Raw genomic sequence first — 55,315 nt, 5'->3', positions numbered from 1 at the left:
GATGTTCTCCGGCTTGTTCGCGTCGAACTTCTCCCGGCTTCCGCCGTACACGCGGCTCAGCACCGGGCCGGGATCCTCCATACCGGCCCACTCCTCACCGGAGATGCTGGCGAAGGAGCCCCAGACCTCGGGATGCTCGGCGCCGTACAGGAACGAGCAGGCGCCGCCGTTGGAGTAACCGCTGATCGTCCAGTACTTCGACGAGGGCAGCACGCGCAGGTGGGTGCGGATGTAGTCCGGGATGTCCTTGTTGAAGTAGGTCGACACCCCGCCGAACGCCTTCGAGTCGACGCAGCCGGGGTTCTGCTCCGACGAGCCGAGCTGGTCGGCGATGATCACGATCGGCGCAAGGCCGTCGTGCGCGGCGGCGAACTGGTCGAGCACCGGCTGCAGCCGGTTCGGGGACGGGCTGCCGGGTAGACCCATCATGTGGACGACGACGGGCAGCGCCGGCGGATCCTTCACCAGCGCGGCCGGCGGGAGGTAGATCGACGCGTCACGCGGAACGAATCCCGCACTCGAGGGGATCTTCGTGCCGGCGGCGAGCAGCCGCACCTCGCCGTGCTTCGGCATGTCCGCCGGAGGCTTCCACGAGGTGTAGAGCGGCAGGGTCTCCGCGGCGTGCGTCGGCAGCGGATCGGCGAACGACGTGGCCGTCTTGAGGGTGGAGATCTCGAGGAAGTCGCCGACCGTGGTGTCCAGCCCGTATGCCGCATTGATGCCGATCGTCGCCGAGAGGCCGGCGAGGACGATCGACACGACGGCGACGAGCTTGCGCCAGAGCTTCGAGTCCCACAGGTTCACGACGGCGAGGCCGATCGCGGCGAAGCTGCCCGCAGCCCACCAGCGGGTCTCCGGCGGCAGCGGGGTGCCGAAGACGTTCAGGGCGTCCGACAGCGCGCACGCTCCGTAGCCGACCAGTCCACCGGTGAGCAAGCCGATGGTCGTCCGGCGCACCCGCGGCACGGTCGGCCTGCGCACGAGCAGCAGCACGGCGCCGAGCAGACCGAGACCCCACACGATCCACGGAAGAGGTCCGCCGATGATGTCGAGCGACAGCAGCCAGTTGAGCATGACCCCCTCGATCCCCGCGGGTCAGATCCTCCGCGCATGGATCATCGTATGGCCTGCTCTCTTCGCATCCGCTCGGCGTTTCCCCAGGGTCTGCTTTGAGATCTCAGAGAACCTGCGACAGGAAGTCCTTCGTGCGCTGATGCCGTGGATTCGCCAGCACCTCGCGGGGATCCCCCTCCTCGACGATGCCGCCGTCCGCCATGAAGATGAGACGCGATCCGACCTCGCGGGCGAATCCCATCTCGTGGGTGACGACGAGCATCGTCATCCCCTCGTCGGCGAGCCGGCGCATGACCTGCAGCACCTCGCCGACGAGTTCGGGGTCGAGCGCCGAGGTCGGCTCGTCGAAGAGCATCATGTCGGGGTTCATGCACAGCGCCCGCGCGATCGCGACGCGCTGCTGCTGCCCGCCGGACAGGTGACTCGGATACGCGTCGGCCTTCTCGGCGAGGCCGACCCGGGCGAGCATCTCCCGCGCGATCCGCTCCGCCTCCTCCTTCGAACGCTTCTTCACGCGCCGCTGCGCGAGCGTGAGGTTGCCCAGCACGGTCATGTGCGGGAAGAGGTTGAAGCTCTGGAACACCATCCCGATGCGGGTGCGCACCCGGTCGAGATCCGCGTCCGGGTCGGTGATGTCGATGCCCTCGACGAGGACGCTCCCCGCCGTGGGCTGCTCCAGCAGGTTCACCGAGCGCAGCAGCGTCGACTTCCCCGAGCCGCTGGGGCCGATGATGCAGACCACCTCGCCTGCCAGCACGGTGAGGTCGATGCCGCTGAGCACCTCGTTGTCGCCGAAGCTCTTGTACAGCCCGAGCACCTGGATGGCCGGAGCGTTCACGTCGATCAGGTCGGTGCTCATCGTTCTCTCGCCATCCGTCGTTCGAGCCACGCCACGAAGCGCGTGAGCGGGATCGTCACCACCAGGTACAGCAGGGCGGCCATCACGAACGGCGTCGCGCTCGCGTAGGTGGTCAGGCCGTCCCGGGCGAAGGTGGTGAGCTCTTTGGTGAGCGGGGTCGACCCGGCGATGAACAGCAGCGAGGTGTCCTTCAGCAGGAGCACGAACTCGTTCGTCATCGGCGGGATGATGATCCGGAAGCCCTGCGGCAGCACGACCCAGAACATCGTCTTCATCGGCGACATGCCCAGCGAGCGCGACGCCTCGGTCTGCCCCTTCGGCACGGCCTGGATGCCGGCGCGGATCGTCTCGGCCATGTACGCCGACGAGACCACGATCAGGCCGAGGAGCCCGGCGACCACCGGGCCTCCGGGGACCTTGACCTTCAACGCGATCGGCAGCATGTACGTGAAGGCGAAGATCGTCATCAGCGCGGGCAGTCCGCGGAACAGCTCGATCCACACCGTCGCGATCCACCGGAACGGCCCGACGCTCGACAGCTTCATCAGAGCGAGCACGATGCCCAGCAGCAGGCCGCCGACGAAGGCGACCAGGGTGAACAGCACGGTGTTCTTCAGGGCGACCGTGAAGATGCCCGGGAGCATCTTCGCCACGACCTCGGGGTTCGCGAACTGCTCCGCGACCGTTTTCCAGTCGGTGGCCAGCACCATCCACAGCAGCAGACCCGCCAGGATGACGTAGACCGCCCCCTGGTAGATCCTGCTCCGGGTTCTCTTTCGCAGCGCCATTGCCGCTCCCCGTCTCCGGCCCCTACTTCGCGGTGAAGTAGGCGTCGTAGATCTTCTGGTACTCGCCGTCGTCCTTGAGCTGCTTCAGCGCGCCGTTGACCGCGTCACGCAGCTTGTCCATCTTGCCCTTGGCGAAGGCGAAACCGTACTGCTCGTCGGTCTTGAAGGTCTCGACGATCTTGTAGTCGGAGTCGGCCTTCTCGTGCTCGAAGTTCACCGGCTGATCCTGCAGGATCGCGTCGATCTGCCCGGCCTGGATCGCCGGCCAGAGCTCCCCGTCGGAGGGGTACTGCACGAGGTTCGCGCCCTTCGCGTTCTCCTTCGCATAGTTCTCACCGGTGGTGCCCTGCTGCACGCCGACGCTCTTGCCGGACAGGCCGTCGATGCCCTTGATACCCGAGTCCTTGCGCACCAGGAGCGACTGCAGCGAGTCGTAGTAGGGGTCGGAGAAGTCGAGGTTCTTCTGACGGTCCGCGGTGATCGTCATCGCCGAGGCGCCGATGTCGCAGGTGCCTGCGACGAGCGTCGCCCCGGACTGCAGCGGGTCGAAGTCGACGTCGAGCACGGCGATCTTCAGGTCGATCTTCTTCGCGATCGCGGTCAGCAGGTCGATGTCGAAGCCCGAATAGCCGCTCTCGCTTCCGGTGTCCTCCACCTCGAACGGCGGGTAGGGGACGTCGGAGCACACCGTCAGCGTGCCGGGCGCGACCAGACCGTAGTCGTCGGCCGCCGCGCTGGAACTCGGCTTGGTGTCGCCGCCGGGCGAGGTGTTGCCGGCGCAGCCGGCGAGCGCGAGGGCGGCCGCGGCCGCGAAAGCGGTCGCGAGAAGGACGGAGCTGCGTCGTTGCATGTCCACTCCAGGTAATGAATTGCGGATCCCCGGGAGTCGGGTTGCACTCATCCTGTCACGGCGGGCGCCGCCTCATGACCGGTGCGCGGCACGCACGGGTCACAATTGGATTGCGGTCGGCTCAGACCTCGAAGTCCACCGCGACGCGGGATTCCACGACGGAGCGGATGTACGCCGCGGCCTCCTGGTGCGCCGGGTGCACCTGATAGGCCTCGAGATCCTCGGGCGTGTCGACGTCGGCGACCAGCACGACGTCCCAGTTCTCCCCGACGTACAGCGAGTTCGCCCCCGCACTGATCGCACGCAGCTGAGGGACGACGCCCTCCAGCGCGTTGAGCCGGCGTGCGACCTCGGCGGCCTGCGCGGCGCGCTCCTGCCCGCCCTCGCTCGCCAGCTTCCACATCACCACGTGGCGGATCGTCATCTCGGCTCGTCCTCTCGACGGAACTTCTCTTCCAGGGCGGTGCGCAGGCGGTCCGGCGAGATCCGCCAGTGCCCGTGCAGCTCTCCGTCGATCAGCACGACGGGGATCTTCTCCCACCACAGCTCATACAGGGCGGGGTCCTCGGCGATCGAGGCCTCGACGATCTCGAGGCGCTCGGCCGCGGCATCGGGCAGCTCGGCGACCACGGTGTCGACGACCTCCGAGGCGACCTCGCAGAGGTGGCAGTCGGGCTTGCCGATCAGCGTGAGGGTCGTCACGGCACGTCGACCGCGCGGCCCTGGGCGATCCACTCGCCGGTTCCGCCCTCGACGTTGGTGGCGTCGTATCCGCGGGCCTCGAGGGCCTGCACCACGCGGGCCGAACGCCCGCCGGCCTGGCAGATCACGTCGAAGGCCTCGTCCGGCAGCTCGTCGAGCCGGTTCCCGATCTCGGACATCGGCAGGTTGACCGCGCCCGGCACGTGACCCGCCGCGAACTCGTCGCGCTCGCGCACGTCGATGAGCGGCGTGGCGTCGCGGGCGGCGAGCTGCTCGACGGTGATGGACTTCATGTCGTCACTCCTCGGTGCGCGGTGCGCACGGCCTGGTCGATGGTGCGGCGCGGCAGACACGAAGCGCCCCTGTGGACCCGGGTCATGGATGACTCGTGTCAGGGGCGCTCGGTGTCTTCGCCGCTTACTTCTTGTTGCGGCGCTGGTGGCGAGTCTTGCGAAGCAGCTTGCGGTGCTTCTTCTTCGCCATGCGCTTGCGGCGCTTCTTGATGACAGAACCCACGGAAACCTCTTTACGTCAGGGGCTGGGCGTCGGCGTTGCGGACACCCGGGAACGGGCACGAAAAAATGCCCCGCATGAGTCTAGCAAACCCGAGCGGGACGTGTGCTCAGCCGGCGTCGGCGATCGGTCGTCGCAGGGCGTCGGCCACGGCCGACTCGGGCACGCGGTAGCTGCGGCCGAATCGGATCGCGGGCAGCTCGCCGGAGTGCACGAGCCGGTAGACGGTCATCTTCGACACGCGCATGAGCTCGGCGACCTCAGCGACCGTCAGGAATCGGACATCAGGAACGTCGGGCATCCCACATACCCCCTTTCTGCTGATGCACACTCTAGAGGTACGCCGCGAAGGATGTAAACCCGAGTGGCTCCTGGGAATGATGTGACGAGAGTGGCCATGGCCCGCCCCCTCCCATTGGGTGGTCAGTTTCGGCAGGTTTTGCGGGGAATTCCTGCCGAAACTGACCACCCAACGGGCCCACCCAACGCGGAGGCCCACCCAACGCGGAGGGGCGGGGCGCAAGGCGCGGGGCAGGACGCAGGAGCGCGGGCGCGGGCTCGGGCTCGGGAGCGGGGTCAGGCGCTCTTGGCGCGCTCGATCCGCTCCTGCGCCTCGCGGCGGGCCTGGCGCTCGGCCTTCTGTGCGGCGCGCAGGGCCTTCTCGGCCTCGCGGACGCCCTTGGTCGCGGTCTTCACGCGCTTGTCCGCTGCGACGGCCGGGTCGACGGAGGCCGGCTCCGGAAGCGACGCGGCCACGACCTCCCCTCGCTCGATACGGTCGAGGTGCGTCGTGATCCCGTCGAGGATCCGGTCGAGCCCGAAGCGGAACGGATCCCCGCCGGAAGACAGCTCGCCCGCGGCGATCGCACGGTGCAGCGACGGATACTCGTCGGGGGTGACGAGGCGCGCGAGCAGATCGTCCTCGGCGTGGTTCACCTCGTCCACGCCGCGCCCCGATGCGACGGCCCGGCGCGTCATGCCCGCGGTCACGCCGGCGCTCCAGTGCGCATAGCCGGTGAGCAGGAGCATGAGCGAGAGGCGGGCGTCGTCACCGAGAGCCGTCCCGTCGAAGGCGGCGATCCCGGCGTCCATCCAGGCCGCCGAGTTCGGGGTCGCCGTGACACCGGTGATCGGCAGCTCGATCACCCAGGCGTGCGACAGATACGCGGCCATGAGGGCATCGTGGAAGGCGACGACACGGGCGCGCCAGCTCTCACCCTCGATCGGGGGCGGCGTGCCGATCGCCGCCTCCTGCATGAGCAGCACGAGGTCGTCCTTCGCGCTGATGTAGCGGTAAAGCGACATCGGCGTGTACCCGAGGCGCGCCGCGACCGCGGCCATCGAGACGGCGGCCAGCCCTTCGGCGTCGGCGAGCTCGACCGCGGCGTCGACGATCCGCTCCACACTCATCTCGCGCTTCGGCCCACGCTGAGGGCTCGCGGCCACGCCCCAGGCGAGGGCGATGCCGCGTGGCAGCTCTTCCAGTTCCGCGTCATCCATGTTCACGATCATAGATTGTGTACGTCATAAACAGTGTGTTAGCGTCATAAACAGTTTCGGACATACACAGAAAGGATGCCGAGATGACCCCCGCCATCGACGTACAAGGCCTGCAGGTCTCCTACGGACCTCATGCCGTGCTCTCCGGTCTCGATCTCACCGTCGCCCCCGGAGAGGTCTACGCCCTCCTCGGCCCCAACGGCGCCGGGAAGACCACCGCCATCTCCGTGCTCACCACACTGCTCACCCCCACCGCGGGGACCGTGCGCGTCGCGGGCTTCGACGTCGCCACGCAGCAGGTCGAGGTGCGCCGCCGCATCGCGCTCACGGGGCAGAGCGCCGCCGTGGACGACATGCTCACGGCGGTCGAGAACCTCGTAATGCTGGGACGCCTCTCCGGGCTCGGCACCCGCCGGGCACGGGAGCGCGCCACGGAGCTGCTGGAGCGCTTCTCACTGACGGACGCGGCCTCGCGAAGGGTGAAGACCTTCTCGGGCGGGATGCGCCGCCGCCTCGACCTCGCGCTGAGCTTCGTCGTCGTCCCCGAGGTGCTGTTCCTCGACGAGCCGACCACAGGCGTCGACCCCCGCAGCCGCCTCGACCTCTGGGAGGTCATCCGCACGCTCGCCGACGCCGGCACCACGGTCTTCCTCACGACGCAGTACCTCGAGGAGGCCGATCTCCTCGCCGACCGCGTCGCGATCCTCGACGGCGGGCGCATCGTGGAGACCGGCACCCCCGCCCAACTGAAGTCCCTGGTCGGCAGCGACACGCTCGTGCTCCACGGCGACGACGGAGAGCAGAGCGCGGAGATCCCCACCGACGGCACGATCGCAGGCCTCCGCGCCGCCCTCGACGCCATCGAGGACCCCGGCGCCGTGGCATCCGTGTCGCTGCGCCGCCCGACGCTCGACGACGTCTTCCTCAGCCTCACCTCGACGGGCGGGCCCGCCCGTCCCCTCGCCCACAAGGAGATCGCATGACCATCGCCGCCCTGCGGGCCGTTCCGCCCCGCGTCCCCTCCGGCCGCCCGGCCCCCCGCCCGCGCCTCCGTGGCGCCACCGCCGAGCGGGTGTTCGTCCGGCGCAGCCTCACCCAGTCCCTGCGCGACGGGGAGTCGCTGAGCATGTCGATCATGCTCCCCGTGACGCTGATGCTGCTCTTCACCTTCGTCTTCGGCGGTGCGCTCGAGGCCGACGGCAGCTACGTCGACTACGTCGTGCCCGGCATCATCCTGCTCTGCGCCGGCTTCGGCGCCGCCACCACGGCGACCTACGTCTCCCGGGACATGACCACCGGCATCATCGACCGGTTCCGCACGATGCCGCTGCGCGCGGGAGCCGTACTCACCGGACACGTGGTGGCCAGCCTGGTGCGCAACCTCGTCGCGACCGCGGTGGTCATCGGCGTCGCACTGCTCCTCGGCTTCCGCCCCTCGGCGGGCCTGCTCGGCTGGCTCGGCGCCGCGGTGGTGATCGTGCTCTACATCCTGGCGATCACCTACCTCTACGCCGCGATCGGACTCGCCGCGAGCAGCCCGGAGGCGGCCAGCGGCTACGGGTTCATCCTGATGTTCGTCCCGTACCTGTCCAGCGCCTTCGTCCCCGTGGACACCATGCCCGTCTGGCTGCAGTGGATCGCACAGCACCAGCCGGTCACCCCGATCATCGAGACCATCCGCGGGCTGCTCATGGGCACCGCGCTCGGTTCCGAGCCCGCATGGGCGGTGGGCTGGTGCCTGCTGATCATCGCGATCGCCGCGCTGTGGGGAGTCTGGCTCTTCACCCGCAGGCGGCGGGCACGCTAGGCGCCGAGTCGCTTGAGCGCGGTCGTCACCACGTGCTTCGCAGACGCCGCCGCGCGGCCGACCACCTCGGCCGCGTGCGCGGCGCCCTCGGGCAGCGGCAGGAAGTCGACGTCGGGGGCCTGATCGCCGAAGGCGTCGACGAGGAAGGGCACCAGCCAGTCGTCGACCTGCTCCAGCGGCGCGATCGAGATGCTGTAGAACCGGCGCTGACCGTCCTCGCGCACGGTCACCAGCTCGGCGTCGCGCAGCACCTTCAGGTGCTTCGAGACGGTCGGCTGGCTCACGCCCAGCTCGCTCACGATCTCGGTGACGCTGGTGCCGTCGGCGTCCTCTGATGACCGACGCAGGAGGAGCTGGAGGATGTCGCGCCTCGTGCCGTCCGCGATCACATCGAAGATGTCGGTCATGACATCAGGGTAGTCCGACCGGCCACGGAGTACCATGACGAGGGCTCGGCGAAAGGCGCCGGGACGATCGTGTCGTGGGAGGGTCGATGTCGGGCATGCTGTCGGCATCCTCCCCGCGCCGTGGCCTCCGCCGCCTGGTCCCCTGGTTCCGCCACCTGACCACCTCGTCGCCCTCGCGCTTCGCCATCACGGTGTTCGCGCTGCTGATCCTCCTGTTCACCGGGCTGCTCTCGCTGCCGATCGCCTCGGCCAGCGGCGAGGTGACCCCACTCTCCGACGCGCTCTTCACCGCCGTGTCGACGATCTGCGTCACCGGGCTCACCACGGTCGACATGTCGACGCACTGGTCCGCGTTCGGGCACGGCGTGGTGTTCGTCGGCGTGAACATCGGCGGGCTCGGAGTGCTGACACTCGCCTCGCTGATGGGCATGGCGATCTCGAAGCGTCTCGGCCTGCGCGCCAAGCTCATGGCGGCCGGGGACACCAACCCGCTGCGCGCCCACGGCGGCGTGGTGAACGAGAGCCAGACCGTGCGGCTCGGCGAGGTCGGCCAGCTCCTCAAGACCGTCGCGCTGTCCGCCCTCATCATCGAGGCGGCGCTCGCTGTGCTCCTCTATCCCGCGCTGGTCATGGCGAAGGTCAACCCTGTCTCCGCACTGTGGGAGGCGCCCTACTTCGCGGCGATGTCCTTCACGAACACCGGGTTCGCCCCCAACGACGGCGGCGTCGCGGTGTTCGCCGACGACTACCTCGTGCTCATCCTGCTGATGGCCGGCGTGTTCCTCGGCAGCATCGGCTTCCCGGTGATCTACACGCTCGCCAAGCACGTCTGGCATGTGAAGCGCTGGTCGCTGCACACCAAGCTCACGCTGGTCACCACTGTGCTCCTCTTCGTGCTCGGCGCCATCGTCTTCCTCGTGCTCGAGTTCGACAATCCGCGCACGTTCGGCTCGATGGATGCCGGGGACACCACGTTCCAGGCCTTCTTCCTCTCGGCGATGACGCGCTCCGGCGGGTTCAACGTCATCGACATGAGCGACCTCAACGGGTCCTCGCTGCTCGCGGCGTGCATGCTCATGTTCGTCGGCGGCGGATCGGCGTCCACCGCGGGCGGCATCAAGGTGACCACGCTCGCGGTGCTCGCGATCGCGGTGTGGAGCGAGGCGAAGGGCCGCCAGTCCGTCGAGGCGTTCGGCCGCCGCATCCCCAGCGATGTCCAGCGCGTCGCGCTCAGCGTCGTCGCCTGGGGCGCCACGATCGTCGCGCTGTCGACCATCACGATCGCCCAGATCACCAAGGCGCCCATCATCGACGTGCTCTTCGACGTGATCTCCGCCTTCGGCACGGTCGGCCTCAGCAGCGGCCTGACCGAGCAGCTCCCCGACGCCGGAGCGTACGTGCTCGCCGCGACGATCTTCATGGGGCGCGTTGGTACAGTGACACTCGCCGCGGCGGTCGCCGCGACGTCCCGCACGCAGCTCTACGCGCTGCCCGTGGAAAGGCCGATCGTTGGTTGACATGCTGCAGAGCGACGCGCCGGTTCTCGTGATCGGGCTCGGCCGCTTCGGCGCCGCCTGCGCCGGCGAGCTCGACCGCCTCGACCGGGAGGTGCTCGCGATCGACGACGACCTCGAGCTGGTGCAGAAGTGGTCCGACCGGGTCACCCATACCGTGCAGGCGGATGCGCGCAACATCGACGCGCTGCGGCAGATCGGCGCACAGGACTTCCAGGTGGCCGTCGTCGCCGTCGGATCGCTCATCGAGGCCTCAGTGCTCATCACCGCCAACCTCGTCGACCTGAAGGTGCCCCAGATCTGGGCCAAGGCGGTGTCGCAGTCGCACGGCAAGATCCTGGCCCGGGTCGGCGCGAACCACGTGATCTACCCCGAGCGCGAGGCCGGCGAGCGCGTCGCGCACCTCGTCAGCGGGCGCATGCTCGACTTCATCCGCTTCGACGACGACTTCGTGCTGGCCAAGATGTACCCGCCGAAGTTCATCCGCGGCGTCGGCCTGAACGAGTCGGGCGTCCGCACGAAGTACAACGTGACCGTGGTGGGCGTGAAGAGCCCGGGAAAGCCGTTCCGCTACGCGGAGGCGAACACCGTCGTCACCAATCACGACCTCATCATCGTCTCGGGCACGAACAGCGACATCGAGCGCTTCGCCGGACTCGACCGCTGAGCCGCGGCGTCCGTCTGAAGGGGGATGCGCGACCCCGCGGCCGCATGATGGGATGTGACGCATGATCGATCCCGCTCCCCCGCCGCCGGTGCTCGCACTGCGCGGTCTGCGCAAGCAGTTCGGACAGAAGGTCGCCGTCGAGAACCTGTCGCTGGACGTGCCCGCCGGCACGATGCTGGGGCTGCTCGGCCCGAACGGCGCGGGCAAGACGACCACGCTCGCGATGACGACGGGACTGCTGCGCCCCGACGCCGGCGCGGCGTGGGTGCTCGGCGCAGACGTCTGGCAGGACCCGATCGCCGCGAAGGCGCGGATGGGCGTGCTGCCCGACGGGATGCGCATGCTCGACCGTCTGACCGGCGCCGAGCTGCTGCGCTACAGCGGACTGCTGCGCGGGATGCCCGAGGCGGACGTCGTCTCGCGCGCCGGTGAGCTGCTCGACGCGCTGGGCCTCGCCGAGGCGCGGGACACCCTGGTCGTGGACTACTCCGCGGGGATGCGGAAGAAGATCGGGCTCGCCTGCGCGCTCATCCACGCGCCCCGGCTGCTGATCCTCGACGAGCCGCTCGAGGCCGTCGACCCGGTGTCGGGCGAGACGATCCGCCAGATCCTGCGGGGCTTCGTCGCGGCGGGCGGCACGGTCGTGCTCTCGAGCCACGTCATGGAGCTGGTCGAGTCGATGTGCGACCGCGTGGCGATCATGGCCGAGGGGCGACTGCTCGCCGACGGCACGCTCGACGAGGTGCGCGCCGGGATGTCGCTGCAGCAGAGGTTCCTCGACCTGGTCGGAGCCCACGAGCTGGGCGCGGAGACGCTGGCATGGTTGCGCTCCTCGTAGGCCTGCGGTGGCGCCAGCTGGGACACCAGCTGGCGCGGAACCCGTGGATGATCGTCACGCTGGTGTTCGGCGGGCTGGGGGCCGCGGGCCTGCTCACCGCGTTGACCTTCGGCCTCAGCGCGATGCGCATCGCGGCTCCGGGCCTCGCACCGACGGTGCTGGTGCTCGCGGGGTCGGTGATCGTGCTCGGCTGGTGGGTCGGATCGCTGCTCGTCAGCGTCGACGACTCGCTCTCCCCGGAACGCTTCGCCCTGCTCCCGGTCGGGGCCCGCACTCTGCTGCCGGGGTTCGTCGTCGCCGGGGCCACGACGATCGGCGGCATCGGCACGACCCTCGCGCTGCTCCTGATGCTGATCGGCTGGTCCGCGGACCTCGGCGCGGTGATCGCCGCGCTCGTGATGGTCCCGGTGGGGTTGGCCGTCTGCGTGCTCGGCGCCCGGGTCATCAGCGGCGTGCTCGCGCGCTGGCTGGCCCGCCGCCGCACCCGCGACCTGGTGCTGAGCCTCGGCGTACTGCTGGTCGCCTGCTCCGGCCTGTTCGTCAATCTCGCGCTCAACGCCGTCACCGGCATCTCCGCGGCGGGGCCGGTGCTCGAGGGCGTCGCCCAGGTCGTCGCCTGGACGCCGGTCGGCGCGGTGTTCGGGGTGCCGGCGGCGCTCGCGCAGGGAGCTCCGCTCGTGGCGCTGCTGCGGCTGCTCATCACCCTCGCGACGGTGGCCCTCCTCTGGGCTGCCGCGTACGCGCTGCTGGCCGCGCAGCTGGTCTCCCCGGTGCAGGGGAGCGGAGGCGGACGCGTGCGCTCCGGAGGCCTGCTCGACCGGATCATGCCGGCGACCCCGGCCGGCGCGATCGCCGCACGCACCGTGCGGTACTCCCGGCGCGATCCACGGCACACCATCAACATCGTGATGCTCCTGCTGCTGCCCGCACTGCTGATCGGCGTCATGGTGATGAACGAGATGCGGCGCGACGGCGCGGTGGCGTTCAGCGCGGGCGTCGTGCTGATCCCCTCGATCATCGCCCTGCTGGTCGGCTCGATCATCCAGATGGAGCTCGCCTACGACAACGACGCCCTCGCCCTCCACGTGCTCACCGGCGTGCGGGGCACCGCCGACCGCGCGGGCCGTCTGCTCGGTCTCGGTGTGATCGTGGTGCCGGTGATGATCGTGCTGTGCCTCGCGTCGGCGCTCCTGGCGGGACGCGCCGACCTGATCCCGGCGAGCCTCGGCGCGGCGATCGGCCTCTCCGCGAGCGCCGCGGGAGCGGGGTCCTGGCTCGGCGTCTACCTTCCCGGACGCGCGCCCGCCCCCGAGGCCAACCCCTTCGGCCGGGGTTCGGGGGGCAACGCCCAGTCACTGGTGGCGATGCTCGCGATGATGCCGATCGCAGGGATCGCCGGCGCTCCGGCGTTCGGCTTCGCGATCGCGGCCCTGTGGATCCCGCCGCTCGGCTGGGTGAGCCTCGCCTGCGGGGTGCTCATCGGCGGTGCGGTGGCGTGGGGCGGCGTGCTGCTCGGCGGACGCGCCCTGGACAAACGGTGGCCCGAGGTGCTCGCCGACGTGGCGAGCGAATCGTAGCGCCGGGAACCGGCTGCTCACGCTCCGGCGGCGAGCTCCTTCGCGCGGGCGAGGGCCGCGGCGGTCGCCCGTCCGAACAGTTCGTCGAGACCGGCGTCCTGAAGCACGGCGACGGCGCGCTCGGTGGTGCCCTTCGGGCTGGTGACCGCACGGCGCAGCTCCGCGGGGTCTTCGCCGGTCGCGTCGAGCAGGGCGGTCGCGCCGATGAAGGTCTGCTCGGCCATGAGACGGGCGTCCGCGTCGGAGAAGCCCATACCGATCCCGGCCCTGGTGAACTCCTCGATCAGCAGGTAGACGTAGGCCGGTCCGGATCCCGAGATCGTGGACAGTGCGTCGATCTTGTCCTCCGGCACCTCGATCACGGCGCCGACCGTCTCGAACAGACTCCGCACCAGGGCGAGGTCCGCGGCGGGGACGGCGCCGTCCGCCGCGAGGCCGGTGACGGCCTTGCCCACGGTCGCGGGCGTGTTCGGCATCGAGCGGATCACGCGGGCGTCCGCGCCGAGCACCGAGGCGAAGGTGTCGAGCGTGGTCCCTGCAGCGAGGCTGACCACGATCGTGTCGTCGCGCAGCACGGGGGCGATCTCGCGCAGCAGGTCGACGACCATCGCGGGCTTCACCCCGACGACCACGATGCGGGCCGCGGCCGCCGCATCGGCGTTCCCTGCCGGCTGCTCCTCGAGCGCGATCGACGTGACGCCGGGCAGCCCGGCGAAGGCCTCCGCCTTCTCCCTGCTGCGGTTGGTGGCGATGATGCCGCCGTCGACGAACGCACCGGAGGCGACGACCCCGCGCAGGATGGCCCCTCCCATCGAACCGGCTCCGAGGAAGGCGAGGGAAGGAAGTGCGACAGTCATGCCTCCATCCTAAGAACCCCGCCCCGCGGAGATGCTCCCGATCCGGGAAGGGCGCCGTCCTAGACTCATGACATGAGTGCATCGGGCGGCGGCAAGGCGATCATCGCGGCGTTCCTGGCGAACATCGGAATCGCACTGGCGAAGTTCATCGCCTGGGCGCTCTCGGGCTCCGCGTCGATGCTCGCCGAGGCGATCCACTCGGTCGCGGACTCGGGCAACCAGCTCCTCCTGCTCCTCGGTGGGAGGAAGGCGCGGAAGGCGGCGGACCGCTCGCACCCCTTCGGGTACGGGCGGGAGAGGTACGTCTACGCCTTCGTCGTGTCGATCATCCTGTTCTCCGTCGGCGGTCTGTTCGCGATCTACGAGGGCATCGAGAAGCTCACCCATCCGCACGCCCTCGACCCGAAGTGGTGGTGGCTGCCGCTCGTCGTCCTCGTCATCGCCATCGGCCTGGAGTCGTTCTCGCTGCGCACCGCGATGAAGGAGAGCAATCGGGTGCGCGAGAACGGCCAGTCCTGGCTGTCCTTCATCCGCCGCGCGAAGGCCCCCGAGCTGCCCGTCGTCCTGCTCGAGGACATGGGCGCGCTCACCGGACTGGTCTTCGCGCTCCTCGGCGTCGGTCTCACCGTGATCACCGGCAACCCCGTCTTCGACGCCCTCGGCACGCTCTTCATCGGTGCGCTGCTCATCGTGATCGCCCTCGTGCTCGGCTTCGAGACCAAGAGCCTGCTGGTCGGCGAGGGCGCGACGGAAGCCGACCACGACCGCATCCTCGACGCGATCACGGGCGGCCCCGAGGTGCAGAAGCTCATCCACATGAAGACCCTCTACCTCGGCCCCGATGAGCTGATGGTGGCGGCGAAGATCGCGCTCACGCAGGACAAGTCGGTGCGTGAGGCGGCCGATGACATCGACGAGATCGAGCGCCGCATCCGCGCCGCCGTCCCGGTCGCCCGTGTCATCTACCTCGAACCGGACGTGTACCGCCCGTCTCTCGACCCGGAACCGCCGACCGACGCGTTCGTGCTGAAGTCCGCCGACTGAGGCGGATCCCGTGACGGCCTCGGCGGACGCGGAGCTCCGCGACGCGCTCTCCCGCGATGACCTGACACCCGAGGTCGTGCAGAAGCTGCGGAACGTGCGCGATGTCCTCGACCGAGATTCGCAGGCGACGCTCGAGTCGTTCTTCTTCATCGGCGACGAGCCCTACGCCACGGTCTCCTTCGGCGACGTGGACACGGCCGACCTCGTGGTGTTCGTCATGCACGGCATCGACACCACCCTCGCCGATCTCCCCGGCTGGGCGGACGTCTCACGACGTCTCTGCGCCGACACGATCCGCGCCTGCGTCGCCCGTGGAACGCCTCGCCGCGTCGCGACGATCGCCTGGTTCGCCTGGGACTCGGGCACCCACGTCACCGCGCTCGCGACGAAGCACGCCACGATCGGCAGCGCCCGGCTGGCGGTCGACCTCGACCGGGTCGCCGTGCGCAACCCTACGACGCGGACCACCGTCATCGGCTACTCGTACTCCTCCACGCTGCTCGGCGAGCTCATCGCGATGAACCTCGCGGGCGAGGTGCACACCGCGTTCTCGATCGCCGCGGCCGGGGTGAGCCATGCGGCGAGCGCCTCGATCGCGATGTCGATCTCCCTCGGCGGGCTCGAGCTGCACGCCACCGAGGCCGAGTCGGACGGGGTCGCCCCGCTGGGCCGGATCGCCCAGCACCCCGTGGATCCGCGGGACATCTCCGGCGTGATCCGCTACGACTCCGACGGCGGTCCCGCACCTGCGATCGACGGCGGCACCGTCGAGGGGCTGGCGGTGGACGGGCATGCCTCGCAGACCTCCACCGACGATCGCGGCGTCGAGCACCCGGGCTACTTCGATCCCCGCACGCAGGCGTACCTGTACCTGGTCGCGCGCCTCGCGGACCTCGCGACCGCCCCCCGCTGAGCGGGGAGGCGGGTCCCGCGCGGGCTCAGCTCATTCCGCGCGGCGGCGCCCGGCGAAGAAGGCGGTCAGCAAGGCGGTCGCCTCCGCCTCGCGGATCCCCCCGACGACCTCGGCCCGGTAGGGCAGCCGGCGATCGCGCAGCAGGTCGTGCATCGATCCGGCGGCGCCCGCCTTCTCGTCCCAGGCGCCGAACACGACGCGTCCGACGCGCGCCTGCAGGATCGCGCCGGCGCACATGATGCACGGCTCGAGGGTGACGACGAGCGTGGCGTGCTCGAGGTTCCAGGAACCGGTGCGCCCGGCCGCATCGCGCAGCGCGACGACCTCCGCGTGCGCGAGGGGGTCGTGCGTCTGCGCGCGGAGGTTGCGTCCTTCGCCGATGATCGCCCCGTGCTCGTCGAGCACGACGGCGCCGACGGGGACGTCGCCCTCCGCACCCGCCACTGCGGCCAGCGCGAGAGCGCGGTCCATCGCGATCGCGTCTGCGGGGTCCATGTCTCCTCCGAGAGGCGAGCCTAGCCCGCGCGCGCCGCCTCCGCGCGGAGCGGTGCTCCTACGCGGCGGGGCTGCGGGCAAGTAGCCTGTATCCATGCGCGTTCACGTGGCCGACCACCCTCTCATCACCCACAAGCTGACGGTGCTGCGCGACGAGCGCACGCCGTCGCCGGTGTTCCGCCAGCTCACCGAGGAGCTGGTGACCCTGCTCGCCTATGAGGCGACCCGCACCGTCAAGGTCACCCCGATCGAGATCCAGACCCCCGTCACCAAGACCATGGGTGTGAAGATCTCCGAGCCCCGACCGATCGTCGTGCCGATCCTGCGCGCCGGTCTCGGGATGCTCGAAGGCCTGGTGAAGCTCCTCCCGACCGCCGAGGTCGGATTCCTCGGCATGGTCCGCGACGAGGAGACCTTCGAGCCGACCACCTATGCGGAGCGCCTCCCGGACGACCTCAGCGACCGCCAGTGCTTCGCGATCGACCCGATGCTCGCCACCGGCGGCTCGCTCGGCGCCGCGATCCAGTTCCTGTTCGATCGCGGCGCGAAGGACGTCACCGCGATCTGCCTGCTCGGCACCCCCGAGGGCGTCGCGGCGATCGAGGGCCTCGTCGGCGACCGGGACGTGACGCTCGTGCTGGGCGCCCTGGATGAGCGCCTCAACGAGAAGGGCTACATCGTGCCGGGCCTCGGCGACGCCGGTGATCGGCTCTACGGCACGGTCTGACGTTTCCGATGACCGAGTGGTGGGATGTCACCGACGCCGACGGCGTGCCGACCGGAGAGACCTTCCGCCGGGATGACCCGGGTCCGCTGCCGGAGGGCGGGTTCCATATCGTGGCGACCGTGTGCGTTCGGCGTGACGACGGCCTGCTCCTGCTGACGCGGCGAGCGGCCGTGAAGGATCATCCGCTCACATGGGAGTTCCCCGGCGGGAGCGTGCTGGCCGGAGAGACGAGCGCCGAGGGCGCGGCGCGCGAGCTGCGCGAGGAGACCGGTGTCACGGTGCCCGTCGAGGCGCTGACGTCCGTCGGCCGGTTCACCGAGGAGTCCGCCCTGCTCGATCTCTACGTCGCCCGTGTGCCACTGGGCTGCACCGTGGAGGTCGATCCGGCCGAGGTCGCCGACTCCGAATGGGTGGCACCTGCCGAGGTCGAGCGGAGGTGGCGCGACGGGGCGATGGCCGCGCCCTGGGCGCCTCGGCTCGAGCAGCTGTGGTCCCCACTGCGGGCGGTGCTGGCGGCGGTCTGATTCGCGGTGGTCTGATTCCCGGCGGTCTCGTTTCGGGATCCGTCTTCGACGAGGTCGCCCGTCCGTCTCGGCTACGCGTCCCCGAGGCGCTCCCCGGTGCCTCCCTCCGGTGACGGCCGGTCGTCGAAGCCGACGAGACGGGCGAAGGCGCTGAGGCGCGCGACGCCCTCGGCGGTCCAGGGCAGGTCATCGAGCAGGGCCGGGGAATGCACCAGGAAGGCGGCGTACTTCGCCCGGGAGATCGCGACGTTGAGCCGGTTCTGCAGCAGCAGGAACTCCGGCCCGCGGGGAGCGTCCTTCCCGCTCGACGCGGCGAGCGACGTGATCGAGATCACGGCCTCGCGGCCCTGGAAGTTGTCGACGGTCCCCACCGACACCTGCCCGAGGCCGGCGGCAGCGAGCTCGTCATGGATCAGCTGCTTCTGCGCGTTGTAGGGGGCGACCACGATCACGTCCTCGGCGGAGAGAGGGCGCGGTGGCGCGCCCTCCATCCCGTCTTCGTACTCGCGACCGATGAGGTCGCGCACGATGCGGACCACCTCGGCCGCCTCCTCGGGCGATTCCGTGGCGTTGCCTCGATGCCGCATCGGGACCACATGGAGGCCCGGGGCGATCCCCGCGACGCGCCGGGTCTCCGCCCCGGGTGCCGAGGCCAGCCGGCCGGCGTAGGACAGCACGGACACCGGCTCCGCGACGGCGGGATGCATCCGCCATGACCGGGCGAGGAAGTAGCCGTGAGCGGGGTCGAGCACCGATGAGCCCGCCATCACCCACCCCAGGGCGGAGGTGTCGACCGGCTCGGGATGCGTGCCCTGACTCACCTGCGGAAGCTGCTGCGGGTCGCCGAGCAGCAGCAGTCGCCGCGCGCCGGCAGCGACCGCGATCGTCGATGCCAGGGAGAACTGGCCGGCCTCGTCGACGACCAGCAGGTCGAGGCCCCCGCGGTCGACCCGGCGCGTGTTGCTGAAGTCCCAGGCCGTGCCGCCGACGACGAAACCCTCCGGGTGCTCGGCGATGAACCCCGCCATCCCGTCCTTGCGGATCACCGTGTACGACGGGTCGGCCGCATCGGGATCCTTCGGTGCTTTCGCGACCTGTCCCGCCGGAACCCCGTCGGCGACGACGCGTTCGAGGAGGTTCTCGACGATCGCATGCGACTGGGCGACCACGCCCACCCTGAAGCCGTGCTCCCGCACCAGGCGCGCGATCACCTGCGACCCGGTGTAGGTCTTCCCCGTGCCGGGAGGGCCCTGCACGGCCAGATAGCTGCGATCGAGGTCGAGGATCCCCCGGACGATCGCGTCGATCATGTCGTCGCCCGCCTCGGGCAACGGCGCCCCCGACACCGTCCGGGGCACCGCGCGCCGGAGGATGTCGGTCGCGGCGTCACGGGGATGGCCCGGCGCGGTGCGGTGCACCGTCTCCGCCCACTCCTCGATGGCCTTCTGCTGAGAGGTCACATTGGGCGGGGACGCCGGCGCGAGGGCGACGGGCAGCTCGTCCCAGGTCTGCCCTTGAACGGCCTTCTCGGTTACCAGGTAGCCGTCGTCCCGCACCTCGACGACCTCGATCTCGTGGGGCACGTGGATCACCCGCGACGGCGCCGCCGTGAAGAACGGCGCGGGCACGGCGTACAGGGCGAACGGCCTGCCCCCTGCCCCGACGGTGCTCCCGGGTGCGACCTCGCCGCGCAGCTCGACCGTGCGCGCCATGACCCGTCGCCCCTCGTCGATCGACCAGTCATCGACGACGCGGCTGCGTCCGGCGGTGACCCGGAGCACGTCGCGCGTGGACTCCCACATCGACACCGGCTCGCGCAGACGCTCGAAATGGGACTGCCAGAAGCTCTTCGCCTCGCGCGGGTAGTAGTCGATCGCTGCGGCCGCCACCCGGTAGACCTCCCCGTCGCGCCCCTCGCCCTCGGCGTGCAGGGCCTCCGCCTGCAGCGCGAGCGAGAGCGGCGACGGCTCGTAGGTGCGGGTCTCCGGCTCGTCGGGCGGCGCGGGCATGACGCCGGCGCCCTTCGCCAGACCGATGAGCCAGTCGCGGAGCCGGCGCGTGGAGACGCAGTCGTAGCGGTTGTAGTCGGCCAGGTCGTCGAGGATCCGCTGCGCCTCGTCCGACCGGCCGTCGGCGAGGAGCTCGCGTGCCTGCACGTACTGGACGATCGACTCGTCGCCCTTCTGCACGTCGCTGGTGCGCACGTCCTCGCCCATGTACAGCGGCTCGAGCTTCTTGATCGAGTAGGACCTCGACCCGATCCGCACCGCGCGCAGCACCAGCGGGTAGAGGTCGACGAACACCCCCTCGCGGAGCAGACGGTCGACGTCCGCCTCCCCCACACCGTGCCGCGCCGCCATCGCGGAGAGGTGCGAGGTCTCATAGGGCGCGTAGTGGTAGATGTGCATCTCGGGGTCCGCCTCGCGCCGCAGCTTCACGAAATCGAGGAAGTCCCGCAGCGCCTGCTTCTCCGCGGCGAAGTCATGGGCCCACAGGGCGGTGTACTGCTCGGCGATGTCGATCCAGCCGAACAGGTAGTCGATCCCCCACTGCGGGGTATCGCCCGCCTCGGAGTAGAGCGGATCGCCCTCGAAGTCGAAGAAGAGGTCTCCGCGGCGCGGCGGCGGCAGGAGGCTGATCGCGTCCGCCGAGACGAGCTCGAAGGGCGGGATTCCCTCGGGGTCGGCGCCGAGCTGCAGCCGCGCCTGGGACCGGAGGGTCTCGAACGCCTCCGCGTTCATGCCGTCCGGAACATCCGTCGCCGCCGCGAGATCGTCGATCGTACGCACGCCCGCGGCGCGCAGCCTCTCGCGCTGCACGGGACGCATCCGGGCGACGAGGAGGAGATCGCGATGCGCCTCGACCTGCTCCTCGCAGGTGGCGCAGCGTCCGCAGGCCCGGATCTGCAGGTCGCCGCGATCGTCGCCCCAGGCGAGCGGCTCACCGGCGGCACCGTCGGCGACGCGCCGATCGGCGATGATCCTGCGCAACCGCGCCCGTCGCACCTCGAAGAGCGGGAGGAGGTCGTCGACGCGGTGGGTGCTGGTGCTCCCGTCCCCGAGCAACAGGTCGACCTCGTCGGCGCGCGGGATGTCCAGACGGTCGAGCTGGTCGACGTATGCCGCGAGCTGCATGAGCGCTGTCACCCGCGCAGTGCGCGCGAGCTTGCTGTCCTGCACGCGCCAGGAACCGTCCGCGTCGCGCAGCAGGAAGTCCGCGAACCCCACGAACTCGGCGGTCCGGAAGGCCGCCTGGAAAACGACGGACGCCTCGGAGCGCAGGGCCGCGACCGTGTCGGCGACGACCTCCCCCAGCGCCTCGGCATCGACCGAGGAGACCTTCGGAAGCTCCACGACCCCCGGCCCGCCGGCATCCGAACGCCCGAACCGGTCGACGTACCGTCCGAGCACCCGCAACTCGTGCACGTCACCGAGCTGTGCGGCGCGGGCGAGCGTGGCGTCTTCGGGATCCTCGACGGCGGGCACCCGGCCGAGCTTGGCGTCGAGCGCCCGCGCCCAGGCGAACTCGCACTCGGCGGCGGCCTTCAGATCGCTCGCGCTCCAGATGACCCGGTTCTCGGTGACCCGCACGGATGCCCCTCTCGACTTCTGGTTCCGAGACTACCGACGGGTTCCGACATCGCCCGGGGTCAGCGCCACCACCCGTCGAGAGGCGTGACCGGGAGGTGCCTCTTGTGCCGGGTCGCGCGGTACTTCGCCTCGATGCGCGCGGCCGCATCGGCGTCCACCGCGCGACCTTCGAGGTAGTCGTCGATCTGCTGGTAGGTGAGGCCGAGCTCGTCCTCGTCCGCTCGGCCCGGCTGCCCGTCGAGCAGATCGGCGGTCGGCACCTTGAACGTGAGCCGGTCCGGCGCGCCGAGCTCCTGCAGCAGAGCCCTCCCCTGCCTCTTGCTCAGCCCGGAGAGCGGCAGCACGTCGGCGGCGCCGTCGCCGAACTTCGTGTAGAAGCCGGTGACCGCCTCGGCGGCGTGATCCGTGCCGATGACGAGCAGCCCGTCGTGCCCGGCGAGGGCGTACTGCGTGACCATCCGCACCCGGGCCTTGATGTTGCCGCGGTTGAAGTCGCTGATGTCCCCGCCGACGGCCTGCTCGATGTCCTGCTCGACGCCGTCGACGCCGTGCTGGATGTTCACCTCGACCGAGCGGTCGGCGGCGATGAAGGCGAGGGCGGCGTCCGCGTCCGCCGCATCGTGCTGCACGCGGTAGGGCAGGCGTACGGCGAGGAACGTCGCCGCCCCGCCGGACGCGCGCACCCGTTCGACGGCGAGCTGCGCAAGGCGCCCGGCGAGCGTCGAGTCCTGTCCGCCGGAGATGCCGAGCACGAAGCCCTTGGCGCCGGTGGCGGCGAGGTAGTCGGCGAGGAATCCCACCCGGGACTCGATCTCCTCCCGAGGGTCGATCTCGGACTTCACCCCGAGCGCCTCGGCGATCTGCTGCTGCATGGTCACGGCATCCTCCTTCTCTCGCGTCCAGTCTCCACCTGCGAGGATGGATGCGTGAAACTCCTCGTCGCCGCGCTGGCTTCCGAACTGCAGGCCTTCCCCGCTGAGATCGCCGGATTCGACCGTCTGGTCACGGGGCCGGGCAAGCTGATGGCCGGGGTCGGCCTGGCCAGGGCATTGGACGCCGCGGCATACGAGGAGATCCTCGTCGTCGGCACGGCCGGCGCGGTCGACGACGATCTCCCCGCGGGCGTGTACGAGGTCGGCGCGGCGATCCAGCACGACGTGCAGGACCTCGACGGCGTCGTCGGGCAGCACGTCTCGCTCCCCGCACGGCTGGAGACCGGCCGCGAGGGCCTGACGATCGCGACCGGCGACATCTTCGTGGACGATGTCGAGGCCGTGGCGCGGATCCGAGGCCTCGGTGGCGTGCTCGTGGACATGGAGACCTTCGCCCTCATCTGGGTCGCCCAGCAGTTCGGCGTGCCGATCCGCGTGCTGCGGGTCGTGTCCGACCGGGCGCAGGACGGCGCCACGCAGGTGTGGGACGTGGTCGTCGCAGCGTGCAGCGCCCAGCTCTGGTCGCACCTCTCCGGGGAACTCACCGAGGGCTGAGGCCTCAGCCTGCGGTGCGCGGCGCGTCGATGACGCTCGGCCCGTCGGGGAGCGCACGCACGGCCAGCTGTGCCGGGATCTGCTCCTGCATCGCCTCGACGTGGCTGATCACGCCGACGGTGCGCCCTCCCTCGCGCAGTTCGTCGAGGGTGCGCATCGCGACCTCCAGCGTGTCCGCGTCGAGGGATCCGAACCCCTCGTCGATGAACAGCGTGTCGAGACGGATGCCGCCGGCCCGTGCGGTGACGACCTCCGCGAGCCCGAGGGCCAGTGCGAGCGAGCCGAGGAAAGTCTCGCCGCCCGAGAGGGAGCGGGCGGGACGGGTCTGCCCCGTGAACGCGTCGAAGACCACGATGCCGAGGCCGGAGGAGGCGCCGCGCGCGGCGATCGCGTCAGAGTGCCGTAGCTGATATCGACCGTCGGACATGTCGCCGAGCCGGAGGTTCGCCGCGCGGACGATCTCTTCGAGTTCGGCCGCGAGCACGAAGGTCTCCAGGTTCATCCGGTGGGTGTTCGCCCCGCGGCCGGCGAGGGTGTCAGCGAGGCCGCGGAGCACCTCGAACTCGGCCTGGTCCGCCGCCGACGCACGGTGGTCCGCCTCGGCGGCCTCGATCAGGCCGCGCAGCCGGGACGCGACGCCGTGGACACGGTTGGCATCGTCGACGCCGCGCGTCCAGGCGGCCCGGGCGTCGGCGGCGGATCGTTCGTGCGGCTCGAGGTCGATCGTCTCCTCCGGCAGGGTCCGCAGCTCGAGGTCGAGCAGGATCGCACGCTCCTTCTCCCGCGCCACGGCATAGGACGTGAGCCGCTCCTCCAGCTCGGCGAGCGCGTCCTCCGGGAGGAGCGCTGCCCACGCCTCGTCGGCGTCCGCGAACGGCGATGAGGCGAGGGCTGCATCGCGCTCGGCGATCGCCTCGGAGAGCGTCTGCGACCGGGAGGCGACCTCGTCGAGGGCATCGGCCAGGGTCGTCGCCGCGGAGGCCTGGGCTCCTGCGTCGGCGATCCGCCCGGCGACGGTGTCGAAGTCACCGCGGGCCTCGGCGATCTGACGTTCCGCGTCGGCGGCGCGCTGCTGAGCGAGGGCGAGCACTCTCTGGGCGGCGGCGAGGGCGTCCACGGCCTCGGCATGATGCCGCCCGCCCTGAGCGCCCCGCTCGGTGGCGGCTTGCAGCTCGCCGGTCAGAGACCGGGCCCGTTCCGCGGCGGACAGGGCGTCCGCGTGGGCGTCCCGTGCAGCCGCGAGCTCGGTGTCCGCCTGCGCGACGTCCCGGCCGCCGGCGCGCTCCGTCGCGACCGCGAGGGCGGTCCGGACGGACGCCTCCGCCTCGGCCGCGATCCGCTCCGCCTCCGCGGCGGCATCGCGATCCGCCTCGGCGGCGGAGACGTCGTCTTCAGAGACCGGATCCGCGTGCTCCGCGAGATCGGGATGCACAGTCGACCCGCACACGGCGCACGGCTCTCCCGGAGACAGGGCGGAGGCGAGCTCACCGGCGTAGCCGTCCAGCCGCCTCGTGCGCAGCCGGGCGAGGACGGACTGCGCCTGCGCATGCGCCTCCGTCGCCGTGACGAGCGCGCGACCCGCTGCGCGACGCTCTCCATCCAGGCGTTCTCTCTCCTCGGCGGCGTCTCGGCGCGTCTGCGCCTCGGCCAGGGCACGCCCGAGGTCGTCCGCCCGATCGCCCTCGCGGCGGGCCTCGTCCCGTCGTGTCGTGAGATCGGCGATGAGCTCGGGGAGCGCCGCGTTCTCTCTCTCGGTCTCCTGACGCACGAGGTCGGCGTCGGCGACGGCCTGTGCCGCCCGTTCGAGCTCGGCGGCGCGGGGCGTCGACTCTTCCTCGAGCGCGGCAGCCCGCTCCCAGGCCCCGCTCTCGCGGGTGCGCTCGGCCGCCCAGGCGCGAAGTCTGCGCGGAACCGCCGCCTCGTCGGGAGTTGCCGCGGGAAGGAGCGCTCCCCGCTCTTCCCAGGCGCCCCGCGCTCCGGTCTCCCGCTCCGCCGCGGAGCGCACGGCGGTCTCGGCGCGTGTCACCCCGAGCAGGACGGCACGCAGGAGCTCCGCGGACCGTGCCCGATCCCTGGTGCTCTTCGTCTCGGCGATGCTCTCCGCCTGCGCATCGAGCTCCGCGAGGGCGCCGCGTGCGCGGTCCCGTTCGACCTGGGAGTGGCGCTGCTCGCGCAACGCGGTGAGCGCGGCCTCCGCGACGGACGATCGTCGTTCCGCGTCGTCCCGCGCGGTCGCGAGCACCTCGGCGCGATACTCGCCGCGGGCGAGGGCGCGTCGCAGGGCGCCGAGTCGCTCCTCCGTCCCCGCATCCGCCGGAGCACGACCGGGCCGCGGCTCTCCGTCGGCGGCCTCGGCGCGCGCCTCTTCCTCGGCCTCCTCGGCTTCGGCCTCCGCCGCCGCGACGCCCCACAGGTCCGACTCGTCGGCGATCAGCTCGGCCTGCTCGATGCGGGCGTCGACAGACGCCCGGCGTCCGCCCAGCGCCTGCTCGGCGGCCTTCCTCCGCTCGTCGAAACGCGCCTGATAGTCCTCGAAGCGCTCGGTGCCGAAGAGCCGCCGCAGCAGTCTCTGCCGCTCGCGGCTGTCCGACAACAGGAAGTCGGCGAAGCGGTTCTGCGCGAGCAGGATCACCTGGAGGAACTGCTCCTGCGTCAGCTGGAGGATGTCGGCGAGCTCGGTCGCCACGTCGACGGTTCGGGCGGCACGGCCGACCCACTCGCCGTCCACGCGCTCCTCGAGCACGGCAGCCGCCGCCTGTGTGGTCATCCCCCCGCCGCGTTTCGCGGGTCGTTCGTAGGCGGGTGAGCGCGTGACCCGGAACCGGCCTGCGACCGTGCTGAAGTCGACCACGACCTCGGTGGGCTCGTCGGGTTCGCTGTGGTCGCTGCGCAGGCGCTTGTCGCCGCCGTCGTATCGGGGGACGCCGCCGTACAGCCCAAAGCAGATCGCATCGAGGATGCTGGACTTCCCCGCTCCGGTCCGGCCGCCGATCAGGAAGATCCCGTCGTCGGCGAAGGCGTCGAAGTCGACGGTCTGACGTGCGCGGAACGGCCCGAACCCCTCGACATCGAGCCGATGGAGCTTCACACCAGCGCCTCGGCGCGCACGCGGTCGTCGAGCACCTCTCGGATCAGCTCGGTCTCGCGCGGCGTCGCGCCCGACCCGGCCCGGACGTGCGCGAGGAACGCCTCGATGCGGTCGGCGTCGCTCACCGCCGCCCGCAGTCGCTGCGTATAGGAGCGCTCGTCGTCCTCCGCGCCGCCGACCGGCGCATGCTGCACCATCGCGCAGAAGGGATACCGTGCGCGCAGCCTCCGCATCGGCTCGTGCTGCGGAACCGCGTCGGTGTAGACGGCGCACACCCAGTCATCGGCGTGCGCCGCGACGTTCTCGTCGGAGAGGATCTCGTCGAGCGTTCCGGTGAGGGTCACGAGGGGACGGGGCACGGGGAGCGCGAGCCACTCGACGGATGCCAGCCCGTCGGCGTCGAGGTCGACCACCCAGGAGCCGCGCTCCTTGTGCTGCTCTCCGAAGCTGTAGTGCAGCGGCGCCCCGGAGTAGCGCACACGGTCGCTCAGCCGCTGCCGACCATGGATGTGTCCGAGGGCGACGTAGTCCGGGCCGTCGAAGGAGGCGAGGGGGACGAGGTCGAGCCCGCCCTGACGCACCTCCCGTTCGAGGCCGGCGGTGACGTCGACCCCCACCGCGAAGCAGTGCGCGACGACCACCGAACGGCCGGGGTGCTGCCGGCTCCCCTCCCGCACCAGTCCCATCGCGTGGTCCATGGTCTGCGCCTGCGTGCGCAGCCGGGACCCGTCCTCCGGCGACCAGTGCTGCCGCACGATCGCGGGCTCGAGATAGGGGATGCCGAAGAAGCGCACGGGACCGTGCTCGTCGTCGATGGTGACCGGCTCGCCGATCGCGGTCGGGTCGGTGAGCACGTGGATGCCGTCGCGGAGCAGGCGGGAATGGAACCCCAGCCGGGCCGCCGAGTCGTGGTTGCCGCTGGTCATCACCACACGCGCACCGGTCTCGTGCAGAGCCAGGAGTGCCTCGTCGAGGAGCGTGTAGGCGGAGGCCGCCGGCGTCGCAGAGTCGAACACGTCGCCCGCGACCACGACGACGTCGACCTTGTGCTCCCGCACCTGTGCCACCAGCGCCGAGAGCACATCGGCGAGCGCCGCGAGCGTGGAGTGCCCGTGGAACGTGCGACCGATGTGCCAGTCGGAGGTGTGCAGGATGCGCATGTCTCCAAGGTAGGGAGGGCCTCCGACATCGGCGCCGAGGCATGCCGGACCGGCCCCGATCGGCCTTCCGGAGGATCGGCGGAAGATCCCCGTACCCGCCCTCGTCACGACGACCGACGCGCGGTGATGCGGAATGCGCCGTGCGCCGTCACCGGTGCGGTGTGCGGGGCTGCGCTGTGCAAGACAGGGGGCTGCCCTCCGCCCGGAGACTGCCGGCTTGACCCGCCGGCATAGGGGTGTGCGTCCGCTTCGTCGTGACTACCGACTTCCGCCTACTCCTCCAGCTCGTTCGTCCAGTTGGCCTCCTGCACCCGGCTGTCCAGCTCTCGCAGCTCCTGCGCGACCGCATCGGCCTTGCTGCGGAGCTCGGCGACCGGCAGCGCCGGGAACTGCCGCAGCTCGGAGCGCATCTGACGATAGGCGCTGCCCATCCCGCCCGATCCCGACGCCGCGGCGGCGGCGTCCGCGAGCACCACGTGCCGCATTCGCAGCACATCCCGCGCTGCGAGCGCGTCGGTCATCGTGCCGTCGCCCAGGCGCAGGCGGGAGTTGGTCGCGTTGATGCGCCGGATGAGCTCGCGCAGCTCGTCGAGCGCGGTGTCCGCCTCGACCAGCAGGGCGGCGGCATCCTCAGCGGGCTCCTCGCCCTCCTGATAGCGCGCGTTGTCGGCGATCCGGGAACGGAGCTGTTCGATGCGGCGCTGCAGATCCGCGCGCGCCGCGAGAGCCTCGGCGAGTTTCATGCCCCCATCCTGACATCCACGGGCGCCGGCGTCATCGGCCGCGCAGCAGCCGCTTCTTCTCCGGATGCGTGTCGAACCAGTCGGCAACGTACCAGCAGACCGCATCGATACGGCGGTCACCGCGGCTCTCGATGTCCTCGACGGCGCCTTCGACGACCATGCCCGCATACCCGTGCCCGCGGAACGTCGGAACCGTGAAGGCCCGGGTCATCGCGATGGTGCGCCCGTCGTCCCGGTAGTCGAGGGCGCTGACGAGCACGCCGTCCCGGGTCAACGTATACCGAGAGGCGTCCTTCTCATCCGCGAGCACGAACCCGCTGGCATCCGCCGGAGTCATCACCCGCTCACGGTACGCCTGCTTCCCTGTGCATCAGCCGGTCTGCGGACTCTCCCGACACCGTACGGACGCTCGTGCCGGCCTGCGCGCCGGCACGAGCAAGGGCGGTGCGAGAACCTCCCGCACCGCCCCGTTGCATCTCCGGGCTACTCCGCCGCCGCGCGTCGGCGCGCGTAGACGAACAGGCCCGCGCCCGCCAGCAGGAGGACCGCGGCCGACAGACCGGCGACCGCCCCGACCGCGGGATCCGCACCCGTCGTCGCCAGATGGTCACCCGGCTCCGTGGGCTTCGGGGCCACCGGAGCAACGGTCGGGGTCGTCGTGGCGGACGGCTCCGGCGTCGGGGTCGTCGTGGGAACAACCGTCGGCGTGGGAGTCGGCGTCACCGTCGGCGTGGGAGTCGGCGTCACCGTCGGCGTGGGAGTCGGCGTCACCGTCGGCGTGGGAGTCGGCGTCGGCGTCGGAGTCGGCGTCGGAGTCGGTGACGGCGGGACGACCACCGCATCGGCGACATTGTTCAGCACGATCTCGACGCGCTCGCCTCCGGGACCGATCAGCGTGTAGCAACCGTCGGCGTCGGGGCCGGACACGCCCGGACCGGTGACGGTGTACTTCTTCCAGACCACGCCGTCGACGGTCGGCAGCACCTCGCACAGGGTGATCGGTGCGCCGGCGGCGAAGTATCCGGAGTTGATCCGGGTGCCGTCAGCGGGAACCTCGAGCTTCTCCGTGACATCACCCGCCTTCGCGACCAGCTCGAACGTCTCGGGCAGAGTGGCCGCGGACTCGTTCGTCAGGTGCTTCGAGACCGAGAACGAGGTGTAGCCCGATGCATCCGCGCCGCCGCCGCCCCACGCCGTCGGCGATGCCGTCGCCGGCAGCTCCTCGCCGTTCACCTGTGCCGTGTTCGAGAAGACGTCGCTCTCGAACGACACCGCCCCGGTCGCCTCGCTCTGGTAGCGCAGGCGGTACTCGTATCCGGCCGCGAGGTTGCCGATCTCGAACGTGTAGGCGGTGCCACTCGCGTTCACCTCGGGGGCGGAGAAGACCTCACCGAGGAAAGCCGGGTGTCCCGCCTCATACGTGCCGTCGAGCGGGAGCTGCATCTGGGTGCCGACGACACCGGCCTCGGGGTTCGAGGGATCCCGCTGCCAGCGATCGAGCACGAACGACCCCGGGATCAGGACATGAGGCTGGTTCGGCGCGGAAGACTCCAGCTGATCGGAGACCTCGAACTTCCTGACCTCCTGGTTGGCTCCCGGTCCGATTCCCGCCCACATGAAGACGCTCCAGTAGAGCACCGCCTTGCCGTCGACGATGTCGCCCGTTCCCGTCTTGAAGGTGCCGAAAGCCGGCTTCCACGGCCCGTCCGGAATCGGGGTCGGGACCGGAAGCACCAGGGGATCGCCGCCGGCGTTCCAGACCGGGCCCGGCTCGCCAGGCGCGACATCCTGCAACGAGGCGATGAACCAGATGTCGCCGCTCGGGTTCCCGTAGGGCCCGCCGGGCACGAAGGTGCAGTCGATCGCACCGGGGAGCGTGTCGATGTTGTAGACGCAGCGCGCCAGCGGCTTCCCGTCCTTCTCGAGGAAGAACGGCGCCGACGAGACGGTCTTCATCGCAGAGGGGAGCGGCACCGAGAAGGTGTCCCCCGCATTCACCTGGCCGGTGATGCTCCAATCGGCCTCGAAACGCAGCTGCTGACCCACGCGGAGCTCGGTGTCGCCGTCGACCGGCTTCCCGTTCAGCAGTACGTGGGTGTTGGTGATGTCGGCGTGCCTTTCGGCCGCCTGCGCCGCGGGTGCGGCGACGGCGACGCCTGCTGCGGCGAGCAGCAGGGTGGCCGCGAATGCCGGTGCGACAACGCGTCCTCGCATAGGGATCCCCCAAATCGTTGATGTTCTATGGCGTGCGCGCAGCCGCTCCCCAGGGCGGCCGGCCCACAATGCCGTGAACTTCGGACTGTAATGAGGCGAGAAGGACCGAGTCACCGGATTCCTGTTCCCGCCGGGGAAATCACCCCGGCTATCACCCCTGGCGCGACGTATTGCAACTCCGATGACGCCACGTTTTGACATAGCGGGTCATGAACAGACATAATTCCTCCCATGACCACCAACGCACGCCCCATGTCCGCCCAGGAGGCGAACGGGACTGCCGGCATGATGATGGCCGGCTGCGTTGGCATGTGTTGCCGAATGTGTTGCTAAGGCGCAACCACCCTCTCCGCTCAGACCGTCCGTGATCTTCGGACGCTGAGCCCGGGCGCCCCACCCGTGCGCCCGTCTCCCGGCTCCGCCCGGTCACTTCTGCAACGCATCAGAGCCTCGGCTCGCATCCTCCAAGGACCCATCATCATGTCGAACACCGCCCTTCTCGAGCGTCCCGTCACCGCACCCGTCCGCATCGTCTCCCCCTCCGATGCCGCCGCCGACCTCCCCGCCGTCCGCTCCCCCCGCGGCTTCGCCCTCTACGTCGGCATCGACGAGGTGAAGGCCGCCGAGGCCGGCGTCAGCCTCCCGCTGCTGGTCGACGCCCTGCGCCGCACCCTCGCGGAGCTCGCCCCCAACGCCGAGACGCACGCGACCGTCGCCCTCGCCCCCCACGGCTCGGGAGGCCGCGACCTCGACGTCGTCCGCCTCGCCCTGCAGGAGCCCGGCGCGATCGCCCGCGCCAAGGCCGCCGAGGAGGCGGAGAAGGACGAGGACGCCGGCGTCACCGTCGACATCTCACGCAAGCGCGTGCTCATCGATGGAGACTCGGCCGCCTTCACGTACAAGGAGTTCGAGCTGCTGCAGTACCTCGTGCTGCGGGAGGGCCGCACGATCGAGCGCTCGGAGCTGGTCTCCGCGCTGTGGCAGTCGCCCGAGGACGAGACGCCCGGCGAGCGCACCATCGACGTGCACGTCCGTCGCCTGCGTGCCAAGCTCGGTCGCTACGAGGACATCGTCCGCACCGTGCGCGGCATCGGCTACCGGTTCGACCGGCACGCCGACGTCGTGATCCGCTACGGGCACGGCACCCCCTCCCCCGACCGCTTCTGATCGCCTCGGCGGCGCACCGGCGCATGTCGGAGGACGCGCGTAGGGTGTTCGCATGGTCCTGACAGCGGATGCGCCGACGCGAACGACGCGAGACGCGGAGGCGCCGCTCGAGGCGGAGTACCGGCCGGCCCGACCGGTCGACCTCGCCGCGACGGTGGGGGTGCTGCAGCGCGGCGCCGCCGACCCGACGATGGCCGCGGACGGTCCGGTGCTGTGGATCGCCTCACGCACCGACGCCGGCGTCGCGACGCTCGCCCTGCGCTCCTCGCGCGGAGCGATCCGCGCGAGCGCCTGGGGGCCCGGCGCCGCCGAAGCCCTCGACGGCGTGCCGCGTCTCTGCGGCGGCGCCGACGACGAGACGGGATTCGACGCCGCCGGGCATCCGCTTGTCGCCGAGGCCGCCCGGCGCAATCCGGGGCTGCGGCTCGCGCGCACCGACCGCGTGTTCGACGCGTTGGCGATGTCGATCCTCGAGCAGAAGGTCACCGGCATGCAGGCCTTCGGCGCCTGGAGGCATCTCGTCTCGCGGCACGGCGAGCGCGCCCCGGGCCCCACGCCGCGCCCGATGCACGCACCGCCATCGGCCGAGGACTGGCGCCGCATCCCGTCCTGGGCCTGGCATCGCGCCGGCGTGCAGCCCCCGCAGTCCCGCGCCCTCGTGCGCAGCGCCGCCCGGGCCGGCAGCATCCGTCGCGCCCTGCTCGCCGCCCCGGACGGCGACGCCCGCGATCACGTGCTCACCGCCCTCCCGGGGATCGGCCCGTGGACGTCGGCGGAGACCCGCATCCGAGCGCTCGGCGATGCCGACGCGGTGAGCATCGGGGACTTCCACCTCGCGCATGAGGTCGGCTTCGCCCTCGCGGGCGCGCGCACCGACGACGACGGGATGCTCGCGCTCCTCGCCCCGTGGAAGGGCCACCGTCAGCGCGTGATCCGACTCATCTTCGCGAGCGGAATCCGGGAGCCGCGTCGTGGACCGCGCCTCGCGCCCGAGGACCACCGCTCCCGCTGAGCATCGCCGGACCGACTCCGCTCAGTAATACGACTCCGCTCAGTAATAGACGGCGAGCGGCCCGTGCGGACCGTCGATCACTTGAACCGGAGTGTCGAAGACGCGCGTGAGCACGTCATCGGTCATGATCTCCTCCGGTGTGCCGAACTCGACGACACGTCCTTCCCGCATCGCGCAGATCCGGTCGGCATAGTGTCCCGCGAAGTTGATGTCGTGCAGCACGATGACGATCGTGCGTCCGAGCTCGTCCGCGGCCCGGCGCAGCTGGGTCATCATGCGCACCGCGTGGCGGAGGTCGAGGTTGTTGAGCGGCTCGTCGAGGAGCACGACCTCGGTCTCCTGCGCGAGCACCATCGCGACATAGGCGCGCTGCCGCTGGCCGCCGGAGAGCTCGTCGAGGTAGCGGCTCTCGAGCGCGGTGAGGTCGAGGAACTCGATCGCCTCGCTGATCGCGTGCTCGTCGGCGCGCGTGAGGCGCCCCTGCGAGTGGGGGAACCGCCCGAATCCGACCAGCTGACGCACCGTGAGACGCGTGATGAAGTGGTTCTCCTGCCGGAGGATCGAGACGACCCTGGCGAGATCCTTCGAACGGGTGCGGGCGACGTCGAGACCCGAGATCTCGATGGTGCCCTCGTCCATCCCGAGCAGCCGGCCCATCATCGTCAGCAGCGTCGACTTGCCCGCACCGTTCGGCCCGATCAGCGCCGTGACGCCGCCGCCGGGGATGACGAGGTCGAGGGGCCCGATCGCGACCTCGTCGGAGTAGGTCTTGCGCACGCCGCTCAGCGCGATGGCGGGGATGGTCATAAGCGCCCCTTTCGGAGGATGACGAGGAGGAAAACGGCACCTCCGACGATCTCGATGATGATCGAGACCACGCCCTGGGCGTAGAAGACGTTCTTCATCGTGAAGTACGCGCCGGCGAGGACCACGAACGCGGTGAGCACCGCGACGGGGAACACGTAGCGGTGGTCGTAGGTGTCCGCGAACTGATAGGCGAGCGTCGCGACCAGGAAGCCGAGGAACACCATCGGCCCCACGAGCGCCGTCGACGTGGCGATGAGCACCGCGACGAAGAACAGGGTACGCAGCAGCTCCCCGCGGTGGTTCACGCCGAGGGAGGTGGCCGCGGCACGGCCGAGCGCCATCACGTTGAGCCGCCGCGATCCGCCCCACAACGCGGCGGCGGCGATGAGGACGAGCGGGATCGCGATCGGCAGCGTCGAGGGATCGGCGTTCGCGACGCTGCCGAACAGGCGGGCGGCGAGCACGTCGAACTCGCTCGGAGTGAGCAGGCGCTGCATGAACGTGGACACCGCGCCCAGCCCTCCGCCGATGATGATGCCGATGAGCAGCATGATCTGCAGGTTGCCGTAGCGTCCGCGCAGCAGCCAGCCGTAGAGGGCCATGGCGAGGCCGACCATGATCGCGACCTGCAGCGCGAACTGCCACGGACCCTTCACCGCCGTCACCCCGGCGACGCCGAGCGCGTAGACGGCACCGGTCTGCACGGCGGTGTAGAGGGACTCGAAGCCCATGATCGACGGTGTGATGATGCGGTTCTCGGTGACCGTCTGGAACGCCACGGTCGCGGTCGCCTGGGCGATCGCGACCAGCGCGAGCACGATGAGCGTCGTGACGCGCAGCTGGGCGATGCGCCAGAAGCCCGGCGTCCCGACCGGCATCGGATTGCCCCAGGCGAGCAGTCCGAACGCGATGAGCACGGTGAGCACCGAGAGGATCCCGAGCACGACGACCATCCGGCGTCGTGAGCCCGGAGCGGACAGCGGACCCGAGGTGCGGGAGGCGGGGGCGACCGTCGCAGACACCCGTTCCCCCCGTGAGCTCGCGGGCCTAAGCACGACGACGCTGCCGGAGGATCAGGAGGATGAACACCACGGCTCCGACGATGCCGAGGATGAGGGAGACCGGCACCTCGAACGGCATGATGATCGTGCGGCCGATGAGGTCGCAGACCGTGACGATGGCGATGCCGAGCAGGCACACCCACGGCAGGTTGCTGCGGAGGTCGTCTCCACGGATCATCGACACGATGTTCGGCACGATCAGGCCCAGGAACGGCAGGTTACCGACGACCACGGTGACGACTCCGGTGGCGATCGCGATGAGGACGGTGCCGAGCAGCACCACCCGGTTGTAGTTGAGGCCGACGTTCGTGGCGATCTCCTCGCCGAGGCCCGCCACCGTGAAGCGGTCGGCGACGACGAAGACGATCACCGCGACGAGCGCCACGATCCACAGCATCTCGTACTGCCCGCGCAGCACCGAGGTGAAGCTGCCCGCGAACCACACCCCGAGCGTCTGCAGAGCGTTCGCCTGCAGTGCGATGAACGTGGAGACCGCGCCCACGACGGATCCCAGCATGATCCCGACGATCGGCACGATCAGCGACGAACGGAGGGAGACCCGGCGCAGGAAGAGGAAGAACACCATGGTGCCGATGAACGCCGCGACGACGGCGACCGCCATCCGGAGCGGAATCGAGGGCTGCGGCACGAGGATCATGACGGTGAGCAGTCCGAGGCCCGCCCATTCGGTGGTGCCCGTCGTGGTGGGCTCGACGAAGCGGTTCTGGGTGAGCAGCTGCATCACCAGCCCGGACATGGCCATCGCGGCGCCGGCGAGCACGAGAGCGATCGTGCGGGGGATGCGGGTGATCGCGAACATCTCCGCGCCGTCGTCGGCACCGGCGATGTCGTAGACGCCGGTGAACAGCGAGAGTGCGAGGAGCGCGGCGACGACGAGGACGCCGACCAGCAGGGCGGGGTCGAAGAGGCGCCCGCGTGTGCGGCGGTTCTCGGGGAGCAGGGTGGTCGTCATGACGAAAGGGTCCCGGCCGTCGGATCGGTGGCACGATCCGACGGCCGGGGGTTTCTGATCAGTTCTCGGCGGCCTTCTCGAGAGCGTCCGCGAACTCGTTGAAGAAGGTGGTGTAGGTCTGGATGCCCTCATTGAGGTAGGTGTCGAGGGGCATGTAGACGATGTGCTTCTCCTTCACCGCCGTGACGCCCCTCAGAGCCTCGGAGCCTTCGAGCACGGCGGCGGCCTGCTTGTAGTCGGCGCCCCTGTCCTTCTCGGCGAACGATCCGTCGCGGTCCATGACCAGCATCCAGTCGGGGTTGGACTTCGCGATCGCCTCGACCGAGATGTCGTCGCCCTGATGGTCGGTCGACGCGTCCTTGACCTCGAGCGCCGGAGTCAGCCCGAGGATGTCGAACACCGGGCCGAGCGTGCGGCCGGACACCGGTGCGACGTACCCGATCTCGCCGCCGGAGGTGATGAGGGCCATGACCTTGTCGGAGGAGTTGTACGCCTTCTTGGCGCGATCGATCGACGCCTCGAAGTCGTCGACGAGCTTCTTCGCCTCGGCCTGCTTGCCGAAGACCTCGCCGAGCACCGTCACCTGGCGGATGAGCTCCTGGTCGAAGGGCTTGCCGTCGCGCGGGTCGAGCTCGAGCACCGCGGCGTCGGGCACGAGCTCGGCGAACTTGTCGTGGTGCTGCGTGAAGCGCTGGCCGTTGACGATGACGTCGGGCTCGACGGCGACCACGGCCTCCAGGTTCGGCTCCGTGTGCAGCCCGAGGTCGACGATGTCCTTGTTCTTCTTGTAGGGGTTGCTCTCGGGCATCAGGGCGACCGACGCGGCACTGAGCTCGACGCCCCAGTCGGACAGCAGCTGGAAGGTGCGGTTGTCGGTGGCCACGACCGACTTCGGCGGCGTCGCGATCGTGTGGGTGCCGTTGTTGTCCTCGACGGTCACCGACGAGGCGGCGGGAGTCTTCTGTTCGGCCGGTTTCTCCGCGGAGCAGCCGGCGACCGCGAGCAGGGCTGCGGCGCCGAGGCTGGTGACGGCGAGGATTCGGGGCACGGACATAGAGGGACTCCTGTTCTGGTGCGGTGCGGACCGCTGTTCGATCCGTCGATGCCGGAGAGGCCTCCCGTTTGATAGGTAAGCCTTACCTGACTTCGACTAACCTAACATCATGACCGACGCGAACTCCACCACGACGACGACCACGCCCGCGTTCCGCCTCGACACCCGCTGGCTCGATCTGCGATTCCGCAACGTGACGCTCACGGCGCGCGAATGGCTCGCGCCCGACTACGTGCGGGTGCGGCTCTCCGGGCCGGAGCTGGAGGGTTTCGACTCCCCCGGGGCGGACGACCACATGCGGCTGTTCTTCCCCGGCGGGCCGGTGGCGTCGGTCGAGGAGCTGCGCGCATCGCCCAGCCGTGAGTACACCCCGCTGGCCTGGGGAGCAGACTGGCTCGACGTCGAGTTCGCCGTGCACGGAGACGAGGGCGTCGCGGCGCCGTGGGCGGCGAAGGCGGATCTCGGATCCCGGATCGGCGTCGGCGGGCCGCGCGGATCGATGATCCTCACCGGCAGCCCGGACGGCTGGTTCCTCGCCGGCGACGAGACCGCGATCCCGGCGATCAAGCGCTTCGCCGCCTCCGCCCCCGCCGACGCCTCCGTGCGCGTGGTCGTCGAGGTGCGCAGCGCCTCGGGAGAGGTGGAGTTCGACGCGCCGATCGATGTCGAATGGCTGCACCGCGGCGACGCACCCTCGGGCACGGCCCTGATCGCCTTCCTCGAGGGCCTCGGCGTCGAGGATCGTCCCGGCGATGCGCCGTTCGTCTTCATCGCCGCCGAACAGGGCGTGGTCAAGCCCGGCCGCGCGCTGCTGAAGCGCTGGGGCGTCGACACCGGCCACGCCGTCGTGAAGGGCTACTGGAAGCGGGGAGAGGCCGAGTACCACGCGCCGCACTGAGCGGCCCTGCGGGTGCCGCCGTCTAGGCTGACGGAGATGAGCACCACCGTCGCCGGGAGGGATCGGCACGAGGCGATCCCTCCCGTGCCGAACGGCACCGCCCTGCTGCTGCTCGCCGGGTCGAGCGGCAGGGTGGAGTCCGCCCGGGCCGATCTGCTCGCGGCGCACGGGGTGCGCGTGCGCGCGATCCGCTGGTTCGGCGGCGCGGGACAGCGCCCCGCCCCGCACGAGGTCCCGCTCGAGCTGTTCGCGCGGCAGCTCGACGGGCTGCGGCGCGAGGCCGATCGCGTGGTGGTGCTCGGCACCTCCTTCGGCTCCGAGGCGGCGCTCCTCTCCGCCGCGCTCTTCCCCGTCGACGGGGTCATCGCGGTCGCGCCGTCATCGGTCACCTGGTCGGGCTTCGACGGACGGAGCTGGTCGTCGCACTGGACCGTCTCGGGCTCCCCGGTGCCCGCCGTGCCCTTCGCGCCGGACTGGGAGCCCAGGGCCGATCCCCCGGCGTTCCGCTCCCTCTACGAGGAGAGCCTGCGCCGGTTCCCCGCCGAGGCGGAGCGCGCCCGCATCCCCGTCGAGCGCATCCGCGGCGAGGTGCTCCTCGTCGCCGGCGGCGATGACCTCGTGTGGCCGAGCAGCCTCTTCGCCGCACGGATCGCCGAGGCGCGGACCGCGCACGGCCTCACCACGACGGTCGTCGAGCACCCGGACGCCGGGCACCGGCTGCTCCTGCCCGGCGAGGAGCCCGCGACGGGCGGCGTCTCCATGGCCCGCGGCGGGACGCCCGCGGCCGACGCCGCCCTCGGCGAGGCCGCCTGGCCCGAGGTCCGCCGGATGCTGGGGATCACGTAGACTCGTCCGCATGGGTGCATTGATCATCAGCGCGCAGATCGGCGCGCACGCCTACGTGGTTCGCGAGCGCCGCGCCTGACGGCGCGCTGACGCTTGCCCCGCGCGCCGTCTCCGGTTGTCCCCGCACCCGGAAGCGCGGTCCTTCGCACGCTCACCGCTGCGGCCGGTCCCGACCGGCGCCGCCCCGGGTGCTCCCCCTTCCTCTGGAGCGACCCATGCGATCCCAGCACGGCGGCCGACACGAGCTCGGCCAGAACTTCCTCGTCCACACCCCGACCATCCGCACGATCCGCGATCTCGTCGCCCGCACCGAGGGTCCGATCCTCGAGCTCGGCCCGGGCGACGGCGCCCTCACCGATGAGCTCGTCCCCCTGGGCCGGAGCCTCCGCGCCGTGGAGCTCGACGAGCACCGCGCCCGCCGGCTCCGTCGCCGCCTCCCCGGCGTCGACGTGCAGCACGCCGATGCGCTCCGCGTGCGCTTCGACCTGCCGGTCGTGGTGGGCAACATCCCCTTCCACATCACCACGCCGCTGCTGCGGCGCCTCCTCTCGCAGGGGACCTGGCAGCGGGCGATCCTGCTCACCCAGTGGGAGGTCGCCCGGAAGCGCGCGGGCGTCGGCGGCGCGACGATGATGACGGCGCAGACAGCGCCGTGGTTCTCCTTCGAACTCCACGGACGCGTCCCCGCCCATCGCTTCCGCCCGGTGCCGTCGGTCGACGGCGGCATCCTCTCGATCACGCGCCGCGGCTCGCCCCTGCTGCCGCTCTCCGATCGCGTCGGCTTCGAGAGGTTCGCACGCGACCTGTTCACCGGCCGCGGGCGAGGCATCGAGCAGATCGTCCGGGCCCGGACCGGACGCACGGCGCCGCAGGTGCGCCGCGTGCTCCAGCAGGCGGGGGTCGCGCGCGATGCGCTGCCCCGGGACCTCACGCCGGCGCAATGGACGGTGTTGTGGGAGGCGCTCCGCGCACGATAGCGGCGCGGGCTGCGGCAGGCGAGACGATCCGCATCCGGCGCGACGCCCGGCACCCGCCTCCGACACACCGCGGACGCGGATCGTCGCGGGTGCCGTCGCTCGTCACGATCCTCTGTCCACAGCGGGCGGGCCGGGGCCCGCGAGCGTCTGCCGCCCGTGGATAGAGTGTCACGATGAGCACCGCGGCGTGGGCATGGGGGATCGCGGCCGTCTCGTCGATCATCGCCGTGACCGCCGCCCTCGTCGTGCTGCGCCTGCGCCGCGCCTGGCAGGCGGATCGCGCCGATCTCCGCCGTCTGCGGCGCACCGCGCACCGGAACGCCGATCAGATCTCGGTGGTCAGCCATGAGATCCGCACTCCCCTCGCGCTGATGAAGGGCGCCGCGGACCTCCTCGCGGAGGGGACGCCCGGTCCGCTGACCCCCAGCCAGGCGCGTTTCGTGGAGACCATCTCGGCGAACTGCCACACGGTCATCGACCTCGCGCAGGACCTCCTGGTGCAGGCGCGCATCGACGCGGGAATGTTCGAGCTGCATCTGCAGCGGGTCGATTTCCGGTCTCTCGCCACCGGGGTCGTCCGAGAGCTGCGACTGCTCCATCCCGTCGGCATCGCGCTCGACTGCCCGGGCGCACCGCCGCGCGCATGGGCCGATGCGAAGCTGATGCGCCAAGCGATCACCAACCTCCTCACCAATGCGATGGCGCACGCCGAGGATGCCCGGCTGATCACCCTCCGCATCGTCGGCGCGGACGAGCAGGTGCTCATCTCGGTGAGTGACGACGGCTCCGGCATGTCCTCCGAGCAGCGGCAACAGCTCTTCGAGCGGTTCGCGAGCGGCCGGCCGCTGCGCGACGGCACCGGTCTGGGCCTCGTCATCACCCGTCAGATCGTGCGGATGCACGGCGGCGAGGTATACGTCGACACGACTCCGGGGCGCGGAACGACCATGATGTTCTCGGTGCCGACCTCCCACGAGGATTCCGCCAGACCGGCACGCGCGGAGGCGGCGTCATGACCGGTGTCGTCCCGCCGCACGCCCTCGTGGTGGACGACGAGCCACAGATGCTCGACATCGTCGCGTTCGCCCTGGAGACGCAGGGGTTCGCGACCTCCACCTGCGGTACGTCCGAGGCGGCCTGGACGTCCTTCCGCGAGCATCGCTTCGACCTCCTCGTCCTCGACGTGATGCTCCCCTACGGCTCGGGCCTCACCCTCTGCCGCCGCGTGCGAGAGGTCAGCGATGTGCCGATCATCCTCCTCACGGCGCGCGGCGAGACCTCGGACAGGGTGGCTGGGCTGGAGAACGGTGCCGACGACTACGTGACCAAGCCGTTCCATCCGCGCGAGCTCGCGCTGCGGGCGGAGGCCCTGGTCCGCCGGACCAGGCGACAGGCGCCACCGTCCGGGCTGAGCGCGGGTCCGCTGCGGATCGACGAGCGGGGCACGACGTCGGTCTCAGGACGGATCGTCCCGCTGTCCCCGACCGAGCGCCGCATCCTCGCACGACTGATGCAGGCTGACGGCGCCACCGTCCCGTTCCGGGACCTCCTCCTCGCCGGATGGCAGCAGGCGGAAGGCCCCGGAACGCGGGCGATGCTCAAGACCGCGGTCTACCGATTGCGGAGCCATCTCGTCGAAGCCGGGTTCGCCGGGGCGCTCGAAGGGGTGCGCGCCGAGGGGTACAGGCTCCACGCGGACGATTGAGCGACGGGAGGACGGTCACAGCGCTGTGACCGAGCGTGACCGCCGCGGCACCGGACGGGCCTCTCCGCTGCCCTAGCGTGGCAGGCGTCGAAGTCGATAGCGGCCGGGCGGAAGGCCTCGGCCGAGGAGCGATGAAGCTCCAGAACGAAAGGTTCAACACCATGAAGAGCAGGCTCCCTCTGGCGCTTTCCGTCTCGGCGGCCGCCGCGCTGACCCTCACCGGTTGCGTCGTGGACACCAGCGCACCGACTCCCTCCGGAAGTGACGCCAAGCTCGGCGGCAGCCTCACCGTCGCCTGCGGCGCGATGGAGGACTGGTGCCAGGCGATGACGGACGCCTTCGAGAAGAAGACCGGCGTCTCGACCGACTTCGTGCGACTCTCGTCGGGCGAGACCGTCGCGCGCCTCAACGCGGCGAAGGACATGCCGGAGTTCGACGTCTGGCACGGCGGCCCCGCCGACGGCTATGGCGCCGCCGCGGACGCCGGACTTCTCGAGGCCTACGACTCGCCCAACGCGGAGAAGATCCCCGCCAAGTACAAGAGCAAGGACGGCTCGTGGAACGGCGTGTACGTCGGCGTCCTGGGCTTCTGCTCCAATCAGGCAGTGCTGGACAAGCTGGGCGCGAAGGCCCCCGAGTCCTGGGCCGATCTCCTCGACCCGAAGCTGAAGGGCCAGGTGTCCACCGCACACCCCTCCACGTCGGGCACGGCGTTCACCACGCTGTGGACGCAGGTCACCCTCGCGAACGGCGATGAGGACGCCGCGCTCGCCTACATGCGCAAGCTGCACAACAACGTCCTGCAGTACTCCAAGAGCGGTACGGCTCCCGGGCAGACGGCAGGTCGCGGAGAGGTCGCCGTCGGCCTGGTCTTCTCGCACGACTGCGTGAAGTACAAGGAGGAGGGCATGAAGGACCTCGTCGTCGCGTTCCCCGACGAGGGAACCGGCTATGAGATCGGCGGCGTCGCGATGGTCAAGGGCACGGACAACCCGGCGGCGGCGAAGGCCTACATCGACTGGGCGCTCACGCCCGAGGCTCAGGAGATCGGCGCGACTGTCGGCTCGTACCAGGTTCCGACCAACCCCGAGGCCAAGACCGACGACCGGATGGTCGACCTGTCGTCCGTGAAGCTCGTGGACTACGACTTCGCCAAGGCCGCCGCGGAGAAGCCGAAGCTGACCAAGCGGTTCGACGCGGAGATCGCGCCCCAGCCCAAGGAGTGACCGGGCCCGCGCGGACGGACACGAACAGAAACCTCGAACCGGACAGGCCGGGACGCCAGGGGGCGTCCCGGCCCGGAGGCCCTATGAGCATCGACACGCTGCGTACGGCGCCCGCACCCTCACGGTTGCGCGCACCGGCATCCAGATTCAACCGACTCGACACCGTGACCAAGGCGGTCATCGTGATCGTCGTCCTCATCCTGCTGATCCTGATCGGCTATCCGCTGGCGCGGATCCTGACCCAGTCGTTCACACCCGAGGGACGCGACACGCTGGCCGCGATCTTCACCTCGCCGGTAAACCGTACGGTGCTGTGGAACACCATCCTGCTCGGCGTGGTGGTCGGCGCCGTCGGGACCGCGATCGGGTTCTGCTTCGCCTATGCGCAGGCCCGGCTGCAGTTCCGCGGCAAGCGTCTGCTGCACCTCGTCGCGCTGCTGCCCATCGTCTCGCCACCCTTCGCCGTCGCCACCGCCGTGGTCACGCTCTTCGGACGGAGCGGCCTCATCACGAACAAGCTGCTCGGCCTCGAGTACAACGTCTACGGCCTCGCCGGCCTCACGATCGTCCTCGGGCTCTCCTTCTTCCCGGTCGCGTACATGAATCTTCTCGGGATGCTGCGCAGCCTCGATCCGGCGATGGACGAGGCGGCCTCGAATCTCGGGGCCAACCGCTGGAAGATCTTCCGCAGCATCACGATCCCGATGCTGGCGCCCGGCTTCGCCAGCTGCTTCCTGCTGCTGTTCGTCGAGGCGATCGCCGACCTCGCCAACCCGCTGGTGATCGGCGGCGACTTCACCGTGCTCTCCAGTCGCGCCTATATCGCCATCACCGGAGAGTACGACGTCGCGGGCGGGGCCGCCTACTCGCTGGTCCTCCTCCTGCCGGGCCTCCTCGTCTTCCTCGTCCAGAGGTACTGGGCCGAGCGCAAGAGCGTCGTGTCGGTCACGGGGAAGCCCGCGGGGAGGGTGTCGCTCATCGGCTCCTTCCTGGGGCGTCTGCCGATCATGACCGTCGTGTACGCGATCTCCGCGCTGATCCTCTCGATCTACATCACGGTGTTCGTCGGAGCGTTCACCAACATCCTCGGCGTCGACAACGCGTTCACTCTGAAGAACTACCAGTACGTGCTCGGCGGGATCGGCTCCGACGCGATGTTCACGACGACGCTCCTCGCGTTGATCGCCACGCCGATCGCCGGATTCCTCGGCATGGTGTTGGCCTGGCTGATCGTCCGGAAGGTGCGCCGCGGTCGCGGGGCGCTCGACTTCCTCGGGATGCTCGGGCTGGCGGTGCCCGGCACGGTGCTCGGCATCGGCTACGCCCTCGCGTTCAACCGCCCGCTCATCATCGGCAACGTCCAGCTGCTGCCTGCACTCGCCGGCGGCGGCGCCATCCTGGGCGGGGCGATGGCGATCGTGATGGTCTACGTGATCCGCTCGATGCCGTCCGGTCAGCGGTCAGGGGTCGCCGCGCTGCAGCAGATCGATCCCGCGATCGACGAAGCCTCCACTTCGCTCGGGGCATCGGGGCTGACCACATTCCGCACGATCACCCTCCCCCTGATCCGCCCCGCGCTGCTCTCCGGGCTCACCTACGCGTTCGCCCGCGCGATGACGACGCTCTCGCCGATCATCTTCATCACCACTCCGCAGACCAAGATCATGACATCGCAGATCCTCTCGGAGGTCGATGCCGGACGCTTCGGCAACGCGTTCGCCTACTGCACCATCCTCATCGTCATCGTCATCGGGGTGATCGGGCTGATGAACCTCCTCGTCCGCGATCCCCGCCCCACCACCCGCGCCCGCCGGACCTCCGGCCTCCCTTCGAAGGGCTTCTCGTCATGAACACGACCGAACAGCACCCGGCCGTCGACCACCTCGACGCCCCGCAGCCCGGCGCCCTGCGCCTCGACGGGATCAGCAAGGAGTATCCCGGCGCCACCGGCTCCCTTGCCGTCTCTGGCGTCGACCTCGACATCCGAGCCGGGGAGTTCCTGACGCTGCTGGGACCGTCGGGGTGCGGGAAGACCACCACGCTCCGGATGATCGCCGGATTCGAGAGCCCCACGGGCGGAGAGCTGACCCTCGACGGCGAGGACATGGTCTCGCTCACGCCGGACAAGCGCCCCATGGCAATGGTCTTCCAGTCGTACGCGCTGTTCCCCCACATGTCGGTGTTCGACAACGTCGCCTACGGCCTGAAGCTGCAGAAGCTGAGCCGGAAGCAGATCCAGCAAGAGGTCGGATACGCGCTCGCGGCGATGAGCCTGACGACCTATGCGGATCGCTCTCCGAACCAGCTCTCCGGAGGACAGCAGCAGCGGGTCGCTCTCGCGAGGGCGCTGGTCATGAAGCCCAAGGTGCTGCTCTTCGACGAGCCGCTGTCCAACCTCGACGCGAAGCTGCGCGTGCAGATGCGGACCGAGATCCGACGCATTCAGCGGCAACTCGGCATCACCGCGGTGTACGTCACGCACGACCAGGACGAGGCGATGAGCCTGTCGGACCGCATCGTCGTGATGCGGCAGGGGCGGATCGAGCAGGTCGCGCCTCCCGAGATCGTCTATCGACGTCCCGAATCGATGTTCGTCGCCGACTTCATCGGCCAGGCGAACTTCATCGACGTCGTCGGCTTCGCGCTGCAGCAGGAGGAGCAGGGCGCTTCCGCACGGATCGAGGCGCTCGGGCGCGAGGCCGTGGTGCCCGCGCACCATGCGGTGCGCGTCGGCGAGCCCGCCGTGCTCCTCGTCCGCCCGGAGTCGGTCTCCGTGCATCCGGCGCCGTCCGAGGCGTCCGTCGCAGGCCGCACCGGACGCGTGCTGTCGTCGGTGTTCTACGGTGCGGGCATCGAGTACGAGATCGAGACGGATCGCGGCAACATCACCGCCGTGGTGCACGATCCCCTGCCCGGCGAGATCCTGGAGCCCGCGACGATGGTCGACGTGGCGATCGAGCCGGAAAGGGCCTGGCTGCTTCCCGCAGAGCCCGCATCCTGAGCGCGCTCAGGTCGGAGCGCCGGTCCGTCCTCAGGCCCGCGCCGGTGCTCCGACCTGGGCGCGCCACCACGTGGTCTCCACGAAACCGCGCTTGAGGAACACGAGCTCCTGGTGCGCCGCCCACCCCTTCACGCCCTTGAGCTGCCCGATCGTGTGCGTCATGTACTGGTGCAGCGCCTCGGTCCCCGGAAGGATCACCTCGCAGTAGAGCGCGTTCTCGTCGAGCGGCGATGCCACGAATCGCACGGCGTCGTGGGTGACGAGCTCGTCGGCCACAGCCGTGAGCTGCGACGGCTCGACCCTCAGCAGGAAGAACGTCTCCGCGCTCATGCCCAGCGCCGCCGCCGACACGATGGTCGCGGGCGTGAGGCAGCCGTTCGCCCGCATCCGCTCATATCGTCGGCGCACGCTCGACTCGTTCACCGAGAGCGCGGCGGCGATCGACGAGAACGACGCGCGCCCGTCGGCCTGCAGCACCTCGACGATCCGCCGGTCGGTGTCGTCGAAGTGACTCGGATCGCAGGTGTTCGGCGCCGGCATGGTCACCCGGGGGCCGCGGTCGCGCTCCTCCGGGGCCAGCAGCTGCCGCCCCCAGTCGAAACTCACCTTGTGCGTGTGCAGCAGGAGGTCGCTCCGCCAGCGCTCGACCCCGGGGATCGCCTGCAGCTCGGTCAGCACCCGAGTGTAGTTCGCCGACTCCCCCGGGATCACCACCTCGGCGAAGATGTCGAATTTGCCGGTCATCAGGGCGACGAACCGTACGTACGGCGAGCCGACCAGCTTCTCTGCGACCTCGACCTGGCGGCCGGGCGTGCAGTTGATCCGGATGAGATATGTCTCGACGTAGCCGTCGAAGCCCAGCGTCGGGACGACGTCCACCCGCACGATCCCGTCGTTCAGCAGCTGCTGGCCGCGCCGCGCGACCGTCGACACCGAGGCGTCGGCGAACTCGGCGAGCGCGGTCCAGCTGGCCCTGCCGTCCTGCTGCAGGCCGATGATGATCCTCCGGTCGAGCTCGTCGACCGCCCGTCCGGTGACGGAGGCGGTCATCGTGCCGCTGACGGGTACACCCTGTGCAGGAACTCCCGGACGGTCCTTGTCCACGCGTCTGCCTCTTCGATCTGCGGGGAGTGGCCCGAACGTTCGAAGACGACGAGTTCGGAGTTCGGCACCAGCTCGGCGATTGTCTCGCTACACGATACCGGCGTGATCCAGTCGGTCCTGCCCACCGTGATGAGCATCGGCGCGGCGAGCGAGGGCAGCTGCGGCTTGATGTCGTAGGCCGGCATGTTCACCGAGAAGGCGTAGTTGTGCGCCTGGTAGCGGTACGGCGTCGCCTCGACCTTGCGCTCGACGGCCTCCGGGTCGTAGACGAAGTCGTACAGCGGGAGGATCTCGCGCCAGCAGTCCTTGAGGTCCTCGTCGTCGCGCACGCGCCCGTAGTCGATGCGGTCGAACTTCTCCATGTCGATCACGACACGATCGGTCGCGAGCGCGTTCTTGCGTGCGGCGTCGGCGTTCTCGTTGTCAGGGGAGGTGTCCCGCAGCACGACCGCCGCGACCCGCTGCGGATACCGAAGCGCGTACTCCATCGCCATGAACCCGCCATAGGAGCCGCCGGCGATCGCGATCGTCTCGGCCCCGATCCACTCGCGCAGCGCGTCGATGTCCGCTGCCCACTGCTCGTGGCTGAAGGTGCCGTTGCCCTCGCTCTGCCCGCTGCCGCGCGCGTCGAAGACCACCACGCGGTACTCGTCCGCGAGGCGCCCGAAGCTCGCCCTGGGCTCGGCGCGCGAGCCCAGGCCCGGCGCGCCGTGGTGCGTGATGATCACCGGAGCGCCTTCGGGGCCGAGGACCTCGACGGCCAGGTGGTTGCCGTTGATCTCGACCCACTGCGCGTCCGTCGTCGCCCGCGCGAACTCCGGGGATACCTCATTGCCGCTCATCGTCTGCGTTCCTCTCTCTTCCTTCTGTCTCTCGTCCGCGGCCGCGTCAGAGCTCGACCGTGCAGTCGTCGAGCCCGCGCGGGTACGACGTCAGCGCCTCCGCACCCGACTCGGTGACGAGCATGCTGTCGCTGATCCGGTAGCCGGCATGGCCGGGGATGTAGATGCCCGGCTCGTTGGACACGATCATGCCCGCCTCGAGCACCGTGTCGTCGCCGTCCTCCAGCCACGGCGGCTCGTGCATCCCGAGGCCGATGCCGTGTCCCTGGCGGTGACGCAGGTGCTCGCCGAACCCGGCGCCCCTGATCACGTCGAGGCAGATCCGGTTCGGCTCGCGGCACTCCGCGCCGGCCGCGATGGCCCGCCCGCCGGCCTCCTGAGCACGGCGCACCGTCTCGTGGAACGCGCGCTGCTGCGGCGAGGGCGTGCCGAGCACGAACGTGCGCTCCCCCTCCACGAAGCGCCCGCCGACCGCACAGCCGAGCGAGAGCATGAACGTGTCCCCGGGCGCCAGCCGCCGCTCCGACGGGAGCCCGTGCGGATAGGAGGAGTTGTCGCCGGTGTAGACCAGCCCGCCCGCCTGGAAGGACGAGACCACGACGTCGTCGTGCTCCGCATACATGATGCCCGTGCCGACCGAGGCCACGTGCGAGGCGAGCTCCGCCTCGGAGGGCAGCGCTCCCCCGTTCGACACCGCGTCGCGGATGAGGGCGACGGCCGAGACCAGCATCCGGTCGGTGACGCGGGCCGCCTCCCGATGAAGCTCGATCTCCTCCCGGAACTTCACGTAGCGGGCCCGGGTCACCAGCTCGGTCGGATGCCACGACGCCCCGTCGAACGCGCGCTGCGCGGCGAGGAGGCGCTCCGTCGTCATCATCGTGGTGAACCCGATCCTCCGCGGGCCGCCGCCGACGACCGCGGCGAGGAACGAGAACGGCGGGACCACCCCGGGGAACTCCGGGAAGGCGACGAGCTCGGCGCGGGACGACTGCGACAGGGCGTACTCCCGCTCCAGCTCGGGGAGCAGCATCACGGTTCGCCCCTCGGCGTCGATCCACACCGCGACCGGGCGTTCGGAGGGGTGGTGGAAGAACCCCGTCAGGTAGGCGATGTCCTCCGGGTGGTCGGTGAGGAGCGCATCGAGCCCCTCCGCCGCCAGGCGCTCACGCACCCGGGCCTGCGGCCGGTCGAAGAACGCTTCGGGGAGGCGCTGGGAGAACCGGGTCATGTGTCCGTTCCGTTCCTGTCGGAGGTCATCGTCTGCGGCTGCGAGGGTTCCTCGCGTCGTTGTAGGCGATCGAGAGCAGCGTGGCCGAGAGGACCAGCACGAGGATCGCGATCGAGGGGAACAGCGTGAGCCACCAGGCGCTCGACATCGCGCCCGCCTGCTGCGCCTCGTAGAGGATGCGTCCCCAGGACCAGGTGGTCGGGTCGCCGAGACCGAGGAACGCCAGGCCGGCCGCGGACAGCACGGCACGGGAGGCGGTGACGACGACAGAGACGACCACCACGGGGGTGACGGCCGGCAGCACGTGCCGGCTGATGATCCACCAGGACGAGGTCGTCATCAGCCGCGAGGCGTCGACGTAGGGGAGGTTCACGACCGTGAGGGCCTGCGACCGTACGAGGCGGGTGACCTCCGGCCAAGAGAAGGCCGCGACGACGAGGATGATCGTCATCGTGCTGGGGCCCGCGAGCGCGGCGACGAGGATCATCAGCGGCAGCACCGGCAGTGAGAGGGTCATGTCGACCACGATGCTGATGATGCCGTCCGCACGCCGGAAGTAGGCGCCGACGACGGCGACGAACGTGCCGAAGGCGATCGCGATCACCGAGGCCGCCACCGCGACGAGCACGCTCTGCTGAGTGCCCCAGATCACCTCGGAGAACACGTCGCGCCCGAGGGCGTCGGTGCCGAACCAGTAGGCGCCGCCCGGCGGCTTCAGCACGTCGGTGCCGTAGCTCGCCGGATACGGGGCGATGAGCGGGGCGGCGAAGGAGACGATCACGAGCAGGATCAGGCACCCGAGCGAGACCATCCCCAGCGGATCGCGCCGGAAAGCCCGCCAGGTCTGCACCGAGGCGCGCGCCTTCTCGGTCGCGACCGGTTCGGCGCCGCCGATCGAGTTCACCAGTGCTTCAGTCATGAGGTCTTCACCCGGGGGTCGAGGTATCCGTAGACGATGTCCGTGATGGTGTTGGCGACGACGACCGTCACCGCGAGCATGAGGAAGGCGCCTTGCAGCACCGGGAAGTCGAGCTGGGTGACCGCGTCGTAGATGCCGCGCCCGATGCCGGGATAGGCGAACACGGTCTCGGTGAGCACCGCACCCCCGACGAGGAACCCCAGTTGGAGGCCGATCAGGGTGGTCGTCGGCAGCAGGGCGTTGCGCAGTGCGTGACGCCAGAGGATGCGCCGGTAGGGCAGGCCGTTCGCCCTCGCGAGCGTGACGTAGTCCTCGCCCAGCGCATCGATCAGGGTCGAGCGCATGGTCAGCACGTAGGAGCCGACCTGGACGAGCATCAGCGACACCGCGGGAAGCACGAGGTGGCGGGCCACGCTCGCGTACCACTCCATCCCGTAGGCGCCGTTGTCGTACGCGCCGCCGATCGGGAACCATCCCAGCATCAGCCCGAACGCGAACAGCAGGAACACCGCGACGCTCGGGACGAAGAGCGACTGCCCGGTGACGCCGACCACCTGCACCGCGCGGTCGACGAACGTGCCCTTGCGGGCGGCCGCCGCGACGCCGAGCGGGATGCCGATGAGCACCGTCAGCGCGAGCGCGGTGAGGGTGAGCAGCAGGGTCCACGGCAGTCGCTGCATCAGGACGTCCACGACGGGGACGGACTGGGTGAACGAGATGCCGAGGTTCCCCTGCACCAGCTGCCACATGAACAGTCCGTACTGCACGATGAGGGGCTGGTCGAGGCCGTACTGGGTGAGGATGGTCGCCCGGATCTCCGCGGTCATGTTCGGGCTCGCGAGCGCCGTCGCCGGATCGCCCGGCAGCAGCCGCAGCAGCAGGAACGTGACGGTCACGGCGAACCAGATCGTCAGGACTCCGCGCGCGAGCCGGCGAAGGATGAAGGAGAAGCGGGACACCCGGGCGACCTTCCTCGTGCGTCAGCCGGCGGGCGTGGCCGAAGCCAGCGACACCGGGTTGACGATGGACAGCAGTTCACTGGGCCTCGAGATGAAGCCCGTCCACTTGTCGCTGGCGGCGAAGAAGAGGTTCTGCGTGTACATGACGTTGTCGTAGACCTCGTCGTGCACGATCTTGTTCGCCTTCTGCATGACGCTGATCCGCTCCTTCTCGTCGAAGGTCACCATGGCCTTCTCGATGAGCGCGTTCAGCTCGGGGTCGTCCACGTGCGTGTAGTTGATCGCGCCGCCGGGGAGGTACGACAACGAGAAGTTCGTGGCCGGGTCGTCCATGATCGCGAAGTTGCCCGCGTAGATGTCGTAGGCGCCGTCGTTGGTCATCGACAGGTAGGTGTTGCGCTCGGCCCCCTTGAGGTCGACGGTGATGCCCGCCTTCGCGGCGCCGTCCTTGACCATCTGGGCCCACTGGCTCGTCACCGAGTCCTGCAGCGAGTAGATCAGGGTGAACTTCACGGGGAACCGACCGGAGGAGTCGGCCGTGTAGCCCGCCTTCTCCATGAGCTTCCTCGACTGGTCGGGATCGTATGCGTACTGCTGGATGCTCTTGTCGAAGTACTTGGACAGCACCGGCATGATGGCGCTCGACTGCGTCGACACCGCCTGCCCCTGGAGCACGACGCTGCGGATGGCGTCGTAGTCGACGGCATGGGCCAGGGCCTGACGCACCTCGGTCTTCTTCAGGTCGGGATTGTCCATGTTGTAGGTCATGTGCGCGTAGCCCAGACCCGGAGCCTCGATCACCTGGAGACCCTGGGCCGACTTCAGCTTCTCGACCTGTGCCGGGGGCAGCGCGTTGGCGATGACGTCGATCTCGCCACTCTGCAGCGCGAGGATCTCGGTGTTGATGTCGGGATAGACGCGGAACACCACCTTCGCGGGTCCCGGCACACCGCCCTTCACCAGCGGGTAGTCCTTGACCCGCTCGAGCGTGTAGTGCTGCCCGACCTGGAAGTCCTTCATCACGAACGGGCCGAGGCCGACCCATCCGCCGTCCTTGCCGTCGTTGGCGAAGGAGGCGATCGATCCCTTCGGCTCGAAGACGTGCTGGGGGACGACGACGCCCCAGAAGCCGATCTCCTCGACGATCGAGGCGTCCGGCCGCAGCAGCTTCATCTCGACGCGGGTGTCGGAGACCGCCGTGGCGACGTCGAGGTTGCCCAGCTGTCCGAAGAAGGTGCCGGGCGCCTTGTCGCGCTTGACCGCGTTCAGGGTCCAGGCGACGTCCTCGGCGGTGAGGGGCTTGCCGTCGCTCCAGGTGAGCCCCTTCTTGATCTCGTAGTACCCGGTCGTGTCGTCGACGTAGCCCCACTTCTCGGCGATGAAGGGCTCCTTCGCCCCGTTCTCGTCGATCGAGAGCAGGTGCGGGTACATCAGGTTGGTGACCCACGAGTCGGTGCGGCTGTTGCCGAGCACCGGATTGAAGTTGACCACGTCGCTGGTCGTGCCGATCGACAGCGTCTTGTCGCTCGGTCCCGTGCCCGTGCCTGTCGGCTCGGGCGGCGCTGAGGGCGCGCACGCCGTCAGCGCCAGGGCGGCCGCGACGAGGGCGGCCACCACTGCGCTTCTCTTCATCAGACCCATACCTCCTTGAGGACCCGCATCGTGTTGCCTCCGACGACCTTGCGGATCTCGTCGTCGGAGTAGTCGTTCTTCACCAGCCAGCCGATGATGTTGTAGAACGCTTCGGCGGGGTTCTCGACCCCGTCGACGTAGGGCTGCTTCTCGTAGTCCACGTGCCCGTGGGCCTGCCCGATCGACAGGTTCGACGAGAAGGCGTCGTGCAGACCCACGTGGTCGCCGAACAGGGTGTCCGGACCGAAGCTCACGTGGTCGATGCCGACGAGGTCGACGCAGTACGCGAAGTGGTCCATGACCGACTCCAGGGAGTGCTTCGGGTGCGCGGGGGACAGCGTGGTGTGCGGCGCCGCTTCGATGCCGATCACCCCGCCGCGCTTCGCGCACTCGATGATCGTCTCGTCGGTCTTCATCCGATTGGTCGGCCAGAGGCCGCGGGCGCCGGCGTGCGTGATGAACACGGGGACCCGGGAGTGCTTGATCACGTCGACGCAGGTGCGGTCGCCGGAGTGCGAGATGTCGATCGCGATGCCGAGCTTGTTCATCCGCTCGACGGCCCGCTCGCCGAAGTACGTCAGCCCGCCGTCGCCGCGCTCCTTGAGACCGCTGCCGAGCGTGTTCGCCTCGGAGTACGCGATACCCATCTGGCGGACGCCGAAGCCGTAGAGCACGTCGAGACGATCGACCTCGTTCTCGATCATCGTCGCCGCCTCGAGTGCGAAGACGTGGGCGATCCGGCCGGTCGCCGCCGCGTGCTCGATGTCCTTGACGGACTCGGCCTTGACCACGAAGTCCTGATGCGCCATGTCGGCCATCCGCACGCCCAGGTCGAAGAGCACGTCCTGGTACTTCCACCCGGCGTCCGAGGAGATGCAGCAGGTGCCGTCCATGCCGTTGTCGAACACGGCGGTCAGCCCCGAACGCGAGAGGCCCTCGTAGGCGGTGGGTTCGCGGCCCTGGCGGATGTGGTCACGCAGCTCGCCCATGTCCTCCGGGAAGACCTGCACGTGCTCGTGCAGCGAGATCACGGTCTCCTCGCGCAGGAGGCGCGCCGTGCGTTCGGTCTGCGCATCCGTCAGCTGCAGACCCTCATACGCCGGGACGCGGCCGATCTGCTTGGCATAGCGGAACTCGCGGAAGTCCCTTCCGGCCTCGAGGTAGTCGTAGGCGGTGTAGCCGGTGTACCGCTCTGCTGGTTCGATCACGTAGCGCTCCTTGCTCGTCCTCGCGGATGGGGCCCATCCCGCATCCTCAGCATGGACACCTTGAATCTCGGGTATTTCGGCGCGTTTGTCAACCTCAATGCGAAGATTCGGCACAGATCTTGCATGATTTGGTTACTTGGTGCAGAGTGAGCACATGAGCAGAGATGCAGGGGCGGCCACCGGGACCGCATCGGCCACTGCCGGAGACGGCGTCGTCCTCGATGTCGAGAACCTGCGCGTCTCCCTGGGCGGGCCGAAGGACGCGACGCAGATCGTGCATCGCGTGGATCTCCAGGTGCGCAGCGGCGAGGTCGTCGCGCTGCTCGGCGAGTCGGGATCGGGTAAGTCCGTCACCGCGCGGGCGATCATGGGGTTGCAGGAGGACGCGGTCGTCCAGGCCGACCGGCTCCGTTTGGTATCCCATGATCTTCTCGCATCCACGCCCGAACAGCGAAGGCGGCTCCGCGGCGAGTCGATGAGCCTCGTGCTCCAGGACGCCCTCTCCGCGCTCAACCCCGTGCTGAGCATCGGCGACCAGATCGGCGACCTCATCCGCGCCCATCGCCCGGCCTCGCGCTCCGCCGTGCGCGCACGCGCGGCGGAACTGCTCGCTCTCGTCGGCATCCCCTCCCCGGCCACGCGCATCGACGACTATCCGCACCAGTTCTCCGGCGGGATGCGCCAGCGCATCCTCATCGCGATGGCGATCGCCCTCGAGCCGCAGCTGCTGATCGCCGACGAGCCGACCACGGCGCTCGACGTCACCGTGCAGGCACAGATCCTCGACCTGCTGGGACGCCTCCGCACCGAGCTCGGCATGGGCGTGCTGCTCATCACGCACGACCTGGGCGTCGTGATGGAGGTCGCCGACCGGGTCGCGGTGATGTACTCCGGCCGCATCGTCGAGGCCGGCGACGCCGACGTCGTGCTGACGACGCCGGCGCACCCCTACACCGAGGCGCTGCTGCGGTCGATCCCGCAGGGGCTGACCCGCGGCGAGCCGCTCTTCGCGATCCCCGGCTCACCGCCCGCACCCAGCGCGCACCTTCCGGGCTGCGCCTTCGCACCGCGATGCCACATGGCGGTGGACAGGTGCACCGCCGAACGACCCCCGCTCGCCGACGTCGGCCGCGGACGGGTCACCGCCTGCTTCCGCACCGAGGAGCTCCTGCATGCCGTCGCCTGACTCCGTGTCGATCGCCCCGACGTCCCCGCCCGTCCTGGAGGCACGGGGCCTGACGCGCACCTTCAGTGCCGGGAGCCGTCTGCGCCCCACGCGCGTCTCCGCGGTCGCGGGGGTCGACCTCTCCCTGCACGCCGGCGAGGTCCTCGGCATCGTCGGCGAGTCCGGATGCGGGAAGTCCACTCTGGCCAGGATGCTGGTGGGGTTGGAGACCCCCGACAGCGGGACCCTCGTGTACCGCGGCGACGACGTCACCCGCGGACGGAGGCAGGACCGCATCCGACTGCGCCGTGGGGTGCAGATGATCTTCCAGGATCCGTACACCTCGCTCAATCCGCGGATGACGGTGGGCGAGATCATCGCCGAGCCGATGGCCGCGACGCGACGCGGCAGCTCCGCGTCGCGCCGCGACCGGGTCGCCGAGCTGCTCGACGTGGTGGGGCTGAACGCCTCGATGATGGGGCGCTATCCGCACCAGTTCTCCGGCGGGCAGCGCCAGCGCATCGGGATCGCCCGTTCCCTGGTGCTCGACCCCGACGTGCTCATCTGCGACGAGCCCGTGTCGGCGCTCGACGTGTCGGTGCAGGCCCAGGTGGTGAACCTGCTCGCCGGGATCCGCGACCGGCTGGGCGTCGCCATGGTGTTCATCGCACACGACCTGTCCGTCGTGCAGCACCTCGCCGACCGCGTCGCGGTGATGTACCTCGGGCGGATCGCCGAGTCAGGGGCCACCGACGACGTCTACGCTCATCCGGCGCACCCCTACACGCGGGCGCTGCTGTCGGCGGTGCCCCCGCACACCCGCGCCGAGCGGGGCAAGCTCTCCCGTCGTCGCCTGCTGACGGGCGAGCCTCCGTCGCCGCTGAACCCTCCGTCGGGATGCCGTTTCCACCCGCGATGTGCATTCGCCCGCGACGAGTGCGCCGCCTCGTTGCCCGAGCTCCGCCCTTCCCGCGAGCCGATCACGGCGCGCGAGGTGGCCTGCCACTTCGCCGAGGACATCGCCGCCGCGCCCGTCGACGCCTGAGCGCCCCTTGCGCCCGAGGCGCCGCGGGCGAAGACTGGCCGCGAGCCGGACGACCCCGGCTCCGACCACGAAGGGATCATCATGGCGACGCTCACCCCCTATCTCTCGTTCCGCGACGACGCCCGCGAGGCAATGACCTTCTACCAGAGCGTGCTCGGCGGTGCGCTCGACGTCATCGAGTTCGCGGCGTTCCCCGGCGCCATGCAGGATCCCGCCGACGAGCATCGCGTGATGCACGCCTATCTGGAGACCCCCGACGGGATGGTCCTGATGGGGGCGGACACTCCGACCGGCACGGAGTACCGGGCACCGCAGGGCGTCTCCGTGACGGTCAGCGCGGACGCCGAGCGCGCCCGCGGCATCTGGGAGGCCCTCGGCGAAGGAGGCACCGTGACGATGCCCTACGGCACTCCGCCCTGGGGCGGCGAGTTCGGGATGGTCACCGACCGCTTCGGCGTCGACTGGATGGTGATGGGGGACCCCCAGGCATGACCCCCGCCGCGGGGGGGGGGGGGGGGGGGGGGGGGGGGGGGGGGGGGGGGGGGGGG

At 70.2% G+C, this 55,315-nt stretch carries 55 protein-coding genes (1 of these 55 cut by a window edge); 24 read left to right on the top strand and 31 right to left on the bottom strand.

The window, feature by feature from the left end; translation table 11 throughout:
- From ABWO84_RS13970 to ABWO84_RS13925, 10 genes are all read right to left on the bottom strand, one after another.
- On the bottom strand, window positions 1-1,074 hold the 5' portion of the coding sequence (locus ABWO84_RS13970) for an alpha/beta hydrolase (protein ID WP_353115576.1). The gene continues 231 nt to the left of window position 1, outside the view; 1,074 of the gene's 1,305 nt are visible here — the first part of the coding sequence; the start codon lies at window positions 1,072-1,074; the stop codon falls past the left edge of the window.
- Between the two features lie 103 nt (window positions 1,075-1,177).
- Window positions 1,178-1,933 carry an amino acid ABC transporter ATP-binding protein gene (locus ABWO84_RS13965; RefSeq protein WP_353115574.1) on the bottom strand — a complete coding sequence of 252 codons (756 nt, stop codon included), beginning with the start codon at window positions 1,931-1,933 and terminating at the stop codon, window positions 1,178-1,180.
- The gene (locus ABWO84_RS13960; RefSeq protein WP_353115572.1) at window positions 1,930-2,721 is read right to left on the bottom strand and encodes an amino acid ABC transporter permease; all 792 of its coding nucleotides are present in this window, start codon (window positions 2,719-2,721) and stop codon (window positions 1,930-1,932) included. Before ABWO84_RS13960 ends, ABWO84_RS13965 begins: the two co-directional genes overlap by 4 nt.
- Window positions 2,722-2,743: 22 nt before the next feature.
- Window positions 2,744-3,571 carry a basic amino acid ABC transporter substrate-binding protein gene (locus tag ABWO84_RS13955; protein WP_353115570.1) on the bottom strand — a complete coding sequence of 276 codons (828 nt, stop codon included), beginning with the start codon at window positions 3,569-3,571 and terminating at the stop codon, window positions 2,744-2,746.
- A 121-nt stretch (window positions 3,572-3,692) separates the two neighbouring features.
- Window positions 3,693-3,995, bottom strand: coding sequence for a Dabb family protein (locus tag ABWO84_RS13950; protein WP_353115568.1), 303 nt, complete (start codon window positions 3,993-3,995; stop codon window positions 3,693-3,695).
- Window positions 3,992-4,273, bottom strand: coding sequence for a glutaredoxin family protein (locus tag ABWO84_RS13945; protein ID WP_353115566.1), 282 nt, complete (start codon window positions 4,271-4,273; stop codon window positions 3,992-3,994). The genes ABWO84_RS13950 and ABWO84_RS13945 overlap by 4 nt, the downstream gene beginning before the upstream one ends.
- Window positions 4,270-4,566 carry a rhodanese-like domain-containing protein gene (locus ABWO84_RS13940; RefSeq protein ID WP_353115564.1) on the bottom strand — a complete coding sequence of 99 codons (297 nt, stop codon included), beginning with the start codon at window positions 4,564-4,566 and terminating at the stop codon, window positions 4,270-4,272. The genes ABWO84_RS13945 and ABWO84_RS13940 overlap by 4 nt, the downstream gene beginning before the upstream one ends.
- A 124-nt stretch (window positions 4,567-4,690) precedes the next feature.
- The gene (locus ABWO84_RS13935) at window positions 4,691-4,789 is read right to left on the bottom strand and encodes a 30S ribosomal protein bS22 (protein ID WP_003792170.1); all 99 of its coding nucleotides are present in this window, start codon (window positions 4,787-4,789) and stop codon (window positions 4,691-4,693) included.
- A 106-nt stretch (window positions 4,790-4,895) separates the two neighbouring features.
- Entirely contained in the window at window positions 4,896-5,087 is a 192-nt protein-coding gene (locus ABWO84_RS13930) for a helix-turn-helix domain-containing protein (RefSeq protein ID WP_353115562.1), read from the bottom strand.
- A 275-nt stretch (window positions 5,088-5,362) separates the two neighbouring features.
- The gene (locus ABWO84_RS13925; protein WP_353115560.1) at window positions 5,363-6,286 is read right to left on the bottom strand and encodes a TetR/AcrR family transcriptional regulator; all 924 of its coding nucleotides are present in this window, start codon (window positions 6,284-6,286) and stop codon (window positions 5,363-5,365) included.
- An 83-nt stretch (window positions 6,287-6,369) separates the two neighbouring features.
- Here ABWO84_RS13925 and ABWO84_RS13920 point away from each other — a divergent pair, with 83 nt between their 5' ends.
- A complete protein-coding gene (locus ABWO84_RS13920) occupies window positions 6,370-7,269 on the top strand; it encodes an ATP-binding cassette domain-containing protein (RefSeq protein WP_353115558.1) in 900 nt (299 codons plus the stop codon).
- On the top strand, window positions 7,266-8,093 hold the full coding sequence (locus tag ABWO84_RS13915) for an ABC transporter permease (protein WP_353115556.1): 828 nt from the start codon (window positions 7,266-7,268) through the stop codon (window positions 8,091-8,093). The genes ABWO84_RS13920 and ABWO84_RS13915 overlap by 4 nt, the downstream gene beginning before the upstream one ends.
- Here the strand turns inward: ABWO84_RS13915 and ABWO84_RS13910 are convergent.
- Entirely contained in the window at window positions 8,090-8,500 is a 411-nt protein-coding gene (locus ABWO84_RS13910; protein WP_353115554.1) for an ArsR/SmtB family transcription factor, read from the bottom strand. The two genes, ABWO84_RS13915 and ABWO84_RS13910, sit on opposite strands and share 4 nt — an antisense overlap.
- Window positions 8,501-8,595: 95 nt before the next feature.
- Here ABWO84_RS13910 and ABWO84_RS13905 point away from each other — a divergent pair, with 95 nt between their 5' ends.
- From ABWO84_RS13905 to ABWO84_RS13890, 4 genes are all read left to right on the top strand, one after another.
- On the top strand, window positions 8,596-10,017 hold the full coding sequence (locus ABWO84_RS13905; RefSeq protein ID WP_502915419.1) for a TrkH family potassium uptake protein: 1,422 nt from the start codon (window positions 8,596-8,598) through the stop codon (window positions 10,015-10,017).
- 1 nt (window position 10,018) lies between these two features.
- Window positions 10,019-10,681, top strand: a complete 663-nt coding sequence (locus ABWO84_RS13900; RefSeq protein WP_502915418.1) for a potassium channel family protein — start codon at window positions 10,019-10,021, stop codon at window positions 10,679-10,681.
- Window positions 10,682-10,742: 61 nt separating this feature from the next.
- Complete coding sequence (locus ABWO84_RS13895) at window positions 10,743-11,519, top strand: ABC transporter ATP-binding protein (protein WP_353115548.1); 777 nt, start codon at window positions 10,743-10,745, stop codon at window positions 11,517-11,519.
- Window positions 11,501-13,096, top strand: a complete 1,596-nt coding sequence (locus tag ABWO84_RS13890; protein ID WP_353115546.1) for a hypothetical protein — start codon at window positions 11,501-11,503, stop codon at window positions 13,094-13,096. The genes ABWO84_RS13895 and ABWO84_RS13890 overlap by 19 nt, the downstream gene beginning before the upstream one ends.
- Window positions 13,097-13,113: 17 nt before the next feature.
- Here ABWO84_RS13890 and proC read toward each other — a convergent pair whose 3' ends face one another.
- Entirely contained in the window at window positions 13,114-13,953 is an 840-nt protein-coding gene (proC, locus tag ABWO84_RS13885; protein WP_353115544.1) for a pyrroline-5-carboxylate reductase, read from the bottom strand.
- 72 nt (window positions 13,954-14,025) lie between these two features.
- Here proC and ABWO84_RS13880 point away from each other — a divergent pair, with 72 nt between their 5' ends.
- Together ABWO84_RS13880 and ABWO84_RS13875 are read left to right on the top strand one after the other, a co-directional pair.
- Window positions 14,026-14,997: a cation diffusion facilitator family transporter gene (locus tag ABWO84_RS13880; RefSeq protein WP_353115542.1), complete on the top strand. Its 972-nt coding sequence runs from the start codon at window positions 14,026-14,028 to the stop codon at window positions 14,995-14,997.
- Between the two features lie 10 nt (window positions 14,998-15,007).
- The gene (locus tag ABWO84_RS13875; protein WP_353115540.1) at window positions 15,008-15,910 is read left to right on the top strand and encodes an alpha/beta hydrolase; all 903 of its coding nucleotides are present in this window, start codon (window positions 15,008-15,010) and stop codon (window positions 15,908-15,910) included.
- A gap of 30 nt (window positions 15,911-15,940) precedes the next feature.
- Here ABWO84_RS13875 and ABWO84_RS13870 read toward each other — a convergent pair whose 3' ends face one another.
- Window positions 15,941-16,405, bottom strand: coding sequence for a nucleoside deaminase (locus tag ABWO84_RS13870; RefSeq protein ID WP_353115538.1), 465 nt, complete (start codon window positions 16,403-16,405; stop codon window positions 15,941-15,943).
- 94 nt (window positions 16,406-16,499) lie between these two features.
- Here ABWO84_RS13870 and upp point away from each other — a divergent pair, with 94 nt between their 5' ends.
- Together upp and ABWO84_RS13860 are read left to right on the top strand one after the other, a co-directional pair.
- Window positions 16,500-17,132, top strand: a complete 633-nt coding sequence (upp, locus tag ABWO84_RS13865; protein ID WP_353115536.1) for a uracil phosphoribosyltransferase — start codon at window positions 16,500-16,502, stop codon at window positions 17,130-17,132.
- An 8-nt stretch (window positions 17,133-17,140) separates the two neighbouring features.
- Window positions 17,141-17,656, top strand: a complete 516-nt coding sequence (locus ABWO84_RS13860) for an NUDIX hydrolase (RefSeq protein ID WP_353115534.1) — start codon at window positions 17,141-17,143, stop codon at window positions 17,654-17,656.
- A gap of 71 nt (window positions 17,657-17,727) precedes the next feature.
- Here the strand turns inward: ABWO84_RS13860 and ABWO84_RS13855 are convergent, their stop codons facing one another.
- On the bottom strand, window positions 17,728-21,246 hold the full coding sequence (locus ABWO84_RS13855; protein ID WP_353115532.1) for a TM0106 family RecB-like putative nuclease: 3,519 nt from the start codon (window positions 21,244-21,246) through the stop codon (window positions 17,728-17,730).
- A gap of 59 nt (window positions 21,247-21,305) precedes the next feature.
- Window positions 21,306-22,118, bottom strand: coding sequence for an NAD(+) synthase (nadE, locus tag ABWO84_RS13850; RefSeq protein ID WP_353115590.1), 813 nt, complete (start codon window positions 22,116-22,118; stop codon window positions 21,306-21,308).
- A 54-nt stretch (window positions 22,119-22,172) separates the two neighbouring features.
- Here nadE and ABWO84_RS13845 point away from each other — a divergent pair, with 54 nt between their 5' ends.
- Window positions 22,173-22,733 carry a phosphorylase family protein gene (locus ABWO84_RS13845; RefSeq protein ID WP_353115530.1) on the top strand — a complete coding sequence of 187 codons (561 nt, stop codon included), beginning with the start codon at window positions 22,173-22,175 and terminating at the stop codon, window positions 22,731-22,733.
- A 4-nt stretch (window positions 22,734-22,737) separates the two neighbouring features.
- Here the strand turns inward: ABWO84_RS13845 and ABWO84_RS13840 are convergent, their stop codons facing one another.
- From ABWO84_RS13840 to ABWO84_RS13820, 5 genes are all read right to left on the bottom strand, one after another.
- A complete protein-coding gene (locus ABWO84_RS13840; RefSeq protein WP_353115528.1) occupies window positions 22,738-25,821 on the bottom strand; it encodes an AAA family ATPase in 3,084 nt (1,027 codons plus the stop codon).
- Window positions 25,818-26,981: an exonuclease SbcCD subunit D gene (locus ABWO84_RS13835; RefSeq protein WP_353115526.1), complete on the bottom strand. Its 1,164-nt coding sequence runs from the start codon at window positions 26,979-26,981 to the stop codon at window positions 25,818-25,820. The genes ABWO84_RS13840 and ABWO84_RS13835 overlap by 4 nt, the downstream gene beginning before the upstream one ends.
- A 272-nt stretch (window positions 26,982-27,253) precedes the next feature.
- The gene (locus tag ABWO84_RS13830; RefSeq protein ID WP_353115524.1) at window positions 27,254-27,724 is read right to left on the bottom strand and encodes a DIP1984 family protein; all 471 of its coding nucleotides are present in this window, start codon (window positions 27,722-27,724) and stop codon (window positions 27,254-27,256) included.
- 31 nt (window positions 27,725-27,755) lie between these two features.
- A complete protein-coding gene (locus ABWO84_RS13825; protein WP_353115588.1) occupies window positions 27,756-28,061 on the bottom strand; it encodes a GNAT family N-acetyltransferase in 306 nt (101 codons plus the stop codon).
- A 146-nt stretch (window positions 28,062-28,207) separates the two neighbouring features.
- On the bottom strand, window positions 28,208-29,938 hold the full coding sequence (locus ABWO84_RS13820; RefSeq protein WP_353115522.1) for an Ig-like domain-containing protein: 1,731 nt from the start codon (window positions 29,936-29,938) through the stop codon (window positions 28,208-28,210).
- A gap of 480 nt (window positions 29,939-30,418) precedes the next feature.
- On the opposite strand from ABWO84_RS13820, the gene ABWO84_RS13815 reads away from it, so the two are divergent.
- Both ABWO84_RS13815 and ABWO84_RS13810 read left to right on the top strand, forming a co-directional pair.
- Window positions 30,419-31,105, top strand: a complete 687-nt coding sequence (locus ABWO84_RS13815) for a winged helix-turn-helix domain-containing protein (protein WP_353115520.1) — start codon at window positions 30,419-30,421, stop codon at window positions 31,103-31,105.
- Between the two features lie 52 nt (window positions 31,106-31,157).
- Window positions 31,158-32,117 (top strand): DNA-3-methyladenine glycosylase family protein, encoded by a 960-nt coding sequence (locus ABWO84_RS13810; RefSeq protein WP_353115518.1) that lies wholly within the window; start codon window positions 31,158-31,160, stop codon window positions 32,115-32,117.
- A 39-nt stretch (window positions 32,118-32,156) separates the two neighbouring features.
- Here the strand turns inward: ABWO84_RS13810 and ABWO84_RS13805 are convergent, their stop codons facing one another.
- The 4 genes from ABWO84_RS13805 to ABWO84_RS13790 are packed head-to-tail and all read right to left on the bottom strand — an operon-like array spanning window position 32,157 to window position 36,012.
- On the bottom strand, window positions 32,157-32,924 hold the full coding sequence (locus ABWO84_RS13805; RefSeq protein ID WP_353115516.1) for an iron ABC transporter ATP-binding protein: 768 nt from the start codon (window positions 32,922-32,924) through the stop codon (window positions 32,157-32,159).
- Window positions 32,921-33,946 carry an iron chelate uptake ABC transporter family permease subunit gene (locus ABWO84_RS13800; RefSeq protein ID WP_353115514.1) on the bottom strand — a complete coding sequence of 342 codons (1,026 nt, stop codon included), beginning with the start codon at window positions 33,944-33,946 and terminating at the stop codon, window positions 32,921-32,923. Before ABWO84_RS13800 ends, ABWO84_RS13805 begins: the two co-directional genes overlap by 4 nt.
- Before the next feature lie 25 nt (window positions 33,947-33,971).
- Window positions 33,972-34,958, bottom strand: coding sequence for an ABC transporter permease (locus ABWO84_RS13795; RefSeq protein WP_353115512.1), 987 nt, complete (start codon window positions 34,956-34,958; stop codon window positions 33,972-33,974).
- Window positions 34,959-35,016: 58 nt separating this feature from the next.
- A complete protein-coding gene (locus ABWO84_RS13790; RefSeq protein WP_353115510.1) occupies window positions 35,017-36,012 on the bottom strand; it encodes a siderophore ABC transporter substrate-binding protein in 996 nt (331 codons plus the stop codon).
- A gap of 109 nt (window positions 36,013-36,121) precedes the next feature.
- Between ABWO84_RS13790 and ABWO84_RS13785 the strand changes: the two genes are divergently transcribed.
- The 8 genes from ABWO84_RS13785 to ABWO84_RS13750 all read left to right on the top strand — a co-directional run bounded on the left by ABWO84_RS13785 (window position 36,122) and on the right by ABWO84_RS13750 (window position 44,665).
- Window positions 36,122-36,910 carry a siderophore-interacting protein gene (locus ABWO84_RS13785; protein WP_353115508.1) on the top strand — a complete coding sequence of 263 codons (789 nt, stop codon included), beginning with the start codon at window positions 36,122-36,124 and terminating at the stop codon, window positions 36,908-36,910.
- Window positions 36,911-36,946: 36 nt separating this feature from the next.
- Window positions 36,947-37,756, top strand: a complete 810-nt coding sequence (locus tag ABWO84_RS13780) for an acyl-CoA thioester hydrolase/BAAT C-terminal domain-containing protein (protein WP_353115506.1) — start codon at window positions 36,947-36,949, stop codon at window positions 37,754-37,756.
- 215 nt (window positions 37,757-37,971) lie between these two features.
- Window positions 37,972-38,733, top strand: a complete 762-nt coding sequence (gene erm / locus ABWO84_RS13775; RefSeq protein WP_353115504.1) for a 23S ribosomal RNA methyltransferase Erm — start codon at window positions 37,972-37,974, stop codon at window positions 38,731-38,733.
- A gap of 173 nt (window positions 38,734-38,906) precedes the next feature.
- Window positions 38,907-39,749: a sensor histidine kinase gene (locus tag ABWO84_RS13770; protein ID WP_353115502.1), complete on the top strand. Its 843-nt coding sequence runs from the start codon at window positions 38,907-38,909 to the stop codon at window positions 39,747-39,749.
- On the top strand, window positions 39,746-40,438 hold the full coding sequence (locus tag ABWO84_RS13765) for a response regulator transcription factor (RefSeq protein ID WP_353115500.1): 693 nt from the start codon (window positions 39,746-39,748) through the stop codon (window positions 40,436-40,438). The genes ABWO84_RS13770 and ABWO84_RS13765 overlap by 4 nt, the downstream gene beginning before the upstream one ends.
- Window positions 40,439-40,569: 131 nt before the next feature.
- Window positions 40,570-41,664 (top strand): ABC transporter substrate-binding protein, encoded by a 1,095-nt coding sequence (locus tag ABWO84_RS13760; protein WP_353115498.1) that lies wholly within the window; start codon window positions 40,570-40,572, stop codon window positions 41,662-41,664.
- Between the two features lie 164 nt (window positions 41,665-41,828).
- Complete coding sequence (locus ABWO84_RS13755; protein ID WP_353115496.1) at window positions 41,829-43,514, top strand: ABC transporter permease; 1,686 nt, start codon at window positions 41,829-41,831, stop codon at window positions 43,512-43,514.
- Window positions 43,511-44,665, top strand: coding sequence for an ABC transporter ATP-binding protein (locus tag ABWO84_RS13750; RefSeq protein WP_353115494.1), 1,155 nt, complete (start codon window positions 43,511-43,513; stop codon window positions 44,663-44,665). Before ABWO84_RS13755 ends, ABWO84_RS13750 begins: the two co-directional genes overlap by 4 nt.
- A 30-nt stretch (window positions 44,666-44,695) precedes the next feature.
- Here ABWO84_RS13750 and ABWO84_RS13745 read toward each other — a convergent pair whose 3' ends face one another.
- From ABWO84_RS13745 to ABWO84_RS13715, 7 genes are read right to left on the bottom strand one after another with little or no spacing between them, the layout of a single operon-like run.
- A complete protein-coding gene (locus tag ABWO84_RS13745; RefSeq protein ID WP_353115492.1) occupies window positions 44,696-45,715 on the bottom strand; it encodes an Lrp/AsnC family transcriptional regulator in 1,020 nt (339 codons plus the stop codon).
- Window positions 45,712-46,611 carry an alpha/beta fold hydrolase gene (locus tag ABWO84_RS13740; protein WP_353115490.1) on the bottom strand — a complete coding sequence of 300 codons (900 nt, stop codon included), beginning with the start codon at window positions 46,609-46,611 and terminating at the stop codon, window positions 45,712-45,714. Before ABWO84_RS13740 ends, ABWO84_RS13745 begins: the two co-directional genes overlap by 4 nt.
- Window positions 46,612-46,657: 46 nt before the next feature.
- The gene (locus ABWO84_RS13735; RefSeq protein ID WP_353115488.1) at window positions 46,658-47,839 is read right to left on the bottom strand and encodes a M24 family metallopeptidase; all 1,182 of its coding nucleotides are present in this window, start codon (window positions 47,837-47,839) and stop codon (window positions 46,658-46,660) included.
- 25 nt (window positions 47,840-47,864) lie between these two features.
- Window positions 47,865-48,758, bottom strand: a complete 894-nt coding sequence (locus ABWO84_RS13730; RefSeq protein ID WP_353115486.1) for an ABC transporter permease — start codon at window positions 48,756-48,758, stop codon at window positions 47,865-47,867.
- Window positions 48,755-49,717: an ABC transporter permease gene (locus ABWO84_RS13725; RefSeq protein ID WP_353115484.1), complete on the bottom strand. Its 963-nt coding sequence runs from the start codon at window positions 49,715-49,717 to the stop codon at window positions 48,755-48,757. The genes ABWO84_RS13730 and ABWO84_RS13725 overlap by 4 nt, the downstream gene beginning before the upstream one ends.
- 21 nt (window positions 49,718-49,738) lie before the next feature.
- Entirely contained in the window at window positions 49,739-51,349 is a 1,611-nt protein-coding gene (locus tag ABWO84_RS13720; protein WP_353115482.1) for an ABC transporter substrate-binding protein, read from the bottom strand.
- The gene (locus tag ABWO84_RS13715) at window positions 51,349-52,557 is read right to left on the bottom strand and encodes a dipeptidase (RefSeq protein ID WP_353115480.1); all 1,209 of its coding nucleotides are present in this window, start codon (window positions 52,555-52,557) and stop codon (window positions 51,349-51,351) included. The genes ABWO84_RS13720 and ABWO84_RS13715 overlap by 1 nt, the downstream gene beginning before the upstream one ends.
- Window positions 52,558-52,711: 154 nt before the next feature.
- Between ABWO84_RS13715 and ABWO84_RS13710 the strand changes: the two genes are divergently transcribed.
- From ABWO84_RS13710 to ABWO84_RS13700, 3 genes are all read left to right on the top strand, one after another.
- Window positions 52,712-53,743, top strand: a complete 1,032-nt coding sequence (locus tag ABWO84_RS13710) for an ABC transporter ATP-binding protein (RefSeq protein WP_353115478.1) — start codon at window positions 52,712-52,714, stop codon at window positions 53,741-53,743.
- Complete coding sequence (locus tag ABWO84_RS13705) at window positions 53,730-54,767, top strand: ABC transporter ATP-binding protein (RefSeq protein ID WP_353115476.1); 1,038 nt, start codon at window positions 53,730-53,732, stop codon at window positions 54,765-54,767. Before ABWO84_RS13710 ends, ABWO84_RS13705 begins: the two co-directional genes overlap by 14 nt.
- A gap of 81 nt (window positions 54,768-54,848) precedes the next feature.
- Window positions 54,849-55,259, top strand: coding sequence for a VOC family protein (locus tag ABWO84_RS13700; RefSeq protein ID WP_353115474.1), 411 nt, complete (start codon window positions 54,849-54,851; stop codon window positions 55,257-55,259).
- Window positions 55,260-55,315 lie beyond the last annotated feature (56 nt).

Origin of the sequence: Microbacterium sp., assembly GCF_040394595.1 — a bacterium.
In the GTDB taxonomy this organism is placed as follows: domain Bacteria; phylum Actinomycetota; class Actinomycetes; order Actinomycetales; family Microbacteriaceae; genus Microbacterium.
Note: the sequence above shows the minus strand (reverse complement) of the source record. Positions and strands in the feature narration are given on the sequence as shown.

Bases quoted from the DNA above. Each gene is read 5' to 3' on its own strand.
- ABWO84_RS13730 (WP_353115486.1), bottom strand. From the start codon at position 48,758: ATGACTGAAGCACTGGTGAACTCGATCGGCGGCGCCGAACCGGTCGCG.
- ABWO84_RS13780 (WP_353115506.1), top strand. From the start codon at position 36,947: ATGAGCACCACCGTCGCCGGGAGGGATCGGCACGAGGCGATCCCTCCC.
- ABWO84_RS13765 (WP_353115500.1), top strand. From the start codon at position 39,746: ATGACCGGTGTCGTCCCGCCGCACGCCCTCGTGGTGGACGACGAGCCA.
- ABWO84_RS13950 (WP_353115568.1), bottom strand. From the start codon at position 3,995: ATGACGATCCGCCACGTGGTGATGTGGAAGCTGGCGAGCGAGGGCGGG.
- ABWO84_RS13810 (WP_353115518.1), top strand. From the start codon at position 31,158: ATGGTCCTGACAGCGGATGCGCCGACGCGAACGACGCGAGACGCGGAG.
- ABWO84_RS13805 (WP_353115516.1), bottom strand. From the start codon at position 32,924: ATGACCATCCCCGCCATCGCGCTGAGCGGCGTGCGCAAGACCTACTCC.
- ABWO84_RS13930 (WP_353115562.1), bottom strand. From the start codon at position 5,087: ATGCCCGACGTTCCTGATGTCCGATTCCTGACGGTCGCTGAGGTCGCC.
- ABWO84_RS13735 (WP_353115488.1), bottom strand. From the start codon at position 47,839: ATGACCCGGTTCTCCCAGCGCCTCCCCGAAGCGTTCTTCGACCGGCCG.
- ABWO84_RS13825 (WP_353115588.1), bottom strand. From the start codon at position 28,061: ATGACTCCGGCGGATGCCAGCGGGTTCGTGCTCGCGGATGAGAAGGAC.
- ABWO84_RS13795 (WP_353115512.1), bottom strand. From the start codon at position 34,958: ATGACGACCACCCTGCTCCCCGAGAACCGCCGCACACGCGGGCGCCTC.
- ABWO84_RS13790 (WP_353115510.1), bottom strand. From the start codon at position 36,012: ATGTCCGTGCCCCGAATCCTCGCCGTCACCAGCCTCGGCGCCGCAGCC.
- ABWO84_RS13880 (WP_353115542.1), top strand. From the start codon at position 14,026: ATGAGTGCATCGGGCGGCGGCAAGGCGATCATCGCGGCGTTCCTGGCG.
- ABWO84_RS13955 (WP_353115570.1), bottom strand. From the start codon at position 3,571: ATGCAACGACGCAGCTCCGTCCTTCTCGCGACCGCTTTCGCGGCCGCG.
- ABWO84_RS13815 (WP_353115520.1), top strand. From the start codon at position 30,419: ATGTCGAACACCGCCCTTCTCGAGCGTCCCGTCACCGCACCCGTCCGC.
- erm (WP_353115504.1), top strand. From the start codon at position 37,972: ATGCGATCCCAGCACGGCGGCCGACACGAGCTCGGCCAGAACTTCCTC.
- ABWO84_RS13940 (WP_353115564.1), bottom strand. From the start codon at position 4,566: ATGAAGTCCATCACCGTCGAGCAGCTCGCCGCCCGCGACGCCACGCCG.
- ABWO84_RS13710 (WP_353115478.1), top strand. From the start codon at position 52,712: ATGAGCAGAGATGCAGGGGCGGCCACCGGGACCGCATCGGCCACTGCC.
- ABWO84_RS13760 (WP_353115498.1), top strand. From the start codon at position 40,570: ATGAAGCTCCAGAACGAAAGGTTCAACACCATGAAGAGCAGGCTCCCT.
- ABWO84_RS13910 (WP_353115554.1), bottom strand. From the start codon at position 8,500: ATGACCGACATCTTCGATGTGATCGCGGACGGCACGAGGCGCGACATC.
- ABWO84_RS13770 (WP_353115502.1), top strand. From the start codon at position 38,907: ATGAGCACCGCGGCGTGGGCATGGGGGATCGCGGCCGTCTCGTCGATC.
- ABWO84_RS13860 (WP_353115534.1), top strand. From the start codon at position 17,141: ATGACCGAGTGGTGGGATGTCACCGACGCCGACGGCGTGCCGACCGGA.
- nadE (WP_353115590.1), bottom strand. From the start codon at position 22,118: ATGCAGCAGCAGATCGCCGAGGCGCTCGGGGTGAAGTCCGAGATCGAC.
- ABWO84_RS13905 (WP_502915419.1), top strand. From the start codon at position 8,596: ATGCTGTCGGCATCCTCCCCGCGCCGTGGCCTCCGCCGCCTGGTCCCC.
- ABWO84_RS13890 (WP_353115546.1), top strand. From the start codon at position 11,501: ATGGTTGCGCTCCTCGTAGGCCTGCGGTGGCGCCAGCTGGGACACCAG.
- ABWO84_RS13870 (WP_353115538.1), bottom strand. From the start codon at position 16,405: ATGGACCCCGCAGACGCGATCGCGATGGACCGCGCTCTCGCGCTGGCC.
- ABWO84_RS13925 (WP_353115560.1), bottom strand. From the start codon at position 6,286: ATGGATGACGCGGAACTGGAAGAGCTGCCACGCGGCATCGCCCTCGCC.
- ABWO84_RS13720 (WP_353115482.1), bottom strand. From the start codon at position 51,349: ATGAAGAGAAGCGCAGTGGTGGCCGCCCTCGTCGCGGCCGCCCTGGCG.
- ABWO84_RS13920 (WP_353115558.1), top strand. From the start codon at position 6,370: ATGACCCCCGCCATCGACGTACAAGGCCTGCAGGTCTCCTACGGACCT.
- ABWO84_RS13785 (WP_353115508.1), top strand. From the start codon at position 36,122: ATGACCGACGCGAACTCCACCACGACGACGACCACGCCCGCGTTCCGC.
- ABWO84_RS13705 (WP_353115476.1), top strand. From the start codon at position 53,730: ATGCCGTCGCCTGACTCCGTGTCGATCGCCCCGACGTCCCCGCCCGTC.
- upp (WP_353115536.1), top strand. From the start codon at position 16,500: ATGCGCGTTCACGTGGCCGACCACCCTCTCATCACCCACAAGCTGACG.
- ABWO84_RS13745 (WP_353115492.1), bottom strand. From the start codon at position 45,715: ATGACCGCCTCCGTCACCGGACGGGCGGTCGACGAGCTCGACCGGAGG.
- ABWO84_RS13750 (WP_353115494.1), top strand. From the start codon at position 43,511: ATGAACACGACCGAACAGCACCCGGCCGTCGACCACCTCGACGCCCCG.
- proC (WP_353115544.1), bottom strand. From the start codon at position 13,953: ATGACTGTCGCACTTCCTTCCCTCGCCTTCCTCGGAGCCGGTTCGATG.
- ABWO84_RS13960 (WP_353115572.1), bottom strand. From the start codon at position 2,721: ATGGCGCTGCGAAAGAGAACCCGGAGCAGGATCTACCAGGGGGCGGTC.
- ABWO84_RS13740 (WP_353115490.1), bottom strand. From the start codon at position 46,611: ATGAGCGGCAATGAGGTATCCCCGGAGTTCGCGCGGGCGACGACGGAC.
- ABWO84_RS13820 (WP_353115522.1), bottom strand. From the start codon at position 29,938: ATGCGAGGACGCGTTGTCGCACCGGCATTCGCGGCCACCCTGCTGCTC.
- ABWO84_RS13895 (WP_353115548.1), top strand. From the start codon at position 10,743: ATGATCGATCCCGCTCCCCCGCCGCCGGTGCTCGCACTGCGCGGTCTG.
- ABWO84_RS13915 (WP_353115556.1), top strand. From the start codon at position 7,266: ATGACCATCGCCGCCCTGCGGGCCGTTCCGCCCCGCGTCCCCTCCGGC.
- ABWO84_RS13700 (WP_353115474.1), top strand. From the start codon at position 54,849: ATGGCGACGCTCACCCCCTATCTCTCGTTCCGCGACGACGCCCGCGAG.
- ABWO84_RS13900 (WP_502915418.1), top strand. From the start codon at position 10,019: ATGCTGCAGAGCGACGCGCCGGTTCTCGTGATCGGGCTCGGCCGCTTC.
- ABWO84_RS13965 (WP_353115574.1), bottom strand. From the start codon at position 1,933: ATGAGCACCGACCTGATCGACGTGAACGCTCCGGCCATCCAGGTGCTC.
- ABWO84_RS13835 (WP_353115526.1), bottom strand. From the start codon at position 26,981: ATGCGCATCCTGCACACCTCCGACTGGCACATCGGTCGCACGTTCCAC.
- ABWO84_RS13830 (WP_353115524.1), bottom strand. From the start codon at position 27,724: ATGAAACTCGCCGAGGCTCTCGCGGCGCGCGCGGATCTGCAGCGCCGC.